Raw genomic sequence first — 57,671 nt, 5'->3', positions numbered from 1 at the left:
CCTCGGTCGGCACCGACACGTTGCGTTCGGTTGAAGCGGTGCGCGGCACCAAGTTCGCCGATACTTACAGCGCCACCGGATTTAACGGCTCCAGCGCCAATGCCGGCTCGTACGGCACCTTCAATAATTTCGAAGGCATGGGCGGCGACGATGTCATTACCGGAAATGGCAACACCCGTCTTCAGTATACGCAGGCGCTCGACGGCGTGACGGTTGATATCTCGACAGGCACCGCTCGGGGCACGGAGGCGGGCGACGTCGCGCAGGTCGGCACCGACCATTTCACCGGCGTCAATGCGGTGATGGGATCGCAGTTCGACGACGTCATCACCGGAAGCGGCGCCAATGAAAACTTCATGGGTCTCGCCGGCAACGATACGATCGACGGCGGAGGCGGATTTGATACCGCTCAATACAGCAACCTGACTTTCGTCACGGGCGGCGTGAACGTCAACATGACGAGCGGCACCGTCACGGGCGATGCTTCTACAGGAACGGATACGCTGCGATCGATCGAAGGCGTCCAGGGCACGATCTTTGCCGACATCTATGACGCGACCGGCTTCGGTCTGGCTGGCGCAGCCAACGTCGGCAACAATGGCAGCTTCAACCAGTTCGAAGGTCAGGGCGGCGATGATCAGATCACCGGCAACGGCAACACACGGCTCCTCTTCACCAATGCCACCGGCGGCGTCACGGTCAGCCTGAATGCCGGTGCAGCAATCGGAGACCTGTCCATCGGGCATGACACTTTCACGGGCGTCAACAGCGTCTATGGCAGCAATTTCGCCGACACTTACGACGCGTCAGGCTTTGTTGGCTTCAATTCGTTCCAGGGCCTCGCCGGCAACGATCTCATCACCGGCAACGGCAGCACGCAGCTGCTGTTCGCCAACGCCACCGGTGGCGTTGTCGTCGATCTCGCCAGCGGCACTGTCAGTGGCGATGCCTCGGTCGGGCATGACACCGTCACTGGCGGCGTGAACGGCGTGTCCGGATCGGGCTTCAACGACACGCTGAAAGGGGGGATCGGCGCCGACAATTTCCTGGGCAACGGCGGCGCGGACACCTTCGTGTATGTGAGCGGCGGCGGTGCCGATTTCATCGGCGACTTCTCGCATGGGCAAGCCGACAAGATCGACCTTTCGGGCGCAGGCATCTACAACCTCGCCGACGTTCAGGCGATCGCCTCGCAGCAGGGATTGAACACGTTCATCAATTTCGGCAATGGCGATAGCCTGACGCTGCAGAACGTCAATCTGGCGAGCCTCACGGCTGCGGATTTCGTCTTCGCGCCTGGCGTTCACCTGATCGGCGATGCCAATGCGAACACGCTGGTCGGCACGGTCTATGCTGACAATTTGAGCGGCCTTGGCGGCAACGACGTCCTGCAAGGCCTCGGCGGCAACGACCTGCTCGACGGCGGCCAAGGCTTCGATCGCGCCGATTACGGCGATGCGACGGGAGGCATTACCGCCAATCTCGCGGCCGGTTCGGTGACCGGCCCGGGAGTTGGAACCGACGCGCTGACGAATGTCGAGGGTATCCTCGGCAGCAACTATGCCGACATGTTCAACGCGGCCGGGTTCACCGGCTCGACCGGCCTGCCGGGCGTCGCCGCCGGCCAGAGCGAGTTCGAAGGGCGCGGCGGCGACGATATCGTCGTCGGCGATCTCAACCCTCTGGGGCAGGCGGTCACGCGGCTGTCCTATCTGAGTGCAACCAGCGCGGTCAGTGTCGATATCGGGGCAGGCACCGCGGATGGCGATGCCTCCGTCGGTCACGACACCTTCTCCAACGTCTCGACGATCTGGGGCTCGGCCTCCAACGACACCTTCTACGGCAGCGACAATGCCGCCTTCACCTACGAGACCTATGAGGGTCGCGGCGGCGACGACTATATCGACGGCCGCGGCGGCTACGACCAGGTCACCTATAACTCCGATACGACGACCACCTCAGGCATCTATGTTCACCTCGCCGCGGGCACCGTGAACGGCGATGCGACCGTCGGTACCGACACGATCCGCAACGTCGAGGCCGCCCGCGGCACCAATTTCGACGACACGTTCGACGCGACCGGATTCGGTCTGGCCGGGGCGACCAATGTCGGCTCGTCCGGCGCCTTCAACGACTTCGCCGGGGCCGGCGGCAACGACACCATCATCGGCAACGGCTCCACCCGCCTGAATTACCAGATCGCGGCCTCGAGCGTCAGCGTCGACCTCGAGACCAGCGTCGTGGGAACCACCACGGCGCTCACCGTTGCCGGCAGTGCGATCGGCGCGACCGAGGGCACAGATACCTTCACCGGTGTCAATGCGGTGCAGGGCTCGACCTTCTCCGACACGCTGCTCGGCAGCAGCTTCAACAACAACTTCACGGGTCTTGGCGGCGACGACTACATCGATGGCCGCGGCGGCTTCGACACCGCGATTTATAACAGCCTCAGCACGGTCACGGGTGGCGTCACCATCGACATGGCGGCGGGCACGGCGACCGGCGATGCCTCGATCGGCACCGACACGCTGCGCTCGATCGAGGGCATTCAGGGCACCAGCTATGCCGACAGCTATGTGGCGACAGGCTACGGACAGGCCGGTGCGCTCAATATCGGCAACAACGGTGGCTTCAACCAGTTCGAGGGCCTGGGCGGTGACGATCAGATCACCGGTAACGGCAGCACACGCCTGCTCTATACGAACGCCACCGGCGGCGTCACGGTCGGCTTGAATGCCGGCTCGGTCACGGGTGACGTGTCGGTCGGGCATGACTCCTTCGCAGGCGTCAACAGTGTCTATGGCAGCAATTTCGCCGACACTTACGACGCGACCGGCTTCATCGGTTTCAATTCCTTCCAGGGCCAGGGTGGTAACGACACCATCACCGGCAACGGCAGCACGCAGATTCTTTTCGCGAATGCGACGGCTGGCGTGATCGTCAACCTCGCGAACGGGACCGCGGACGGTGACGCTTCGGTGGGTCACGACACCATCGTGGGAGGGGTGACCAACGTTTCCGGCTCGAACTTCAACGACACGATCACCGGCTCCAGCAGCAACGATCAGCTGTTCGGCAACGGCGGCAGCGACCTGCTCAGCGGCGGTGCCGGCAACGACGCCCTGAACGGCGGCATTGGTGCGGACACCTTTGTCTATACCACCGGTGGCGGCGCCGATGTCATCGGCGACTTCCTGCAGGCGGACGCCGACAAGATCGACCTCACGGGGGTGCCCGGTATCTCGACCCTCGCGGACATTCAGGCGCTCGCCACACAGCAGGGACCGAACACAGTCATCGACTTCGGCAATGGCGACACCCTCACGCTGCTGAACGTGACGCTGTCGAACCTCACGGCTGCCGACTTCATCCTCGGCCAGGGCGTGCATCTCACCGGCGACGCCGGCGGAAATACGCTGGTCGGCACTGCCTATGCCGACAGCTTGAGCGGCCTTGCCGGCAACGACCGCCTGAAGGGCCTCGACGGCAATGATCTTCTCGATGGCGGCCTCGGCTTCGACCGCGCCGACTATGTCGCGGCAACGGGAGGCATCACCGCAAATCTCGCGGCAGGCTCCGTGACGGGTCCAGGGGCTGGAACGGACACGCTTGTGGGCATCGAGGGCATCGTCGGCAGCGATTACGCCGACACATTCAACGCGACCGGCTTTGCGGGCGATACCGGCATTGCCGGCACCAATGTGGGCTTCAACGAGTTCGAAGGCCGCGGAGGGAACGACAGCATCACCGGAGGAACGAACAGCCTGGGTGCGCTGCTGACGCGCATCTCTTACGCCAGCGCGACGGGCAGCGTGATCGTCGATCTGGCGGCCCATTCGGCGACCGGAGATAGTTCGGTCGGAACCGATACCTTGGTCGGCTCTGGCTTTGGCGGTGTCGTCGGTTCTGGATTTGCCGACCAGCTGCTCGGCAGCGGCAATGCGCCGGGGACCGTGGAAATCTTCGAAGGCCGCGCCGGCGACGACTTCATCGACGGTCGGACTGGCTTCGATCGGGCAGACTACGCGCTCGACCCGGCCGCCGTGGGCGGGATCAACGTCCAGCTGGCCTCGGGAATCGTGACGGGCGATGCCACGACGGTCGGCACCGACACGCTGCGATCGGTCGAATCGGTGCGCGGCTCGAACGCTGCGGACGTCTTCAACGCTGCGGGCTTCAGTGCAATCAGCCAGAATGCCGGTTCCAACGGTACCTTCAACGAATTCGTCGGCATGGGAGGCAACGACAGCATCACCGGCAACGGCAACACGCGTGTTTCGTTCACGAACGCGACCGGGGCCGTAGTCGTCGACCTGCAAACCGGCGCGACGCTCGGCACGGGAACGGCGAGCGGTGACGCATCCACGGGCAACGATACGTTCAGCGGCGTCAACGCCGTGATGGCCTCGATGTACAATGACACCATCCGCGGCAGCAACATCACAACGGCGACGGAGACGTTCACCGGCCTTGCTGGCGACGACTTCATCGACGGCCGCGGCGGCTTCGACGTCATCAGCTACAACAACATCTACTTCTCCACCGGTCCGGTGACCATCGACTTCACCGCCGGCACCGCGACCGGTGACGCCTCGATCGGCAATGATACGTTCCGCGGTATCGAAGGTGCCCAGGGCACCACGTTCAACGATGTCTTCACGGCTACCAACTTCGGCGCCGTCGGCTTCCAGAACGGCGCAAGCAACAACGTCGGCAACAACGGCAACTTCAACCAATTCGAAGGTCTGGCTGGCAACGATACGATCACCGGCAACGGCAACACCCGCATCATCTATTCCAGCGCGGTCGATGCCGTGACCATCAACCTGCAGGCGGGGACGGCGACCGGCGGCGGCTCGATCGGCACCGACAGCTATGTCGGCGTCAACAGCGCGACCGGTAGCAACCTCGACGACACCTACAATGCCACAGGCTTCACCGGCGTGACGACGGCCGGATCGTTCGGCACCTTCAACCTGTTCGAGGGCCTCCTCGGCAACGACACCATCACCGGTAACGGCAACACGCGGGTCTCGTATTCTCAGGCCGGCGGCGGCGTTTCCGTCGACCTGTCGACCGGAATTGTCAGCGGTGCGGCTGGCGCCGACGTCATCACGGGCGGCGTCAACAGCGTGCAGGGCTCGAACCAGGCCGATACGCTGGTCGGTGGCTCAAATAACGAGTTCTTCTTCGGCGGCGGTGGTGGCGACACCATCAGCGCGGGTGGTGGAAACGACGGCATCACCGGCCAGGGCGGCGACGATTTGATCGACGGCGGCGCCGGCACCGACATGGTGATCTTCTCGGGTGCGCAATCGCAATACAACGTCACCATGGCGGGAACCATCCAGGTTCAAGATACAGTTGCGGGTCGTGACGGCACCGACACCTTGACCAATGTCGAAGTGCTGCAGTTCAGCGACGGCATCGTGCTGCTGTCCTCGGGCACATCGGGGAGTCCGATCGATCTTTCGACGCAACAATTCTCCAACTCGGCGCCCGTGATCGGAACGGCCGGAGACGATTATCTTCGCGTCGGAGCCAACATCTTCGGGCACCAGCTCAATCTGGGAGCGGGGACGGCAGATACCGTCCTGCTCAACGGCACCTTTGGTAACGGTTACACGCTCAATCTCGCGGGGGTCGAAAACCTCGTTGGCACCGGCAACGACGAGTTCGTCAACCTCACGATGAATGCCAACGGCCTGGTCGTCGACCTCGGCGGCGGCAATGATCAGCTCAATCTCGCGGGCGGGGCAAATACGCTCAGCCTGATCGGCGTCGACGGAATCGCGGGAACGGATTTCGGAGCGACGCCCGGCGTCAACGACGTGCTCACCCTGTCGACGACGGTCACGGGCCTGAACATCAGCCTCGGCAACGGCGACAACACGATGAACCTCGCTGCCGGCGCCAATTCGTTCGTGAACATCTACGATGTCAACCACGTGAACGGCATGGCGGGTGACGACATCCTGACCGTTACCGGTGCGATCGGCGCGGCCAACGGCGTCGCGATCGACCTCGGCGATGGCGATGATACGGTCGCCTTCAACGGAAACTTCGCGTCCTTCGCCGCGATGGGCGTCGAGCACATCACCGGCAATGCAGGCGACAATTCGGTCAGCCTGACCAACAACGTCAACGGTATCGCCATCGATATGGGCGGCGGAACCGATTGGGTGTCCCTCGCCAACGGCGTCAATTCGCTCAGCATCAATGGCGTCGAGAACCTAAACGGCAGCGACTTTACCGGCAATCTCCATCCGTCGGACGATATGGTCACGCTGCTGAACACCGTGTCCGGCGTGACGGTCAATCTCGGAGAAGGGACGGCCAACGTCCTCAATCTCGCCGAGGGCAGCAATTCGTTCGACAATCTGTGGAACGTGAACCTGCTCAACGGCAGTTCGTCGGATGACGTTCTGACGCTGCAAGGCAGCCCGGCGAACGTGATCGATCTCGGCGACGGCAACGACACTCTGAACTTCAACGCGAATGTCTACGACATCACCGTGACCAATGTCGAAACCGTCAATGCCGCCGCGAATTTCGACCGGATCACGATCGGCAACACGTCGGGCAACACGACGGTTACGGCCGGCGCAGGTGCGGACGAGATCTACGCCAGCGCGGGCCATGACAACTTCCGCTTCGTCAGCACTGCAGACTCCGCCGCCGGTGCTGCCGACACCATCCACAATTTCGACGCGGGCAATGACAGCTTTACGTTCTCGGGCATCAGCGTCGCCGGCGGTCACATCGAGTATGTGGACGGGCCGGCCCTGCTCGGCGGAAACCAGGCTTCGGCCCATTTGCAGAACTTCGGGCCGGGTAACGACTATCTCCAGATCGATATCGATGGCGATGGAACGAGTGACATGGACGTGAACCTGCAGAATGCCAGCGGCACGCTGCACAATGGGAACTTCTTGGTCAGCTAGCGGCCACCCGGTCCATCTGGCTCCGGGGCCGGCGCTTCCAGCCCTGGAGCCCAAACGCGTGGGTGTTCTCGAGGGCCCGCGGCGGATCGCCTCTCTCAAACAAAACCGCCGCCCCGTTGCGGTGGGGCGGCAGCTGTTAGGCCGGCTTAGCTAGCGGAGCGCGGTTGAACTCAGCGGACGTACCAATATCCCCACCAGCGATGGGATACGGGCCGTGCCTGCGCCTTCATGGCTGCAACTTCTTCGACCGGACGAAGCTGAGGACCATAGATCGCGGGCGGGTAAACATCATCCCACAGCACGACGCCACCCTGGACGGCGGCCGCCCGGTGTGGCGGAGCAAGCGCGAGCTCGGCGGCCGGCGCGACGGAGCCCGTCACGGCGAGGCCAATGGCGGCGAGGGCAATGGATGGAATAAGGGCGCGGAAGTTCATTGGATTTGAATCCCTCTGAAATGCGAGGCGAAATAATGCGACGGCTGCCGGACGGTTGCAAGGGCGTGGGGTGGCCGGTTGGCCCGAAATTTCCCGTGTGAGGGAAGGCGCGTCGGGCTTGCCGACTGCAACAAGCCTGGCGGGTCCGGATCTGCGAGAACATTTCTCTATATAGAGTGCGTCTCATGGAAAAATCCCGATCGCTGCGATCGATGCACGCGAGACTGCGCTGCATGCACGCTAGAGGTCAGGCATGAACAATCTTTCGGCGCCCACAGTCGGAAAGAATCATGATGTCGACACACTGCTCGCTCTTGATAGGTCGCGGACTATCCAAGGCAACTCCCATGACTTCTGCATTCGTCTCCGCTTTGATTTTCAGCGCTGGCCTCATCTCGGGATACGCGTTGCGCGCTTGGCGCGTCCAACGAAGTCCTGCGAACTCATCCCGTGGCGCCTCGCGTCGAACGGCCGGGCCGACTCCCACCACAACCTTCGGCCACGCCCGACGAGCGTTTTAGATGCCGTCTAGTTCTCTGTCGGCATCCAACTTCACGCTGAAACGAAGGGGCATGATGACATGAGCGAGCCCAAGAAGGACGCTCCACGACGCTACATTGCGGATGGCGCCGGACAGCGCGTGCTCGTTGGTCTGACGATCTCGGAGACCATCGAGTTCGAAGCGTTGGACAAGCCTGACGCCGATTTGATCGGCGAAATGGGGCGTTTCCGTCAGGCCCGGCACGGAGAGCGTTGGCTGGAGCTCTACGTCAAGCACGAGCGAGCCTGGAGCGACTGGATGGCGCAGACGCGCGCGCGGCCGGAGAAGCCGCAATTGCTCAACTAGGGCTTGCCCGGAGCGGCGTACAACCAATCCGCGCCAGTGCGACCGCCTCGCGCGTCAGTGGCAGGCCGTCGTCACCTCACACTGCGAGCATGCGGCTGCCCTGGATACTCATCAGGGTAAGGTTGCCGGTCGCATAGGCGCCGGTGTCGATGTTGACCCGGTTCGCCATGAATTCCGCACTGCGGACCGGCGTGTGACCATGCACGATATATTTGCCGAACTGCTCCTCGCTCCGCAGGAATTCTTCGCGAATCCAGAGCAGATCGCGCTCGGTCTGCTCGGCCAGTGGAACGCCCGGGCGAACGCCGGCGTGAACGAAGAAGAAGTCCCCGCAACTGAAGCTCAGCCGCAAATCGTCGAGGAATTCCAGATGTTCTGTAGGCATTGCCCGAATCAAATCGCGCATGATCGACGCCGGCTCGTCGCGCTTCAGGTCCGGCGGGGCGAGCCCGTAGGACATCAACGTCTGGGCTCCGCCGACGGCAATCCAATCCTCGAACAAGGAGGGATCCTCGAACACCCTCACGAGAAACGCCTCGTGGTTTCCCTTGAGGAAGACCGCGTTTCCCCGGCGGCTCCGTTCGACCAAGACGTCGAGGGTGGCGCGCGTGTCCGGGCCGCGATCGATGTAGTCGCCCATGAAGACCTCGATCGCATAGCGCGGCCGGCTCCGGGTCACGTCGGCGTCGATCACCCGCAACATGGGCTCGAGCAGATGCGCGCATCCGTGAATATCCGAGATCGCATAGATGCGGACTCCCTCCGGCAATTGCGGTTTGGGAGCGGGCAGGCGGGGGCGGGCGAGAGATATCATGGCGCTCAATCGATCGGGTGGTCAAAAAATTTCCCCAAGTCGCCGGCACCGGAGAGCTTCCATCCAACACGAACAAAGCGAATTCGGCGAGGGAGCGTGCTTGTTCTCCAGCTCGATCACGCCAAAAGAAGGGCGCTGCATTTTTTGCCTACCGGGTTGTGCGACTGGCAGGGCGACGGTCGGTCCGCACGATTGCATTGCTGAGTGCGAGAGGGCGGCAAAGTTGCATGCCTGAACCTATTTTCCGGACGCACGCCCAGATAGAAATCCGTCGGAATTCTCGCAAATGATTCGTCGCTCTTCATCGCTCAATTGCATCGCCCGAAAGATGAGCGACAAAGCGCTCGCGCGACGATCACACATCGCGCTCGACGTGGAACTTGATTCAAAATAGGGCAACGCGCTCGCTCATATGTCATCACTGTGACGACATTTTCAGCGCAACGAAATTCGCTGCGCATTTCAACGTGGCGCATGATCCGTGCGCCGCAAAAGTTTTGCGTGCAGCGCCACAATGTCGCTGCGATCACGCAACACCTTCCGCGCGGGGAAGTGACGAGTCTTCAGCATCACGATGAGCGTCAGACACTCTCTCGATAGGCAGAGGTTCGAATGGCTGTTGCAACTTATGGTTCTGAAAACGCTCACACGCTGTCGTCGACGCGCGGTAGTGCTCTTCAGAGGCCATTTCAGATCGTCGTCATGGCGGCTGACTTTCTGCTGATCTTGTTGAGCTATGCCGCCGGGGCCTCGCTGTACGGTGCTGCCGTCGCTTCGCCCAATGACGGCGCTTCGGTGGGAGCGGGGTTGTTCGTCGGTGTGGTGTTCGTGGCGGTCGCCTATTTCCGGGACGTCTATGCCACGCACCGTCTGCTCAACATCGTCTGGCAGCTTCGTAAGGCGGTGTTTATCTGGCTGACGTCCCTGACGATCCTTGCCGTTGCGGCCTTCTTGCTGAAATCGACGGACAATCTGTCCCGCGGCACCGTCATCGTGTTCGCTGTGATCGGCGGACTTGGCTTGATCAGCCTCCGCTTCGTCTGGCAGGCGGTGTTCGGCACGAGCTTTGCGAGAAGCCGGCTGGTCGATCGCAAGGTGATCCTGCTCAGCCTCAAGCCGCTCGACTTCACCTCGAGCCGTTTCAAGGACCTGCGGAGGAACGGCTTCGACGTGATGCGCCATTTCGTGCTCGGAGACGATCGGGATGACGGCCACTGGGAGCGGCAGATTCGCGACGTGATCCGTCAATCGCGCTCGGCTGACGTCGACGAATATCTGCTTGCGATCGACTGGAACGAATTGCCGATGCTCCGCAAGCTGGGGCCTTACTTGCGCGCCGTCCCGCAGCCCATACGCCTGCTGCCGGACGACCCGGTCGCAGATCTCGTAGCCCGTCCGTTTTTGCCGGTCAGTGGAACCGTAGCGGTCGAAATCCAGCGGCCGCCTCTCACCATTCTCGAGCGGTTGCAGAAGCGCTGTCTCGACATTGGCGTGGCCCTGTTCGCGCTTGTGATGCTGACACCGCTGCTGCTGACCGTCGCGGTGCTGATCAAGCTGGATTCCCCGGGAGCCGTCATATTCCGCCAGTCGCGCCGCGGCTTCAACGGCAGGCCGTTCGAGATCTGGAAGTTCCGGAGCATGACCGTTTGCGAGAACGGCGAAACGATTGCCCAGGCGACCAAGCGGGATGCCCGGGTCACCAAGATCGGGCGCTTCCTTCGCATGACGAGCATCGACGAGCTGCCGCAGCTCTGGAACGTGCTGCGCGGTGATATGTCGCTGGTCGGCCCGCGGCCGCATGCGCTGGCCCATGACAATTATTATGACGAGCTGATCAGCAAGTACGTTTACCGGCACCACATGAAGCCGGGGCTGACGGGCTGGGCCCAGGTGAACGGGTTCAGAGGGGAGACGCCAACGATCGATCTGATGGAAAAGCGGGTCGAGTACGACGTCTGGTACGTCAGCAACTGGAGTATCTGGCTCGACCTGAAGATCATGGCCCGCACGGCGTCCGCCGTGATGTTCCAGGAAGCCTACTGACCGTCCAGTTTCCCGATGATCTGAAATTGCGAGCGCGAGAGGTCAGGTTCCATCTCGCGACGACCTGCCGAAGAGCCGCATGATTGCGGCGCGCAAGGCGAGCAACGGCGGTACCAGCACGAAGAATGCCCCCATCGCAACGGAAACGATGACATGGCGGATCGAGAAAGGTTCCTCCTGCTCGATGTCACGTCGGCTCGGGTCGATGGGTGCCGGCGAGAGCGTGGTCGCCATCGGCTGCCGACGCACCTTGCGCGGAGGAACCACGATCAACACGAACAGGATGTTGAGCAGAACCCAAATAGTCAAAATCGTCAGGACGATCAGCATTCCGAGCCCGCCGGAAAAGAATTACAAATATGCGCCGAGCTTAGCCTCAGGGAACCCGGAAAGAAAGATGCCCAAAGTTTCGGCATTTGAGGCGTCGAGGACCGGATTGTCTCGTCTTATCGCTGGATGGTTGCCAATCGGCGCACTGTCCTAGCCATCACGGTCTTCGTCAATCCTTGCTTTGGGCTAGAGCAATAACTGCAAGTTGTGGATTCCGGGCGAATACGGAGGCCTGAGCCATCGGGGTGTGTCTTGCGTGTGGCTTGGGGGCGGCTTGGCGCAATCTCCGGCCCCATGCGACGGCGCACGTGATCACCTTCAGGCGACAGTTCCGCAAAGCATGAAAAAGGCCCGCTGCCAAATGGCAACGGACCCGAATTCGTGTCTGTTCGGCTGGGCGCTGCGCCGCGCCTCGGCCTAGGCGTGCTCGACGTAGTAGCTGTTGTGATGCTTGCCCTTATACGCCTCGATGCGCTTGAGCATCTTCGGGTTGGCGCGATTGAGCACGGCACCGAGCAGCTTCTTCTGGAGGACTTCCGACCCGGAAATCGATTCCTGGAGCGCGCTTCGTGTCGTCTGCCCCCATTCGATCACGTAGACCATGGCGTCGATCAGCATGCTGACGGCCTTCGAGTCCGCCACCGGCATCACCGGGGCAAGGTCGATCACGATGTACTCGTAGTGCTCTCTCAGCACCTTGAGCAACTCGGCCATCGCCTTCGATCCGATGACGTCGGCCGAATTGACCATGCGGGACGCCACCACGGAGGGCAGGAAGTCCAGGCCCGTCTCCTTGCTTCGCTGCACATGGTAGCCGAGGCTCGCCGGATCGCTGAGGGCCTCCACCAATCCGCTCTTGGCATTGGGGGCGAGCTCGCGGGTGAGCGAGCGCGTGTGCAGATCGCCGTCGATCAGGACCGTGCGATGCCCGGTGAGGGCGATCAGCTGCGCGAAGTTGGCCGCCACCGTCGTCTTTCCTTCCTTGGGAAGAGAAGACACGATGCCGATCACCTTGATCTCGCGGGTCAGCCGCGCAACGTCGATCGACACCTTGATGTTGCGCAACGTCTCGGCAAACCGCGAGAACGGATGATCGACGACGTAGCGCGACAGATCCGCTGAGCTCGTCTTGGCCGACGTCGACGAAAGCAACGCGCCGGTCGTCGTTGGCGGGCGAATGTCGGGCAGGACTCCGAGGCACTTGACACCGAGCTCGTCCTCGACCTCGCCGGGGGTCCGCAGGACGTCGCTGAGCAGTTCGCGCCCGAATGCGACGCCGAAGCCGAGGCAGAGGCCGCCGACCAGGCCTCCCACCAGCGCCAGCACCGTGCGCGGCGAGCTCTTGCGATCCGGCTTGGTCGCGGTGCTGATCAGGCGCGCCTCGCTGAGCGGAAAGCTCTGATTCTGCGTCGCGCTCTGCAGCTTCTCGAGGAAGCTGTTGTAGAGGTTGCGGTAGGTGTCCGCGGCGCTTTCGAGGTCGCGCAACTTGACCGCGGCCTGGCCGCTATCGCCGGCTTGGGCCACGAGTTCCTTCACGTTCTTCTCGAGCGAGGCTTCCCGGCTCTTTGCGATCTCATAGTCGCTGCGATAGGCATCGCCGATCCGATGCAGCTCGTCGGCGATGTTCTTGCGCAGCTCCTCCATCTTGTTGGCCAGATTGACCGCCGCAAGATGTTGCTTGCCATAGCGCCTCGACCAGTCGGCATACTGGGCCTGGAGGTCCAGATATTGCGCGCGCAGGCGGGTGATGACCGAGTTGTTGAGAGCATCGGTCACCGTCGATTGTGCGACGTCCTGGTCTGAAATCGCGTTGATCCGGTCGAGCCGGGCCTTGGCTTCGGCCGTCGATGCCCGCGCTTGAACCAGCTGGGTGTTGAGGTCCGACAATTGCTGCTCGGACATCAGGCCGCGGCTGGTCCCGACGATGTTGTTTTCGGCCTTGAAGGTCTGCACGGCGCGGTCGCTGGCGGTTGCCTGCTCGCTTAGCTCGAAGCTGCGCTGCTGCAGCCACTCGGTTGCCCGCTTGGTAGACTGATACTTGGCTTCCAGCGCGCCGACGAGATAGGCATTGGCGATGGCGTTGACGATCTTGGCCGCCTTGTCAGGGCTCGGCGAGCGATAGTTCATCGACAAGACATACGTCGTCAGGACGCGTTCCGTTCTCAGGTTCTTCTGAACCTGCTCCACCACGGCGTGCTCGAGACGCTCCTGGGATGCAGCTTCGCCGGAGCTGAACAGCGACATGACCTTGCCGAGGACGACGGACAGCAGGCCCGGATTGGAGCCATTGAACTCCGGATCGTCCGTCAGCTTCAGGCGACGGACGACCGAAAGAATCAGGTCGTCCGAATTGATGACTTCGACCTGGCTGTCGACATAGCCGGTATCGATGAGGGCGCTGTTGGCGTTGCTGTCCTTGTCCAGCACCTGCGCCTGACGCGTATCCATCATGATGCGGGCATTCGCCGTATACATCGGTTGCGCCGTCAACAGATAGATCATGACGAGGGCCAGCGCAGCGCCAGTGCACGCCGCGATGATCGGCCATTGCCGGCGCAGGACGTCGGCCACGCGCTCGAAGCTGAGGACGGCTCCGCCAAACTCGATGCCGAATCTGTGTCCCGACTGGAAATGTTCTCTGGGTTGGTACATTGGTTGCTTCGCTGCCTCTGACGATGGCTGATCAGTTCGGAAGGGGGACGGGTTTGAAAGGATTGGCCAGCTTGGTCTTCCATTCGCCTTCAAGCAGCGCCCCGCCTCGGGACGGCTGCGTCGAACTCTTGGCTTGCGATTGAGCCTGGATGCCGGAGGCGTCGTCGCCCGCGGCGGCATAGCCTGATTGCACGTTGAGATCGCCGATCCGCTGCGTGAAATCCCTGATCTTGCGCGCAGCGTTAGGCTTCGTCGAGGTGCATCGCCCTTCGGCGATCTTCAGCGCCGCGCCGATGGCCGAGCGGTCGGTTGCGGTCGAGGCGGAGATCAGCGTCTGCACGGAGGGCAACACTGACGGATCGGTCGCAATAAGGGCGGAGAGCCGGTATCTCAGCTTCTCCTTGTCATTGCGCAGTCGTTCCAGAAGCGAGGAGGGCGACTTGACGAACGTGTCGAGCTCGAGCTGGGAAGCACGATCCGAAAATTCGACGCACTGAGCCCGGCAAGCGCCGGTGCTCGACACGACCAAGGCAGAGCTTGCCAAGACGATCGGTAGCCATCGTAGCCTTGCGTGACGAATCGTTGGTCCGCAGCCCATCCGTGTCCCTTGCTTCCTGTTGCATTCGGAGAACACGCGAAACCTGACAGGTAACTGTGTCAATTTTTGTGCGACGCAAAAGACGAGTGCACGTCGTCGATGACAACCGTTGCGTTGCATGTTTTCCGATCGGTTGCAAAATGACGATATGCAATGCCTGCGAGATCGGCATGCTGGCGCCCAGGAATGTTGCAACTTGAAAACATATGAGGCGTTCGCACGTTCAGGAGTCGCAAGACAGCGTCGCAAAACCGACACAAGTAGCCGCGTGCGACATTGGTTCCGGACCCGCGGAAAATTATCGTCGCGACATTTGCGACACCTACGTATGGAGATAGCAGCGCCGTTGTCGTCGCCATCATCGCAACAGCGCCGAATTTCGCGCACACTTTACACGCAAATACTCGCAATATCATGCCCGAACTGATTTGCGCGCCGACGCGCGGCGATCTCAAGCAAAAATGGCGTGAACTTGGCGCTCGCATGTCCGAATGACTGCGAGCTTTGAAAATATCGTCGATCGTCATGCGTCGAATGCGAGTCCGCGATCGCGGAGATTGAACACGCGCGAGTCCTGATACACACTGCTGCGGTGCAATAGTTGGGAAGTTGATGTGACGGAGTTGGTTCATCGTGAGAAGGCGCATGTCCTGCCGCTCGACAGCATCAGGGGCATCGCCGCGACATCAGTGGTGATTCACCATCTGCTGCTGATGCCGACGTTCCTCGCGGCGTTCCCGCACAATGCGTGGATCAATTGCTCGTTCTTCAGAAGCTCCTGGCTGCTGGTCGATTTGTTCTTCGTTCTCAGCGGGATCGTCATGTCGATCAGCTACGTCGAGAGCGACTTCGGCCGTTTTTCGCTGCGTGAGTTCATGGTGCGGCGCCTGGCGAGGGTCTATCCGCTGCATATCGTCATGCTGATGGCCAATCTGTTGTTTCGCCTCCTGCGTATCGGCCTGGTCGTGGCGGGCGTCGTCGTGGCCGCGCCGGCCGCCTTTGAAGTGAACAATGCCTATTCCTTCGGTCTCAATGTCCTGCTGCTGCATTCGATGGGATTCATCGATTATCTCAGCTGGAACGCGCCAAGCTGGAGCATCAGCGTCGAATTCTACACCTATCTGGTGTTTGGCCTGATCGTCCTCTTTGCCCAGCGCATGCGCGCGCTGTTGGGGTTCTATGTCCTCTCCGGGCTGCTTGCGGTCGGAAGTCTGCTCTTCATCATCTTCGTGCTCAAAAAGAAGAGCCTCGAGCTTCAGGCGGATTTTGGTATCCTGCGCTGCTTCGTGAGCTTCTTCCTGGGCGTGCTGACGGTGAGGATCGTCGATCGCTTGCCGGCCAAGCCGGGCCCTGCCGTGCAGGGCGCGTTGCAATGCGCCGCCATGATCGCCAGCATCGTGCTGGTATCCTCGGCGGAGGCCAATCCTGCGTCAACCTTCCTCGCGCCCGTGACGTTTGCCATCTTCCTCGGCAGCTTGCTCGCCTTTCCGGATGCGCTGCTGGTGCCGCGGATCCTGGTGGCGAGGCCGCTGGTCTGGCTCGGGCGCCGTTCCTACTCCATCTACATGGTGCACGCTCTTGTGGTGCTGCTGGCTGAGTATTTTGTGCGGGCCGTGGGGGCGGGGCGAATCGCCGCCCTGGATTCAATCTGGGCGGGCCTGCCGGCGACGCTGAATCTCGTCCTCTCGGTGGCCGCTGTGCTGGCGGTTTCGCACTTCACCTATCGCTATGTCGAAATTGCCGGCGGCAAGCTCGTGCGAAATGCGCTCGAAATCCGTTCCGATTTCGCGCCATCCCCCGCGCGCTCGGCGCGGCTGAGCTGAGCCTGGCATGAGCACCTTCGCGCTGCAACCCCGCCGCATCACGCTGATCAGCCTCAACATCGAGGCGATCGCGCTCGCAGCCTATTTGATCCGGGATGCCTTCGGGGGTGCGATGCGGTACTACACCAGCATCATGCATTTGGACGGGATTTGGTTTTTGCCAGATGGCATTGCGCTTCTGTGCCTGGTCCAGTTCATCGTGCATTGCATCTTGCGCAATCGTAGTATCATGGCTGCAGTTGTCCTCGTACAAATCATGCTGTCGCTGGTGCTCGGCTATTTCATGCTGGGAACGGTCAACGCTGCGATGTCGTCATTCAAGATGATGCTCCCGGTATTCGTCGGATTTTGTTTCTGCGACACCAGTCTAGGCTCATACAAGAAGTTACTAACGGTCATCGCCGCGACGTTCTATCTCTCGCTGATCGGCGTGCTGCTGACGAAATTCTACCTGATGCCCTGGGTCGGCTACAAATATGAGTCTTTCGGCGCCGTTCGTGAGGCGGGCCGGCTGTGGTGGGCCTATGGCGGTGACGATCAACGCCTCACGGGTTTTGCTGCAGAAAGTACCATGGCGGCCTTCTTCATCCTGGTGTCGTTCGCGATCACGTCCATTCGCATGAGCACCAGTTGGTGCCTCATATTTGGTTCCATCGCGATCTATGCGATCAAGCTGACCACGAGCAAGACGACCATGATCGTCCTCGTGCTCTACTTGATTCTTCTGGTGCTCGTACGGATGCTGCCGGAGAAGTCGCGCTTTCCCGCGATCCGGACCATTGCGCTGTGGTCGTTTGCCGCGATCTTTGTGCCGTTCTTCATGATCGTGGTCGCTTCCGGTACCGCCGCGGTGCCGCACACGACCCTGTTCAGCATCGTCGACCGGATCAACAACAGCTGGCAGTTGCCGTTCGTCTACATGAACCAACTCATGCCCATGGGGCTGGTGACCGGTTGCGGCGCGGGCTGCTTCAACTATCCGCAGAAGCTGTTCTCGCCGCTCGCGCATTTCTGGGTGCCCGTCGACAATTTCTACATCGGGACTTACCTGATGTTCGGTCTCCCGTTCGCCGCATTCATGGTGATGGTGTTCCGGGCGACGTTCGGAGCGACCGACGTCTACAAGCTGACGCTGATCTTCGTCGTCAATCTGTTCACGATCACGGTACTGAATTACGGCCCGGCGTCCGGCCTGCTGATCATCGCATTGAGCTTCAGCGAGGTGTTCTCGCGCCGTGCGGCCTCCGCGCGGGCGGGAGACGCAGTGCCAATCGTCATGCGGCCGCCGGTGCCGTCATTGGAAGACTTCCGCCCGGATATACCGGCGGCGAGCGGAAGCAGGTGAGAACGAACGATGCATAAACGGCTTGCATTCATCGACACGCTGCGCGGCATTGCCGTGTTGTCGGTCCTGGTCCAGCACGTATTCGAGATCATCGTCGAAAAGCATCCGACGGGGGCCTATTACTGGCCCTTCCATGATGTGTTCGGCTATTACATGAACTTCGGCCGGTTCGGCGTCGTGCTGTTCTTCTTCGTCAGCGGCTTCGTCATTCCGTTCAGCTTTCCGGACAGCGCCACCCCGGTGCGGGATTTCGCGATCAGCCGCTTCTTCCGGCTCTATCCGGCCTATTGGACCTCGCTCGTGGTGGGGCTGGTGACGATGCAGCTGATCGACTCGAAAGTCTATCCGCTGGGGCAGGTTGCTGCGAACGTGACGATGCTGCAGACCTTCGTGAACATCCCGAACCTCTGGGTGTTCTACTGGACGCTGGCGATCGAGCTGCTGTTCTATGTCGGATGCACCATTCTGTTTGCGATGGGACTGCTGAACCAGCGCTTCACGGCCGTGACGATCGTCATTGCGGCCGCGCTGGTCGGAACGACCGCTGCACTCCTGGTGGAGAACAGGACCGTTTCCTCGGTGATGGAGGTGGGGTTGAACCTGTCGGCGATGTTCCTGGGCAAGATCATCCGCGATACCGTCATCGGCGGAAAGCTGCGATGGACCCACGTGGCGGTCTGCACGCTGCTGTATGCGATCTTCGCCATCACCCTGTCGGACCGGCGGTTCGGCGGCGTGTATCACGAGAATTTCTTCTACAGCTATTCGATCGGATCGGCTTATGTCGGCGCCGCGCTGGTCTTCATCGGCTTTGCCGTGTTCGGCGAGCGAATGGCGTGGCGCCCGATGGCGTTCGTCGGCGTGATCAGCTATTCGGTCTACCTGATGTCGCCGTTCGTGATCGTCTTCACGCATCGCCTCGTCTGGTTCGGCGATGGGCCGCTCGGATGGGCGATCTTCCTGGCGCTGATCCTGGCGCTGTCACTTCTCGTCAGCTGGATGACGTTCACGTTCGTCGAGAAGCCCAGCATTGCCTTTGGGCAACGGTTCCGCTCGGCGCGACGAAAGAAAGTGATTCTCGAGCCTGCGCTCAGCACCCAGGGCGCCGCAGAGTGACCAAGCTTCCGCACCAGCCGGGCGTCGCCTATGACGGATCGTTCGTTCCGTCGGTGCAGGGGCTTCGCGGCATTGCGGCGCTGAGCGTGCTGATGGATCATTTCTACGACATGCCGAAGGGCGGCATGTACGACATTCCGGATCCCGGATTCCTGCCGCCGCTCTGGACCTGGCTGCAATCGGTGATCAATGTCGGCGGGCATGGCGTCGAGCTGTTCTTTATGATCAGCGGCTTCCTGATCCCGGCGAGCCTGGTACGGCACGGATCGCTGCCGCGGTTCTTCTTCGATCGCGTCCTGCGCATCATGCCAGTCTTCGTCGTGTTGCATCTCGCGCTGTTCGCGATAGGTCCGATCGTCGCTTACAAGTTCTTCCGTGGCATCGATCTGCCGAGCTATCTCGGGATCTTCGCGGCCAATCTGTTCTTCGTGCAGGACGCGCTCGGTCTGCCCATTGCCCAGCAGAATGCCTGGACGCTGACCTATGAGTGGGCGTTCTACATCTGGTTTGCCGCGACGTTCTCGATGCTGCGCATCGGGGGCAAGATGCTGGCCGCGCCCCTGATCCTGCTGGGCGTCGCCTGTCTGCTGCATTGGCCGATCACGGCCTTCTTCTGCATCGGCATGCTCTTCAGCGCCACCGGCTTTCGCATCGCGATTCCGGGGCGTCTCGGCTTGGTCGTGGGGCTAGCCTGCGGAGTGGCGATGTATGCGAGCCTGGTGCTGTTTCACCCGTTCGTGGCGCTGCTTCCCGGCTTCCTGCTGTTCGGCATGGTGCTTGCCCCGGCGTCGGGCCTCGGCAGGGCCCTGAGTGCGCCGGCCCTGCAATATGTCGGCAAGATCAGCTACAGCCTCTATCTCGTGCATCCCTTCGTGCTGTTCCCCTTGCAGGTGATCGGCCTCAAGCTGGTCGCCGTCGGTGTCGATCGCTGGCTGCTGTGGGCCGCTTTCATCGCGCTTGGGCTGGTGATGTCGTTGGTGGCGAGCGCGATCAGCTATGAGCTGATCGAGGTCAGGCTGCGGCGCCTGCTGGACGGCGCGATCCGGGGCATGTTCTTTCGGCCGCTGAAGGTCGGACAATCGGTTTGAGACACCGCGGTGCCGTCGCGGTCAGCTCACGGTACGACCCGCGAGCTTGTGATAGGAGCCCAGTAATCCCTCGGCGATGCGGTCCCAGTTCAAGATGCCGGCCGCGGTCTGCTGTGCGCCGTTGGTCAATGTCGCGGCAAGAGGTTTCGAGGTCAGCACGCGTTCGAGCGCATCTGCCAGTGCCGTGGCATCGCCGGGAGGAACAAGCAACCCGTTGACGCCGTCGGTGACGACGTCGGGAATGCCGCCGGTGGCGCTGGCGACGACGGGACGCGCATTGCCGTAAGCCGATGCAAGCACGCCGCTCTGCGTCGCATCCTTGTACGGCAAGGCGACCACGGAGGCGGATTGAAACAGTCGCCCGGTATCGGCAGGTGAAATGTAGGCATTGATGGTCTTGACCGTCGGCATCGCCTCCATCCGCGCGCCGAGCCGCGTCATCTCGGGACCGCGGCCGGCAACGATCGCCTCGTGCGCCACGCCGCGCCGGGCCAAGATGTCGATCGCGTCGATGAAGACATCCAGGCCCTTGTAGGCCCACATCCGTCCAAAAAACAGGATGCGCGTGGATTCGGGCGCGGTGATCGTACCCCTGGCCGGCGGAACCATGAGCACGCCGTGCATGCTGGAAACCGTCTCGCCCTTGAAGTCGGGTGACGCGCGGCGGAAATCGGCAATGCAGCTCTCGCCGTGCGTCGTGACGACCGACGCGGCGGCGCGCATGCGTTCACGCCAGCTGTCCTCGCGTGGCGACGTGCCGGAGCCGCCCTCCGAATGCGGAATCGCATCGTGAACGGTGAGCACGAGAGGGATGCCGAGCGGACGAAGCAACTGGATCAGCTTGGACGTGTAGATCTCCGGAACTTCGTGACAATGAATCACGTCCGGACGAAATGAAATTATGTCGAGGAACGAGACCGGGATGCCGATCACGCCGCCGCGGCGCAGGCTCAGGTCGCGAACTCGCGTCTCGAAAGGCGCCGGGACGGCGATATCGGCCAATTCCCATTGCTGGTTGGCGTCCTTGCGGTTGAGCACCAAGCGGACGTCGCAATGATGCGCCAATCCCGCTGCCAACCGATAGGAATACTCGGAGAAATGCGGCGCGTAGATGGCCACACGGAGGCGCTGGCCCATGTCAGCTCTTTCCGCTCCAGAGGTCGATCGGGAATGCACTCATCAAGGCACGATGGTCAAAGTTGAGGCGGGCAGCCCCACCCATCTCGCGACCTTCGTCAATGCTTGAGGCAAACTCGACGGCGAACCGGCCGGTGCCCTCGTAATAGTCGCGATACTTGAATTCGGACTCTGCGTTGCTAAGGCGCACGTATCGCGCCGGTATCCCGAATGCCTCGGCGACAACGATCCCGTGTAGCGAGCTCGCCAGAACCAGTTCGGCTTCGAGAATGGCCTCAATCCGCCGATTCCAGGATCCCAGCGGTGAGACCACTGTCTCGGCCGCACAGTCAACGAGACCTAAATCGTGCAAATTCGGAACAAACACCCATGGCTTTCTAGCAGTCCGGTGAAAGCGATTCGGAAACAGCTGGGGAAGCAGCAACGCAGGATCTCCAAACACTTCGGGTACCGCGATGCCCCGGCGTTGCAAAATCTCCCGTGTACGAGGGCCACGCACCGCGCGCACGTCCAAATTCTGCACGCGGCGATTGAGGTCGTCCTGACCTGGGCGCCCGTTCACGCCGCTTCCCCAGATCACATCGCCGTCTTGCGCGTAATGGAGCACGGAACCGATCGCGAACAAGCGCGTTTGCCGCGGCACCTCATCGGCAAGCGTATAGCCGAAATGCCGCAAGAGATGGTCAACGACGATCATCGAAAGATGGTCGCCGAAATTTATCGTTCCGTCGTCGGGACGCCAGAAGAACAAGTCCACGTGCGGATACGGCAGTTGATGAATAAAGTCGCAACCGACCTCGTTGATCAGCCGTCGTAGATTGCCTCGAAAATTCATGCTGCCTCGGATCGTAGCTGCTTTCTTGCCGTAGTGTCCTCGTAAACAAGGCGACTATTGGACCATTGCAGCCAATGGCCCATCGACAAACGTCGGCCTACCCGAGATTGTGACAGGCTTCCCAATTGCGCCACGAGATTATCAAACCGCGCTCGATCGTTTCGGGCGTCATTTGGTCCGCACTCGATTCCGCGGTCGGGCAGGCTCTCACGCTCGCAATCTACATGATCATGGCGCGGCTGCTGTCGCCACAGATTCTCGGCATCGTGGCAACGGGGGCGTTGGCGCTCGAATTCTGCCGAGCAGTTCTGATCGAGAGCATCGCGATTGCCGTCCAGGCGCGCCCCGAGCCGAAGGACGAGGATTATACTGCCTCGTTCTGGCTTATTGCGGGCCTCTCCTTGTTTGCAGCGCTCGCACTGTTCGCCTCGAGCGGCGCTATCGAACGATTCTCGGGTCTTTCGAATATTGCCATCGTTCTCCAAGGATTTTGCGTCGTGGTGGCCGTCCAAGGCCTGTCACGGACGCACGAAGCCTGGTTGACGCGCAATCAGCTCTTTCGATCCCTCGCCATCCGCTCGCTTTGTTCAATCTCGGTTGGCGGGGCCGTAGGAATCGGTCTAGCGACCCAGGGTTACGGGGTCATTGCGCTTGTCGGGCAACTCGTCTCGACTTCGTTGATCTCGCTGGTCAGCCTTTGGATCCTGACGCCCTGGCGCCCTCGGCTCCGGGTCAGCCGGCAGGCTGTTATCGAGCTCCTGAGCTATGCACGATACGTGGCGCTGACGGGAATCACGAACTTCGCCAACGCCAATTCCGATTTGATTTTTGTCACTTGGTATACTGGCGCCGCCGGCGCCGGCTTCTACAGCCTCGCCAAGCGCCTGGTCAACGCTGTGAGTACCGTAATCGGAAATGCGTTGAACCGCGTGTTTTTCTCGACCATCGCTGGCCTCCAGCATGACCGAGCAGCGTCGCGTTCGACGCTGGTTGACTTCGTCATCTACACGTCGCTGCTGACGGCGCCGCTTTTCGCCGGCATTGCCGTTCTGGCGCCGGATCTAATCGTCGGTTTCTTCGGGTCCAAGTGGGGCGAGGCCGCCCCTCTACTCGCGATCATGTCGGTCACTGGATTCTTGACCACGATCGGTCTCTACAATCACTCCGTAATCCTGGCGTTCGGCAAACCGCACTGGCAGACTTGGCTGACCCTAATCTACGCGGTTTCGAACATAGCAATCTTCATCCTCGCTGCGCCGTTTGGTCTTATCGCCATTGCTGTCGGCTATGTCGTTCGCGCCTTGTCGCTGTATCCGCTATCCGCCGGAGCCTCGATGCGGATCCTGTCGCTCGGTATCAGGTCCTACGCCGCGGCGCTGATGCCCGGACTTGCGGGCTCCGCTGTGATGGCATGCGCGGTGGTTAGTGCCTCCCTTACCATTCCTGCCACGTTGCCGTGGCTGCGTCTCGCCGCGCTCGTGCTGCTTGGTTTTTCGGTTTATCTTGTCGTTGTTATCGCGCTCGCCCGGCCGGCCGTCGTGCGGATATGCCAGGAAGTCTTGGGTCGTGTGCGGCGATCGTCGAGGACCTAGCTGCAAGATCTGGCCTGCACGCCTAGCTGGCGTTAGCGGCCTGTCTGGTCTCGGAAAGATCGAGCGGCTCGGTCTTCGGGATGCGGGCTGATCTTGCATCGCCCGCCGCAAGCCGGTTGATCAACTTTCGAGCGGGATTTTCGACATAGTGATATGTCACGTCGGCAACGACTGTCAAAACGATGCAGCAGGCCAACGCAAACCCGGGAAACATGCTTGGTTGAAATCCGAAAAAGTGCCAGGCCGGCTTGAAAAGCAGGATCAGCAGCACTTCGTGCACCATGTAGATCGCATACGACGTGTTGCCTAGGCGGCCAAGCCAGTCAGAACCGGGAAACCGGGCGAAAGCGCTTTCTCCAGTGGCAGTGACGAGGATAGTCAGAGAGAAGAGCATGATTGCAAGGTCGGGCTTCGCATAGACGTTGAGGACCAGGACCGAGAGAGCAAACAGCGCTATTCCGGCGAATGCGACCGGCTTCTTGCGATAGTCGCCGGAGAGCCTGAACAGGACCGTCAGGAGAATCCCATTCAGGAAGCTTGGAAGGGCCCGTAACATGCCGAAATCGAAGGTTGCCCCGTACATCTGCGAGCGCTCCTGCCAGATCGGCAGGTGAGCGTGGGCGAGGATTCCATAAGAGAGCGCGACGATGATCGCGAGCATCAGCGGCGAAATCCTGCCAGCCAGCAGCACGAACAGCGGGAATAGAAGGTAACAGAACAACTCGGCGCTGATGGACCAGGCCGGCGAGTTGAAGCTGAGATGATCTGTAACACCCCACGCCTGCACGAGGAAGAAGTTTTGAATGAAATCCAGCCAGCTCGCGTGCGAGGTGGGACCGGATATGCCCATGAGAGCAAGGACCGCGAATATCAATAATGTAAGCAAATGCAAAGGGTAGATTCGCGCGATCCGCCTAACGAGGAAGCGCGTATAGGAGCGCAAGCCTGCCGAGGTTGAAGAATAGGAATAGGAGATCACGAAGCCGGACAGGATGAAGAACATGTCCACGAACAGGCCGTAGGACCCGTTCCACGCCGGCGAGATGCCCGCGTCGATCAGCTTCAGGTGGAAGATGAAGACCCCGAGCGCAGCGACGAAGCGGTAGAAGTCGAGAACGACGAAACGTCTTGCTTCACTGGCTTCCATCGGGCCTCGGAGTCCTTGCGCGGTTCGTCTCCGTCTCTAACGGCGAATTGTGACGCAAGTTCGCTGCGCGTTGGCCGATGCGGCGCAATCGGGGCAGCTCGCCCGAATTCATGGGAGCCATCCCATTGCGAATGGCAGCCGGCGTCCTGCTCATCGATCATCCAGGCGCCCAACAAACGACGGGGCCGGGACCGACATGGTCCCGGGCCTCTCGGCTCGAATTCGCCGTGCTCAGACGAACAGGAAGTCGTGGCTCGTCAGGCTGGAGACGTAGACGTTCTTCAGCAGGATCGAGTCGGTGGCGGAGAACGTGATGAGCGCGTTGGTGCCGGACTGCGTGATTTGCAGGTGGCTGTAGTCCGCCGCCAGCAGTTTCGAGATCTGGACCACGTCGTGGGTCGTGCCATCGCCGGCCTGGAAGTTGAGGATTTGGTCCTGGCCGTGGTCGTAGGCGATGGTGGTCGCGTTCGGCGCGGCTGAGAACACGTCGTCGCCCGCTCCACCGTGGATCGTCACGCCGCTGGCGACGGCCGTGACATTGTGGGTGCCGTCGGCCTTGGTCTGATCGATGAACTGCAGCGCTTTTGCTGTGTCGTAGCTCTCGTGCCGAGTGGTGCCGGTCTGTCCGTTGAAGTTGAACAGGAAGACGTCCCTCGAGCCGTCGGCGTTGCTGGCGATCTCCTGGGTCTTGATGCCGGCGCTGTTATAGGTGTCGGTCAGCTTGCTGCCGTCGTTGTTGATGAGCTGGGTAAAATCCAAAGTGCCGTCGGCGTGGGTCCTTGTAATTTCGACGATATTGCCCGAAGCATCGAGGTGCTGGTGCTGCGTCGTGTAGGACTGCCCGGTGACGTTGTAGTTCCAGTTGTCCGAGGTGCCATCGGCATTCTTGATATAGGCGGCGGTCTTCACGCCGCCGGTATAGACCGTCGTGGAGCTGTAACCGTCGAGCTTCGTGGTCACCTCGCTGGTGATGACGCCGTGCGCGTCGTACCAGTCGGAGGTCTTGGTGCCGTTGGCGCTCTGCTCCAGTGTGAAGGCCAGGCTGCTGTCCGCGTGGGTGCGAACGATATTGGTCAGGAAGCCGGTCGAATCGTAGGTGTCGTGCTCCTTGGTGTAGGTCTGGCCGACCACGTTGAACTGGAAGACGTCCTTCGACCCATCCGCGTGGTAGTCGGTCTCCGTCTTCTTGGCGCCGGCCGCATCGTAGTTGGTGACCACGCTGCCGCCGTCGCCGTGGGCGACCTGGGTGTAGTCGAGCGTGCCGTCGGCGTGCCAGCGGGTCACCTCGGTCGTCTGGCCTGTGGGGTCGAGGTGCTGGTACTGCGTGGTGTAGCTCTGACCGGTGATGTTGTAGCTGTAATTGTCGTGGCTCTGGTCGGCATTGGTGATGTACGCCGCCGTCTTGACGCCGTTGGCGTACACCGTGGTCGAGCTGTAACCGCTCGGCTTCTGGAACACCTCGCTGGTGAGCACGCCCTTGGCGTCATACCAGTCCGTCGTCTTGGTCCCATCGGCGCTCTGCACCAGCTTGAAGGCCATGCTGCCGTCGGCGTGCTTGCGGATCAGCGTGGTGAGGAAGCCGCTCGCATCGTAGATGTCGTGCTCGGTCGTGTAGCTCTGGCCGGTGATGTTGAAGAGGAATACGTCCTTGCTGCCGTCAGCATGAAAGTCGGTTTCCTTGATCCGTGTCCCCGCAGCGTCGTAATTGGTGACGACGCTGCTGCCGTCGCTGTTGATGACCTGGGTATAGTCGAGCGTGCCGTCGGCATGCTTGCGGGTGACGGCCGTGACCTTGCCCGACGGGTCGATGTGCTGGATCAGCGTGGCGTAGCTCTGGCCGGTGGTGCCATAGGCATAGTTGTCCTGGCTACCGTCGGCATTCTTCACATAGGTATTGGTCTTGACGCCGTTGCTGTAGGTCGTGGTCGACGTAGTGCCGTCCGCCTTCTGCACCACCTCGCTGGTGAGGCTGCCGGCGGCATTGTACCAATCGGTCGTCTTGGTGCCGTCCGTGGTCTGAGTGAGCTTGAAGGCGAGGCTGCCGTCGCTGTGCAGGCGCGTCAGGCTGGTGAGGAAGCCGGTGGCGCTGTAGACGTCGTGCTCGGTCGTGTAATTCTGGCCCGTGATGTTGTAGGTCCAGACATCCTTGCTGTGGTCGGCATGATAAGCCGTCTCAACCAGCTTCACGCCGGTGGCGCTATAGGTGGTGATCACGCTGCTGCCGTCGCTGTTGTAGACCTGCGTCGAGTCCAGCGAGCCGTCGGCATGGCTGCGAGTGACCGATGTGACCTTCCCCGACGCGTCAAGGTGCTGGACCTGGGTGGTGAAGCTCTTTCCGGTGACGTTGTAGGAATAGTTGTCCTGCGAACCGTCAGCATTCTTGACATAGGCGGTGGTCTTGAGGCCGTTGGTGTAGAGCGTTGTGGAGTAGTAGCCGTCCGGTTTCTGCACGATTTCGCTTAGAATGATTCCGGCCGGATTGTAGGTATCGGTGGTCCGGATCGCGTCGATCCCGACATGAACGAATTTCGTCTTCACCCCGGCGGCGTAGCTGATTAAGTCCTGGGACCCATCGCTGTAGACGACGGTGGTCGAGGTCGGCTGCCCGCTCGAATTAAGCCCAGTGTCGGACCTCGACAGAAGCTTTCCGCTGGCATCGTAAGTCTTTGTGTTGATCCAGGTCGCGGCCGAGTTGGTCACCGAGAATGAATATCCGCCCTGGATCTTGGAGAGGGCGCTGCCGTAATGGGCAATGATGTAGTCCATGGTCGCCTTGGAGGCGACGGGCAGGACGTGCGAGCCGGTCAGCGTGATGGTCTGCAGTGCCGTCGACTCGCTGAGGTCGGACAGTTGCGGCACGATCTCGGCGGCCGTGCCGCTGACGGTGGTCATCGTGTCCGGCGGAGTCGACGTTGCTGGGGGCGCGTCGATCTCGATGATCAGCGGGTGGTCGCTGACCGGAATCGTGATCGAGCTGACGTCGGTGTAGCTGGCGATCGCCGTGGTTCCCGTCAGGGTGTCGTACACCTTCACCGAATGATGCACGCCGCCGAGATTCACGGTGACCGTCTGGGCCGTGTTGGACACCTCGCTATCGGTGGAATCGTTCCAAAGCTTCGGCTCCGCCCACACGACGAGCTCGTAGGCGCCGTTGCTCTTGCCGAGCACCATGCTGTTGCCGGTCGCCGGCATGTTGCTCAGGGTGTAGTTCAACGGATCAGTCGGCTGCAGGCTGCCCTTGCCGTCGTCGGCCAGAATGGTCGTCAAATTGTGGATGGCGGTGGCGGCGAGCTTCGGCGTCCCGTCGGAATTGAACAATCCGAAATTGGCTTCGGGATTGGTATTGCCGGCGGACGAGTCGCGATCGAACATCTCGTAGAGATAGGTGGCGCTCACGCCGGCCTTGTAGGCATCGACCAGGGTGTTCAGGATCGATTTGGCCTGCACCGTCTCGTTGACGCCGAGATATTGGGTGTTGGCCTGGGTGGTGTAGCCGGTCTCGGTGATGACGACAGGCTTGCCCGGCGCCGCGGTCATGACGGCGCTCAGCGTTGCCGAAATCGAGCTGCCGTTCGTCAGGCTGGTGCTGACATAGGCATGGGCGTTGGCGTAGTCGACCGACCCCGACATGTTGCCGAGCTGGCTGTAGCCTTGCGGATCGTTGTAGGCCAGTGACAGATTGTAGACGGGGATGCTACCGAGCGTGGCGTTGGCATTGACGGCCTGGTAGAGCGCGCTCTGGAACTGAGCCGCGGCGCTGAGGCTCGAGCTGCCATTGTAGCTGAAGGGCTGGTGATTGGCCTCGTTGAGCCCTTCGATGGCGCTGATGCTGCCCGGATGGCTCACCGCGAACTTCTCGAGCGAGGCGATGTAGTTCTGCAGTCCGGTTGTGCCAGTCTGGGGCAGGGCGGACGACACCAGGAAGTCGAACTTGTAGCCGGCGGCGGCCAGGCCATCGACAACGGGTTGCGCAGCCGGGCTGGTCCCCATCGCGTCGCGGAGGTGGGTGACGCCGAGATACTCGAGGTCGTCGACCATCAGCGCGAGATTGTTGTAGCCGGTCCACCCGAAGCCGGCGTGGGTGTTGACGCCAATGGAGTTGATGAAGCCGCTGGCGGACAGGATGGTTTGATCGGACATTGCACACTCGATTTCAGCGCGAACGAAATTGCTCGCAGGATTTGCGTTCAAGCTTCTCTGGCGAGTGTGAATTTCAGATAAAAACGAAGCTGCAAATCTCGAGCGAAACGCGGTTCCTTGTGCAGGAACAGACTTGCTCGGCAGCAGCAGAATATCGATGCGATGCCGGTTCAGCGTGGCGCGAGGAAGGCGCTTTCAAGATTTTCGCGATTTGCACTGCTGAATGTATGCGCAGGCGGCGCGAAAGACTTCATACGGCGGGTGTTGCGACGCCGCGATGTGGCGCTCGTGTCCGCCGTTCGGAGTATCTTCGCCCCGTACTTTGGCGCAGCTCGCGCTCTGTCCTGCACGGGAAGTTCGCAGATGCCGCTTCCATGAGCGGTTAAACCCCATGATTTACCCGTAGGGGTTGTGAATGCTCAGGGATGCGGCAGGAGCGCGTTGCTGAGGGCCCGTTCCGTACCGGAACCCGATCTGCATCGCAGGAGGTGCGAGAATCAGCCGCGGCGAGCCGGCATCAGAAAGTCCCCGCGCCATCCAATGACCGCCGTCGCAATCGCGGCGATCACGATCTTGCCGGCGAGCCATGTCGCGGGCTCCGTCGGCATCGACCCGAGCGATCCGATCAGGATCGCGGCCACCAGGGCCTGTATGACGAGCGGCCAGCGCGGGAATGCCTCAAAGCGCAGGGTCGGACCGAGTGCGACCAGCATGGTCGCGAGCGTGGCGACCGCAGCGCAGCCGACCGCGCCGCGCGGGGACAGGCCGGCCGAGGTCGCGACCAGCGCGAAGGCGACGACAAGAGCGAGCTGGCCGGCCGCGACGAGGACAAGCCTGGTCGCCAGCTTCTCGAGATGGGGGACGACCGCGATCGTCGCCTGCAGATGGGTGTGCAGGAAATAGAAGGCGGCGACCATTGGCGCCGTCTCCAGAAAGCCGGCCAGGCTCGCCTGCGGCACCAGGATACGGGCTGCATCTGGAATGAATCCAATCAGTCCGCCGAGCAGCACCAGGGTGGTGCAGATCATGAATTCGAACATCCGCCGCGCCGACTGCACCGATTTTGCGCCGCTTGCGTGCTCGAAATCGTGGACCACCTCGGGATAGCTCACGGTGTGGATCGCGGCATTGAGAACCCAGAAGGGACGTTGCAGCAGGTCGAGCGCGATCGAAAATCCGGCCCCGGCCCCCGTCGCGCCCAGCCGGCCGATGACGATGACACGGAGCAGCACCGGCACCGACAGATGGATGACGGACGCGCCCGCCGCAAGCATGCCGTAGCGGGAGAATTCCTTCCAGTCGGCCAGCATCCTCTGCAACGACACGCGCTCCATCGGCGTGCGATAGGCGGCAAGGCCGGCGAGGAGGCCCAGGGCGTGCCCCGACGCGATGCCGAGCAGCGCCGCTTCGGCGGTTCCCGAGATCACGCCTCCCGCGACGGCACCGGCCAGGAGGGCGGTGGCCCGCAGCGCCAGAAGGACGGAGGCGATGCCGAGCCGGTCGGACAGGCGGATCGACAGGAAATAGAGATCCGTCAGTCCCTGGAGGACGGAGATGCTCAGGCCCAGCGCGATGATCCCTCTCGGCAGCACGCTGGTCAGCGACGCGCAGCTCCCGACCACGACGAGCGCGGCCGCGCTCGTCAGGCCGGCCGCAAGCAGCGACCACCTCAGCCGGGCCGCCTCGTCCTCCTCGGCTGCCGCCAGAAAACGCAGTCCGGCCAGCTGCAGCCATTCGAACATCAGCACGCAGAGCAATTGGCTCGAGGCCAGCGCGAGGGAAAAGTTGGTGTAGTCGGCGGCGGGCAGCAGATGGCTGATCGCGAAGATCAGGATGATCGCCGCGGCGCTTTGATAGAGGTAGCCCGCCATCGCGAAGAGGCGTGTCATCGCGGAATGAGGCGCTCCTTACCGACGATCGCCGCTCCCTGCGGCGCGTCGGCCGTTGCTGCGCGCACCTGCGACATCCGCTGCTCGCGCAATTGTTCATACAGATTCTTGTATGAAGACAGCACGTCGGAGAAGATCCACTTGTTGGTATCGGCGATCAGGCGCCGGCTGATCTCGTCGATCTTGTGCGGGTCGGCTGCGACCGCGAGCATGCTCTTGGCCAGGGATTGCGGATCGGCTTCGGTCAGCCAGCCGGTCACCCCGTGCTGGATGACCTCGGGCATGCCGCCGAAGCGCGTTCCGAGCAGCGGCCTGCCGGCCGCCTTGGCATCTGCGACGACCAGGGGACCGGGGTCGTGCCAGATGGAGGGCGCGACCACCACGTCGACCTGCTTGTAGAAATCGTCCGGCGCCACGAAGCCCATGAACTCGATTCGCGCATCCGGCGCGAGCGTCCTGAGGCGTCGCTGCTCCTCGTCGCTGACCCGGCCGGCGATCATCATGCGGATGCGATCCGGGGGCAGCAGCGCCAGAGCCCGCATCAAATTGTCGATGCCTTTTTCCTCGGTGAGGCGGCCGATGAATCCGAACGTCACCTCGGTGGTGCAAATCGGACGGGGATAGGGCGACTGCGGCGGCTCGGTCGAGGCATTGCGGATCACGGTGCGGATCGGCGTCTCCGCGAACATGCCCATATCGGTATGAATGGACAGGACGCGCTCGCTCACGCCGACCACGGCGCTGAGCCAGTGCGTGGCACGCTTGCGATGAAAGCTCAGAATTCCGCAGCTCGTGCAGGTGTGCTCGCAGGATCGTCCGTGGTCGAAGCGGGAGCAGCGCGGACAGGTCAGGTAATAGTCGTGAAGCGTATGAAGCACGGGAACGCCGAGCTGGGCGGCGACGCGCCAGATCGCGGTGGTGAGGCCCGACAGATTGTTGGAGTGCAGCACGTCCGGCTTGAAGGCCCGGATACGTTCCGCGATCAGGGGTGCCTGCATCTGCCAGTCGTCGATCGCGTGCCAGATGCTGCGCAATGCGACGTTCTTCTGCTCCGTGAAGGGCAGATACACGTTCCGCACCGGAGCGGAGTAGACGTTGACGCCGTCGCAGGTTTCCGGGGCCTGCTCGGGGGTGGATGCGGCCCGGATCACTTCCACTTCGTCACCGCGTTGCACCAGGCCTTCGGCGAAACGACGGGCGAAGATCTCCGCGCCGCCGACGATCTTGGGTGCCTGAGGCGTCGGATAAAGCGTGGACGTCAAAAGAACTTTCATCGCGTCAACCTCATGTCTGCAAAATCGGCTCTACCGCGCCGGCCTGATCTCCAGGGTGGGAACGGCACTGTCATTGGCTGCAATCAGAACAGGTGTGCTCGAGACGGGAATCCAGACCCCGGACGCAGGCTTCGCCGCCTGGTCGCATGGCATCGCAAAGCTTGCGCCTTGCTGATCTCCCTTGAGCCGAATTTCGTAGCGCCGGTCCGGAGCCTCGGACCAGACGGCAATTCTGCCGCCGGAGGCCGTCGATGCATTGATCGACACGACGCCGCTGGCGAGCTCGCGTCGCTCGGCACTCAGGCTGGAGCGAATGAAGGCCCAGGCGCCTTGAGCCGCGCAGGCGACCGGCTTTGGCGAATTGTCGAAACGATAGAGCCCGAAATTGTCCTCCAGCTCGGACGGATTCTTTCCACTGTCCTTGAGCTCATAGAGCCACATGCCCTTGAGCCAGCGGGCCGCGGTCGACGCCCACAGGATGAGCTGCGCCGTATTGTCGGCCTGGGCCTGCTCACTGACGCCGCATTTGTTGCTGGCTGTGGTCCAGCCCGTCTCGGTGACATAGATCGGGAAATCGGGGTTTCCGCTCGCCTGGCCGACCAGGCGGTGAAACGCCGTGAGCCGGTCGATGATCTCGGCCGAGGTGCGTTTGCTCGGGCCCATGCAGAAATTGTAGAGATGGATCGAAGCACCGTCGGCATATTGAAGGATGCCGGTTCGCAGCATCTTCTCCGTCCATGTCCAGCCCGGATCGTCGCCGAGCGCGCCGACCAGGAAAGGCGCATTAGGTGCAACCCGCTTGACCGCCGGCCGCGCGACTTGCGCGAGCGCCAGATAGTTCTCCGGCGAGAACGCGGCGTCTTTCTTCGCCGCCAGATTCCATTCGTTCCAGAGTTCGAAGAGTGGATGCTGCGGCAGGACCGATTGCGCCGCCGCCGCCGCATAATCGGCGAACCGCTGCCGCGCCTCATCGGTCGTCGGCGGCGTGGAATTCGGGACCAGATGATGGCCGAACGCAAGGATCAGAAGGGGGCGGGCGACGCCGGACCTGACTTGCGATTCCAGCCGGCTGAGCCTGGGCGTGAACCCCATCCGGCGTCCCCCCACCTCGAAATCGGACCAGGGAAAATCGTCGCGGAAGGCGTTGAGGCCAAGCTGCTTGATCTGGGTGACGTTCTCCGCAGGCACGTATCCGCGCGTGCTCACCGGGCCACCCAGGCCCTGATGCGTGCCGACCCCCAGCAGGAATCGGGCATCGAGCGGTTGCGCCTGCTGTGCGCAGACGGAGACCGGCAGAAAAACGGATGCGATGAGGCTCGCGAGGCGGAGACTGTCGCGAACCAAGGTGCGTGCGAATAGTCGAGCCATCAGAAATTCTTGGAGAGATCCGATTGCAGTCCCGCCTTCGCCGCGACCGGCGTCCCTTCGTTCTGGAGCAGCTCGAGATAGACCTGCTGCAACTGCCCATGCGTCTTCTGAACGTCATAGAGTTGCTTGAACCGGTCGTAGCCGCGCTGTCCCAGCACCTTGAGATCGAAATCCAGCGTCCGCCGAAAACCGTCGACGAGCGGCTGAACGGCGACGGGCTCGCAAAGCACGCCGGTGACGCCGTCGACGACGATCTCGGGCAATGCTCCGCTGCGGAACGCCAGGATGGGTTTTGCTGCGCGCATCGCTTCCAGGGCAACGAGGCCGAAGGCCTCCCATCGTGACGGGATCACGACGAGATCGGCAGCCTCGAGCTGGGTCTCGATGGTCGGGCGGTCGAGCCAGCCCAGCAGGGACACGTTGGGCGGGACGCTCGGGCCTTCATATTTGTTGACAACGGAGGCGCCGATCATGCGGACATCAAGTACGTCTTCGAGTTCGCGCGCCGCCTCGATCAGGAGATCGAAGCCCTTCTGACGGTCCAGGCGCCCGATGAAGAGAACCTTGACCTTCTTGGAGGTCCAGTCTGCCGCGACGGGCTGCGGCGAGCGCGTCTTCGAGATGCCGTTATGGACAAGCGTGAGGCGGTCGGCGGGAATTCCCGCTCGGACGGCTTCGTTGAACTCGTCGCCGGAGATGCAGATGATTCGGTCCGACGTTCGTGCGAGCAGGTTCTCCGCCGCCTTTGTCACCACGTGACTGAGCCGGCCGGTCTGGCGCGAAAACGCCCAGCCGTGCGGACAATAGACGACACGCGGTCCGTCCGAGCGGGCCGCAAGCGCAGGACGGAGCACGAGGCCCGCGAACGAGGAATGCAGGTGCACGACATCAGGACGGAAGGCATCCAGGGCCTGCATGCTCGCGCGCAGCATCTGGAAGAGTCCGGCGACACCGCGGCTGGGCCGTTCGAACGTCGTAATATGATTGTCATCGACCCCAGGAAGATCGCGACGATGATCCGACGGCACGACATAATGCACATTGTCCGCGCCGAAGCTTGCCTGTTGCTGAGGATGCAACTCGTTCAGGTAGCTCGCAATCCCGCCCCGAATCGTCTCGGCGATGTGCAGCACTTTCATCGTTTGCCTCGCATAAGGCTGCGTCGGAGAGCCGGACATCGTGTATCCCTGTTCTGTGTTCGCTAGTGCGAAACACAGTTCCTCGAATACGTAGCGATAATGGGGCAGCGATGTGGTGATGTTGCGCCATGATCATTCGCGTGCGTGCGATCGCTGTAAAAGCGAAAGAAATGTCATGGAACCGCGCATCAGGCAGCAAGTTGCAAAAGGTTTGTGCAGGAACCATTGCGCGCAACGGGCGAGTCGTGTCGAATTTCAAGCAGCGCTGGCGACGTTTGCCGGGCCTGCGAGATGATCGAGCAGGGCCTTCGCCGATTTCTTCCACGAATAGAATGCAACGCGATCGTGCTGCCTCATGCGTTCCTGATCGGAGATGGCACCCGTTGCCAGTCTTTCGAGCATGAGCTGCTTCAGCGCTTCGGCATCGCTGGCGCTAAAATACGCAGCGGCGTCGCCGCATGTCTCCACGACGGCATCGGCCGTCGAGGCAATGACCGGGCAACCGAAGATCATGGCTTCGAGTGGCGGCACGCCAAAACCCTCATAGAGCGAAGGGAATACGAACGCCGACGCGTGCGCATAGAGCGCCGCGATCTCAGCGTCCGTCAGACGCCCGGCCAGCAGCAGGCCGGAGGCTCCATCGCCTGAATTGTCCTGAAAGACCTTGCTGTTATCGCCTCCGACGATGACCAGCGGAACGTCGGCCCGATCGAGCAGCTGGACCGCTCGGATCGCGACGGAAAGATTCTTATTCTTGGTCCGCGAGCCCACATAGAGAAAGAACTTTCGGGGCTGGAGGCCGAGTCGGGCAATGATGTCCGGATCAGGCTTCGTCTTGGCGAAATGCTCTGCGCTGTTGGGAAAAACCGGGATCGCGGTTGCCGACAGATTCAGCACTTCGGCAAGCTCCTTGCGCGAAAAAGCGGATACGGTTGCGATGCTTGCATGTCGGGCCAGCAGCCGGCCCATCGTGCGGTGAACGGCCAGATAGCGCCAATTGAAGAAGTCGGGCCTGCGAAAGACCTGCGCGTCGTGGATCACGACAATGTGGTCGCGATGGAACACCGGGCCGGCATTGGCCAGGCTGATCAAGCGGCCTCCCGCCGCGGCCCGCGCCAGATCGATTTGATCCCAGGCGTGCCCGCGCAAGCGGCCGACGTTGCGGACCTTGATTCGCTCGAGGTGAAGGTCCTCGCTTGCATCCACGGGCGTCAGCAACTGCCAGTCTGCATTTCGCAGCGACGCCGGCGTTTGCTCCGATGCCAGCTGCGCGTCGATCGCCTTGACGATTTCGGCAGCGTAGCGCTGAACGCCGGTGAGCTTTTGCGATAGAAAGCGGCCGTTGATGAAGAATTTCAATTGGCTACCACAATGGTTGATCGGAATTCGCCCGGGCTGCGAGACGCAGGCGGCGGACGAACCCGTAAAGGAGCAACCGTTAGGTACAGAAATATGACGCAGCTCTGCTGCGGTGCCGACGCTCCGCGCATGGCTGGTGCCCGCCTTGCTGCGGTTGGAGGCGCAGTGTAGATGTCGGCCATGAGTGACGATACCCACACTCTCCGCAGCGGCGGACTTGTCTCGACCATCAAGGCGCATGGCGCCGAGCTCTGCTCGTTGAAGGACGGCACCACCGAATTCGTCTGGCAGGCGGGGCCGGAATGGCTGCGCCATGCGCCATTGCTGTTTCCGATCGTCGGGCGCCTCGCCAGGGACGAATTGCGGCACCGGGGCAAGACCTACCGGCTGACCCAGCATGGCTTTGCGCGCGACAACCGTTTTGCGTGGACGGAACGCGGCGAGAGCCGCTGCGTGCTGGTGCTCGAAGACAGCGAGACGACGCGTGCGCTCTATCCGTTCGCATTCCGGCTGACCGCAAGCTACACGCTCGACAGCGCCGGCCTCGATCTGACGCTCACGATCGCCAACAAAGGCAAGGAGACATTGCCGGCTTCGATCGGCGGTCATCCCGCGTTCAACTGGCCGCTCCAGCCGGGGCTTGCCAAGGAGAGCTATTCGCTGACTTTCGCGAGCGCGGAATCGTCTCCCGTCCGCCGTCTCGATGGCGGATTGCTGCGCCCGGCAACGGAGCCGAGCCCGGTCAAAGGTGCGGTGCTCCCCTTGTCCGAATCCCTTTTCACCGACGATGCCGTCATCTTCGACCCGATCGAGAGCAACGCGGTCCGCTATGCCGCGCCCACCGGTCCCTGGCTCACAATGTCCTGGCGCGGCTTTCGCGAGCTCGGCGTCTGGTCGAAACCATCCGGCGCACCCTTCCTCTGCATCGAGCCCTGGCGCGGTTACGCCAGTCCAGCCGGGTTCGACGGCGAGTTCAGCGACAAGCCCGGCCTGATGCACATCGCAGCAGGCGCGGAAGAGCAATTGTCGTTCCGGATCGAGGTCGGATCGTCCTGATGCCGGAAGGCCTGCGCGCACATCACGTTGCGGGCCGGGCGACGGCCCTCAGACTTCGATCCGCGTGAGATCCTCGCCGAGCACGACAGGACCCGAATAGTCCTGCCTGACATCTTCGAGCAGTGCGTTCAGCATGGCATCGTTGGTACGCGGCCGATGATGGGTCAACGCGAGCTTCTTGACCCCGGCCTTGGCCGCCACCTTGCCGACGGTGTCGCCGCAGGCGATCGTGAATTTCGCAAGGCGGCGAAGGTGCTCGTTGGTGATCTCCGGCGTTGCGAGGAAACAGCACTGGACGAGCAGGTCGGCTCCCTGTGCCAGCCGCTCGAGCCCGGGGCAGGGGACGGTGTCGCCGGAAATCGCAATGACCTTGCCCTCGGCTTCGAAGCGGTAGCCGAGGCACATCCACCGCGCGAGGAAGGCCGGCTGCATGTCGAGACCGTCGCCATGCTCGACCAGTTCGGCGCTGATCTTCCAGCGTCCGGTGTCGAGAACGGGACCCGGTATGATGTCGGTTGCGACGACAGGTTTCCAGCCGCCGAGGCTCGGCTCGCCCTGATCGCGCCAGGTGATGTCCTTGTCGTAGACCTGCGTGATCAGCGTGTTGACGAGCCGTTCCGTATCCGGGGGACCATGGACGCGCAACGCGTCCTCGCGTCCGTGCATCCATGAATTCAGCATCACGTCGTAGAGGTCGCCGATGTGGTCGAAGTGATGGTGCGTGAGAAAGACCGTGTTGATCGCGCCGAGTGGAACGCCGGCCTTGCTGAGCTGCACCACGACGCCGCGGCCGGCGTCGAACAGGATGTTCTCGTCGCCGAGCCTGATCAGCGTGGTCGTCGCCATGCGGCGCGGGTCCGGGCGCGGGCCGCCGGTGCCGAGCAGTATGACCTCCATGGTGCCCACTCCCGTGTGAAGAGTCCTCACAGTAGAGTCGAAGGCGGCAATGAAGCAAGCCGCACCTGATCGGCGGGGGCGGGTGGTGGTCGTTCAGCGCATGCTGGTCGCCGTGGCGGCGACGGTTGGCCGGAGGCTTGACCGGTCCGATCCCGCTGATGTCAGGCGATGCGCCAGGTCCTGCGCGCGCCGTTCGACCAGATGCCATGTGGCGCGCGCGATCAGATAGCTCAGCGCGGCGGTGACGACATAGGCGATGAGCAGCGAAACCAGCCCGTCCGCGAGCGGCCAGAGCTGACGCAGGCCGTAGACCACCGCGAAATGCGACAGGTACATCGAGTAGGAATTGCGGCCGAGCGCCTCAAGCGGCTGGAAGCGGATGGCAAGCTTGATGCAACCGGCAACCAGCGCGCCGAGCACGAGGTTGATCATGAGATAGTTGAACTCGTGTGAGCCCGTGACGCGGTCGGCGATGAAGGACAGCGCGATGAAGACGGCATAGATCGCGGCGTCCGACTTGGCAAAGCCGTCGCGCAGCGAGAAGAACAGCGCGCATCCGACCAGAAAGACCGGAAGCTGGTTCAGGAAGCTAAGGTGCAGCGTGGTCCAGACGAACGCCCCGTGGCCAGGGCCGTAATAGGCCGAGAACAGCGCGAAGGCCCACGGCTTGAACAGGAAGACATTGACGAGATGCAGCACGATCGCGAGCGCGAGATAAAGATGACGGCGCGACCCGAACGCGGTGATCAGAAGCGGGAAGGTGAGATAGAAGGTCATCTCCGCTGCGATCGACCAGTCGCCGGGCACCACGCTGTTGACGCTGTCCGGCCAGAAGCCGTGCAGGAAGGTCGCGGTCAGGATCACCTGAAGCGGCCCGATGCCATTAGGCGCATTGTCGCTTGGTCCGGTGCCGTTGATGATGAGATAGATCGGGATCGCGAGCCAGAACAGCGGCGCGATACGCAGGAAGCGGCGGATATAGAACTTGCGCGTCGGACTGGTTTCGGTGCGCTGCGTCCACATCAGGCACATCGTCATGGCGCTGACGAAATAGAACACGTTGACGCCGGTCCAGCCGCACATGAAGGCGAAATCGATGGCGCGGATATTCGACGGAAATGCCTGCGAGACGTGGATGGCCATCACGCCGGCGATGGCGAGGCCGCGCAGGACATCGAGCGTGTGTGAACGAGCGAACGGCACCGTGCCTCGCTCGGTTCGACCGGCAGCCAACCGGGCCTGCCCCTGCATCACGCCTGCTCCGTGGTTTCCTTGTTGTGCGCAGGCGCGACCATAGTGGCGGCGCCGGGCTTTCCGAAGCCGAACGCCTTTTTTACCTTAACCGGGGGTTGATCCCGGTTTCGAATGTGCGGGATCGGTGGCCGAGGCTGGGTGCAATGCCGGCGACAGGGCCCATCCCGCGCATTGATGCGCGCGATGAGAATTGTGGGCCACTTCATACTTAATGTGTCGAGACCATGAGCAATATTGTTTGCGCGTCGCAACGCGCCTATTATTGCGGCGGCTAATTTCGGGGGCTCGAACAAGTCGTGAATGTCCGTTCACATGACAGCGCATTGCGCGGCGGCTTGAATTTGCAGGGCGGGCCGCAGGCAAACAGGACACCCAAGACCGTGGTTGATTCCGCACTTCGGGAATTGCGTCCCGCCGGCCGCGAGCGGCTGATCGTCGTCGAGGACGATCCGGTGACGCGGACGATGCTGGTCGGCTATTTCAGCGACAACAATTTCGACGTGGTCGGCGCCGGCTCCTGCGCGGAATGCCGCCAGGCGCTGCGCGCGCGCACCGATCTCGTCTTCCTCGACCTGCAGCTGCCCGACGGCGACGGCTTCGAGCTCGCCAAGGAAATCCAGGCGACCAGCAACGCGGGCATCATCTTCGTGACGCGCCGCGACACCGATGTCGATCGCATCCTCGGCCTCGAGATCGCCGGCGACCACTACGTCACCAAGCCGATCAATCTGCGCGATCTGCTGGCGCGCGCCCGCAGCGTGCTGCGGCGGCGCTCGCTCGACCGCAAGGCGGCGCGCAACCACAATTCGATCGCGTTTGGCGACTGGATCATCGACCTGACCCGGCGCGAACTGCTCGGCAGCGATGGCAAGCCGGTGGCGCTGACGCGCGCCGAGTTCGACCTGCTCGCGGCGCTGGTCGGCGCCGACGGACGGCCGCTCAGCCGTGACTATCTGATCGAAGTCGTCAGCAACCGCCAGGCCGAGGTCGACATCCGCACGGTCGATGCGCTGGTGGCGCGGCTGCGCCGCAAGCTCGTCGGCAGCGGCACGCCGGTGATCGCGACCGTCACCGGCGTCGGCTACAAGCTCGCGCTCAGCGAGCGGCTGTAGCGCAACCTCGTCAGCGCGAAGCGACCCGCTTCCATCTCGCCTCGATGCGCGCCTTGATCCGGCTGACCCTGGCCTCGTGAGCAGCCCAATAGGCGCGGCTGGCCGCCGCGGTGCCCTGACGATAGCGGGCATAGACGGTTTTGGGCTGCGCCGCGACCTTCGATGTGTTCACCCGTTTTGCCGGGACCGCTGCGGGCGCGGCGGGAGTGGGGCGGGGCGCCGGCGCCGGCTCCGGTGCGGTCGCGACCTCGACCTCCAGCGCCTTCGAGTTCAAGGCGGCGAGACGGTTGCGGGCGCGGTTGCAATAGACCTGCGACCGCGGCGTCATGGCTTCCTCGCCATGGCCGGCCCGGTATTTCATGAGGGCGCGGCAGATGTCCCCGCCGGCCAGTCGCCAGGCCTGGCTGAGATAAAGCACCCCATAATGGATGTTGATGTCGGGTTCGGCGAGCTCCGCATCGCTGCCCCGGAAGCCCAGCATCGCCGCCGTCTCGGGTCGCACCTGCATCAGGCCAATCTCGCCGACGCTGCCGATGACGGCCGAATTGTAGCCGCTTTCGACGAAGACGACCGCTTCGGCGATGTCGGCCGGTAAGTCGGTCTTCGCGGTTTCTCGCTCGATGATCTTCCGGATCAGGGCCCGGGACGACGGCGTCTCGCCGGCGCCGAGCTCCGTGGCGCCGTCTGCGGCGTGCGCGCCGAGCGGGGCCGACAACAGCAGGACGACCGCCACGTGCCTCCACGTCGCGCCGAGATTGAAGCGTGCCCGATCCCACAGCATCGCTCCGTCATAAATCGCCGGAGTTAACAACCGGCTTCCCGCGCCGTCACTGCCGCGCGCGGGCGCTCTGGTCGGTGGGGGGCGCTTGCAACGGCCCGGCCAAATGGTCGTCGATCGCATAGAGCGAGCAGGTCTGCGACCATTTCATGCAGGCAGCCAGCGAGTCGCGCTGGGCCTCCTCGGCCGTGATGCGTCCCGCGCGCCAGCCATAGCCGCCGTCCGGCGAGACCGCGAAAGCCTTGTGCGGCAGCATGCTGGCGAGATAGCGCGCGAACTCGCCCCTGGCGGCCTCGTTGAGCTGGCGCGGCGGCGGTAAGGTCTCGGGCAAGCTCAGGATGTCGCGACCGAGGAGGCCGCGCTCGCGCAGGAAGGCGTCGACATAGGGCGTCCATTGCGGACGGCTCGCCACCGAATAGAGATAGTGACCGTCGTCGCCGAAGGGCGGCGCAGCGATGAATGTTACGTTGCCACCACCGGCGCGAAACCCGTCATGGAGGCGGCGCGCGAGGTCAGGGCCGAAATAGGAATCGTTGGTCGCGTAGACCCACAGTGTCGGCACGCGCGAGGTCTTGCCGAAGGTGGCGAAAGCCTGCGCCAGCCCATCCTCGTTGCAGACGTCGTCATCGTCGCGCGAGCCGCGGCCGCCGGCGAAATTGATCGCGGCGACGAGACCGGGCGGCGCCTGCGCCGTCAGCGCGATCGTGGCGAGCCCGCCGGCGGAATGGCCGGCCGCGATCATGCCTGATGTCGTGACATCGCTCCGCCGCGCCATCGCATCGATCGCAGCGCGCAAATCAGCCACCGCGACCGCGGCGGCGGGGAGGTAAGCGGCCTTGGCGCAACCGCCGACGCTGTCGACGCGTCCGCCGGGCGAGGTGCCGTAGCCGCGCCGCATCACGATCAGTGCCGCAAAGCCGCGCCGGGCATATTCCAGCGCGATGCCGTAATATCGGTGCGCGGACATGCTCGCGCGGTCGTCGAAGCTGCGCGGCGAACCGTGGTTGAGCAGCGCGAGCGGATAGCGCTTCGCGCCGGCCGGGCGGACCAGAAAGGCCTCGAGCCCCTGCGGCCCCGCCTCCGCCATGGGGATGCGGAGATCCTCGGTGTAAAACTCCGTCGCCCCCGCAGACGACGGCCCGCTCGCCGGGATCAGCCAGGCGATCAGCAGGGGGAGCAGCTTGCGTAGGACAGCCATGAGGCGATTCGAACAGCCGGAAGGCCTCGACCATAGCATGATCCCGCAATTTGCATTGCGGTGCCGATGTGTCCGACGCGCGGCGCTAGCGCCCGGTGGATGCGCCGGGGCTGTCCGTGCTGTCGCTACGGAGCTCCCGCTCGAACCGGCGCTTCACCTTGGCGAGGTCATGATCCACGGCTGCGTTGCGCAGCATCGGGTTGAGTTCGATACCGGTTTGCTCGACGTATCCGGGAGACGATAGCACCAAGGAACTGGCGAGCAGCAGGGCCGTTGCGAGAATGGTCATGTCCCCATTCATGGACCCAAATGCGGCCATTTGTTGCCGGCGTCGGCCGATGGCTTTTGAGTTGGCGTGTGCAAGCCCAATGCTATGGTGCGGCAGGGCCTCAATTCGACAACGACGAGGATATTCAAGTGGCTGATGTTCATCCCGCGGCAGGCAAGCAGGCTTCGCCGGACGCGCTCACCAATATTCCGCGGCTGGTGACGGCTTATTTCGCCGGCAAGCCCGATGTCGCGGATCCCGCGCAGCGCGTGGCGTTCGGCACCTCCGGCCATCGCGGCACCTCCGTCAAGAACACGTTCAACGAAGGCCATATCCTCGCGACCACCCAGGCGATCTGCGACTACCGGAAGGAAAAGGGGCTGACCGGCCCGCTCTTCATCGGCATCGACACCCACGCGCTGGCCGAGCCGGCGCTGGTGAGCGCGGTCGAGGTGTTCGCCGCCAACGGCGTCGACATCATGATCGACAAGGACGGCGGCTATACGCCGACGCCTGTGATCTCGCACGCGATCCTCGCCCATAACAAAGGGCGTACGAGCGGCCTTGCCGACGGCGTCGTCATCACGCCATCGCACAACCCGCCGGAAGATGGCGGCTACAAATATAATCCGCCGCATGGCGGCCCGGCCGACACCGATGTCACCGGCGTCGTCGAGAAGCGCGCCAATGCCTACCTCGCCGACGGCCTCAAGGGCGTGAAGCGCGTGGACTATGCCAGGGCGCTGAAATCATCGAACGTCCATCCGACCGACTTCGTCACGCCCTACGTCGCCGATCTCGGCAACGTCGTCGACCTCGAGCTGGTCAAATCCGCCGGCATCAACATCGGCATCGATCCGCTCGGCGGCGCCGCCGTGCACTACTGGCATCCGATCATCGAGCGCTACGGCCTGAAGGCCACCGTGGTGAACGAGGCGATCGACCCGACCTTTCGCTTCATGACGGTGGACTGGGACGGCAAGATCCGCATGGACTGCTCGTCTCCTTACGCGATGGCGAGCCTGATCGGGATGCGCGACCGCTTCGACGTCGCGTTTGCCAACGACACCGACGCCGACCGGCACGGCATCGTCACGCGCACCGGCGGCCTGATGAATCCGAACCACTATCTGGCGACCGCGATATCTTACTTGTTCGCGCACCGCCCGAACTGGAGCAAGGATGCCGCGATCGGCAAGACCGTGGTGTCGAGCTCGATCATCGACCGCGTCGCCAAGAAGCTCGGACGCAAGCTGGTCGAGACGCCGGTCGGCTTCAAATGGTTCGTCGACGGCCTGCTCACGGGCGGCTTCGGCTTCGGCGGCGAGGAGAGTGCGGGGGCCTCATTCCTGCGCCGCGACGGCGGGGTCTGGACCACCGACAAGGACGGAATCATCCTCGGTCTGCTTGCCGCCGAGATCATGGCGAAGACCGGCCGCGATCCCAGCCAGCTGTTCGGCGACCTCACCGCCGAGTTCGGCATGCCCCATTACTCCCGCATCGACGTCGCCGCGACCGGGCCGCAGAAGACCATCCTGAAGTCCGTCACGCCGGAGCAGCTCGGCTTGAAGGAGCTCGCCGGCGACCCCGTCCGTGCCACCCTGAGCAAGGCGCCCGGCAACGGCCAGCCCTTCGGCGGCATCAAGGTCGAGACCGATTTCGGCTGGTTCGCGGCTCGGCCGTCCGGCACCGAGGACGTCTACAAGATCTACGCCGAAAGCTTCCGCAGTCCCGAGCACCTGAAGCGGATCCAGCAAGAGGCGCAGGCCGGCCTGGCGAAGGTGTTCGGGGCGTAGCCGCTAGCCTTTCTTACCCTCCCCCTCCAGGGGAGGGTAATCCGCGCCATTCATCTGAGAGCAGATGACCTTGGCGTCATGTGTATACATCTATGGTGATAAAGGTATTATATTACACATAGATGAGCCTTGAATGATCCAATCTCCCTGCTATTGTATACATAACGCATACATAAGCCGTGGGAGTGAGACCGATGACAAAACCCTTCCCGATGAATGCCTGGTACGCCGCCGCCTGGGATGCCGACGTCAAGCCGGCGCTGTTGCCGCGGACGATCTGCGGCAAGCATGTCGTGATGTACCGCAAGGCCGACGGTTCGGTGGCTGCGCTGGAGGATGCCTGCTGGCATCGCCTGGTGCCGCTGTCCAAGGGCCGGCTCGAAGGCGACACCGTCGTTTGCGGCTATCACGGCCTCAAGTTCAACGCGCAGGGCCGCTGCACCTTCATGCCCTCGCAGGAGACCATCAACCCGTCCGCCTGCGTGCGCTCCTATCCCGTGGTCGAGCGTCACCGCTACATCTGGCTCTGGATGGGCGATCCCGCGCTGGCCGATCCGGCGCTCGTTCCGGACATGCACTGGAATCACGATCCGGCCTGGGCCGGCGACGGCAAGACCATCCACGTCAAATGCGACTATCGCCTCGTGCTCGACAATCTCATGGATCTCACCCACGAGACCTTCGTGCACGGCTCCTCGATCGGCAACGAAGCGGTCACCGAAGCGCCGTTCGACGTCACCCATGGCGAGAAGACGGTGACGGTGACGCGCTGGATGCGCGGCATCGAGCCGCCGCCGTTCTGGGCCAAGCAGCTCGGCAAGCCCGGTCTCGTCGATCGCTGGCAGATCATCCGTTTCGAAGCGCCATGCACCATCGCGATCGACGTCGGCGTGGCGCCGACGGGCACCGGCGCGCCGGAAGGCGACCGCTCCCAGGGCGTCAACGGCTTCGTGCTCAACACCATCACGCCGGAAACCGAGAAGACCTGCCATTATTTCTGGGCCTTCGTGCGCAACTATCAGCTCGGTGAGCAGCGCATCACCTCCGAGATCCGCGAGGGCGTCTCCGGCATCTTCCACGAGGACGAGTTGATCCTCGAAGCGCAGCAGCGCGCCATGGACGAGAATCCGGACCGCATCTTCTACAACCTCAACATCGACGCCGGCGCGATGTGGTCGCGCAAGCTGATCGACAAGATGGTGGCGAAGGAAACCGCGCCGCAGCGCCTCCAGGCCGCGGAGTAACCGGCCATGGCCGAGCGTGAGGTCGACCGTTCCGTCTCGCAGACCGTGAAGGCGCAGCTCGCATTGCGCGACCAGATCCTGTCGGGCGCCTTGCGTCCGGGCGAGCGCATCTCCGAACTCCAGGCGGTGGAGACCACCGGCGCCTCGCGCACACCGGTGCGCATGGCGCTGGTGCGGCTGGAGGAGGAGGGCCTCCTGGAAGCGATCCCCTCCGGCGGCTTCATGGTGAAGGCGTTTTCGGAGCGCGACATCTCCGATTCCATCGAGCTGCGCGGCACGCTCGAAGGCCTCGCCGCGCGCTTCGCGGCCGAGCGCGGCGTCTCCGCGCGCGAGCTCGAGCCCCTGAAGGAGTGCCTGGCCGCGATCGACGAATTGCTGCGCCAGGTGCCGATCTCGATCGAAGCCTTCTCGTCCTACGTCACGCTGAACGCGCGCTTCCACGCCCTGCTCACGGAACTGTCGCGCAGTCCGCCGCTGATCCGCCAGATCGACCGCGCCTCGGCGCTGCCGTTTGCCTCGCCGAGCGGCTTCGTGATGGCGCAATCCGCGCTGCCCGAGGCGCAGCAGATCCTGATCATCGGGCAGGACCATCATCGCGTCGTGATCGACGCGATCGAGAACCGCGAAGGCGCACGCGCCGAGGCGATCATGCGCGAGCACGCTCGGCTTGCGGTGCGCAATCTGCGTCTCGCGCTGCGCAACCGGACCCATCTGGACCTCTTGCCGGCGCTCGCGCTGATCAAGTCTGCAGCCGACTGAGGGCCATCACCATGCGCTTCATCGAAACCTGGACTCCGGCAACGCTCGTGTCGACGCGCGATCTCGCTCCCGGCATCCGCGAATTTCTGATCCGGCCGGATCAGTATGACGGCGTCGCCTATCCGGTCGGCAGCCACATCAACGTCAGCGTGACCATCGACGGCCTGCCGGAGACGCGGTCTTATTCGCTGGTGGGCGAAGCCTCCCCGGCCGGCTTCAAGATCGCCGTGCGCCGCGCCGAGGATTCCCGGGGCGGTTCGCGCTACATGTGGCAGCTCGCGCCGGGCGCGCGGCTCGACATCACGCAGCCGGCCTCGCTCCTTGCCGTGGACTGGTCGCGCGAAAGCTATTGCCTGATCGCCGGCGGCATCGGCATCACGCCGATCCTCGGCGCCGCGCAGGTGCTGGCGCGCCGCGGCGCCGACGTCACGCTGCACTATGCGGTGCGCTCGCGGGCAGAGGCCGCCTATCTCGACGATCTCGCCGCGCTGCTCGGCGATCGCCTGGTCGTTCATGCCGGCGACGAAGGCAAGCGGCTCGATCTCGACACGCAGTTCGCCTCGGTGCCGAAAGGCGCGCTCGGGTTGTTCTGCGGCCCGATGCGCATGCTCGATGCCGCGCGCCATGCCTGGATCGGTGCCGGGCATGCGCTGCCCGATCTGCGCTACGAGACCTTCGGCTCCAGCGGCGCGCTCCCGACCGAGACGTTCCGTGTGCGCCTGAAGGGCTCCAATGTGGAGCTGGAGATCCCGCGCGAGCGCTCGATGCTGGACGTGCTCAATGCCAGCGGTCACGACGTCATGTACGACTGCAAGCGCGGCGAATGCGGCCTATGCGCCATCGACGTGGTCGAGGTCGACGGCGAGATCGACCATCGCGACGTCTTCTTCAGCGACCATCAGAAAGAGAGCAACCAGAAGATCTGTGCCTGCGTCTCCCGTGCGCGGGGCACCATCACCGTGGATACGCTGCTGCGCGCGGATGCGATTTGAGGTAGGAAGGATCGTAGCCCGGATGGAGCGAAGCGAAATCCGGGGGCGGTCTTGCTCCGTCGCGCGCTGTCCCGGATTGCGCTTCGCTCCATCCGGGCCGCTTCGTCCCGAAGGATGGCCGTGCGGGAAAACCTACGCCGCGAACGTCGCTCGATACTTCTTGGTCTCCAGCAGCGCCAGCACGCCGTCCGCCGACACCGGGCGGCTGATCAAATAGCCCTGAACCTCGTCGCAATTGATCTGCCTGAGATATTCGAGCTGGTCGGCGGTCTCGACGCCCTCGGCGACCACGCCGATGTCGAGGTCGCGCGCAAGTGAGACTACCGACTTCACGATGGCCGCGCAGTCGGGCTGAACCAGCATGTCGCGGATGAAGGACTGGTCGACCTTGATGCGGCTGAACGGCAGCTTGCGCAAATAGGTGAGGGAGGAGAAGCCCGTCCCGAAATCGTCGAGCGCCACGGTGACGCCGAGCTGCAGCAGCGCGTTCAGCACGGGCTCGGCCGAGCCGTATTTCGACAGCAGCATCGATTCCGTGATCTCGATCTCGAGCCGGTGCGGGGCGATCTTGGCGTCGCTGAGCGCCTGCACGATGATCTGGAGGATGCCGGCGTTGTGAAACTGCGCCGCGGAGAAGTTCACGGCGACCCTGATCTCGTCAGGCCATTTGGCAACCGTCGCGCAGGCGCGCCGGATGACCCATTCGCCGATCTCGTGGATCAGCCCCGTCTCTTCCGCGATTGGGATGAATTCGCTCGGCGGCACCAGTCCGCGCTCGGGATGTTGCCAGCGCAGCAGCGCCTCGAAGCCGGTGATCCGGCTTTGGTCGAGATCGAGGAACGGCTGGAAGACGAGGAAAAGCTCGTTTCGCGCGATCGCGCCCTCGAGGTCCGATTGCAGTGCCTTGCGATCGCGTGACACCCTGTCGTCGGCTTCCTCGAAGAAGCGGATTGTGCCGGGGCCCGCCTTCTTGGCGCGGTAGAGCGCTGCATCGGCATTCTTCATGATGTCGAGCGGCGTGGTGCCGTCGCGTGGCGCCAGCACGATGCCGACGCTGGTTGCGCCCACGACCTGGCGGCCCTCGATGCGGAACGGCTCCTCGAAGGCCGCGACGAAGCGTTCGGCGATCTCGAGGGCGTCTTCGGGGCGCGCCAGATTGGCCATCACCAGCGCGAACTCGTCGCCACCGATGCGCGCGACATGCTCGGCGGCGCGGGTGCAGCGTTGCAGGCGGCTTGCGACCTGGACCAGGAATTCGTCGCCGGCGGGATGGCCGAACTTGTCATTGACCTCCTTGAAGCGATCGAGATCAAGCAGGAGCACCGCAAACTCCTCGCCGGACAGCGCCAGTCGCTTCAGCGCAGCCTCGAGCGTCTCGTTGAAGGCGACGCGGTTGGGCAGGTGGGTCAGGGGATCGAGGCGCACCGTGCGCTCCGCCTCGATCTGCTGCGTGACGCGCCGTGCGAACGAGAACGAATTGACGAACACGCCGCGGATCAGCACGCTGCCATAGACCACGACGAGGAAGGCGATCAGGAGAAAGGCGAGATCGCCGTTCCTGCCGAGGCAGATGGCGATCCCGACGAAGATCGGGGCCGTGAAGGCGATGGCCGCGATCGGGATGGTGGCGAAGGCGAGCGCACCGCCGGCCAGCATGCCCGAGCACAGGCAGGTGATGACGAGCTGGCCGCCGGTCGAAGCATCGGTGAAGAAGGCGACGGGGACGATGCCCCAGGCGGCGCCGAGGACGAAGGCATTGCGCACCAGGCGGTGCATGGCGCGGCGGGAGACGAATTGCGGCTTGGTGATGCGGCGCGCGGCGCGGGATTGCAGACCGAACGCGATCGCGGCGCCGGCCACGGCGGCTCCCCAGACCAGGGCGGGTATCCTGTCGGGCGACTGCCACAGCGCGATGGCGAGCACGAGGGCGTTGCAGGCATTGGCGAGCATGATGCCGACCGAATAGCCGAGCAACAGCGCCATCTGTTCGGCGCGGATATGGCCGGCCACGGCTTCGTCCGTCACGGGACCGCCGAGCGCCGACAGATCGCCGGCAAACAGCCGCGCGAAATAGGTGGTCAGTTGAGTCCGCATTCCAGAGCCTAGCACAAGGGGGCGTTCGTCCAGCTCGGTCCGGAGAATTCGCTGCAAAACTTTGACGAACTATGAATTATCCCCGTTTGCGGCTGGCGGCGTGACCACTTCTGCGTGTTCAAGCGAGGGTATCGATAACAAATCGATACAAATGCGGGATGGGAGGGGAATGTTGGCGCCTATTCCGCTGTCATGCTCCGCGAAAGCGGGGCATCCATTACGCCGCCGCTTTTCGGTTCAGTCACAGGCGTCTCGGCGTCCTGGTTCACCCGGTCGAGCCGGCGACGATCGGTCAGGACGAGACGTTCTCCTCGATTGCGTGATACGTTTCGTGCATCGACGAGGCTCCCGTGCGCCGCGTCGGCAACGGATGCCTTTGCGATCCCGAGGGCCTGTCCATGAGCGAGCCTTCCGCCGATGTTTCGGCAACGGTCGAATACACGATGGATAAATGGCGGATGGACCGCCTTCCCTGGGCGATGTGGGCCTGCGTCGCCGGCCTTGCGATTGCCCTCCACGCCGAGAGCCGCGGCCAGAGCGGAGCGGTTTTGGCCGCCGTCTATCTTGCTCTCCTGGGTCTGGCGTTCGCAGCCTATGCACTGACGACGCTGATCGGACGATCCGGCCTGCCGTTGCTTCTTGAATTGTTGATCGGCGCCCTTGTCCTGATCGTCGTTTCCGGCCTGATCGGTTTCATCAGCGTGTTGGTCGGTGGACCAAGCGGCCGCTCCAGCTATGTCGGCGTCATGCGCGGTCTCTATTGGAGCCACCTCGTCAATCCATCGCTGAACGTCTTCGGTTGGATGTTGCTCTATCTGGGTTTCGGATGGATCCTGTTCTCAGCTTACCGGCACCTCTATGCGGATCGGGCAGTCGTCTCGATGTCTGCCGCGGGCATCCGGTTTCACAGGCCGTGGCTCAAGGGTCTCTTCATTCCCTGGCGGGAGGTGCGTGGGGTGGGCCATCTCGTCGTTCCCGGCATCTCGGGCGTGCCGTTCGTAAGTCCATATGCCGCGGCCGTCACGGTCGGTCGGGATTTCCATGAGCGGCACATCGCTCCGAAGCGCAGCTTTTTCGCGCCACCCGGGGCCGAAGCCATGTTCCAGCCGAAAGGCGAGATGATGCAGGTGGTGCTGAACAGCGCCGACATGACGGTCAAGCCGGAAGATTTTCTCGCGCCTGCCGAGGCGCGCTGGAAGGCATTTCGGGATCAACCGGGCTCGCCCTCCCAGCATTGCGGCACCATCGTCTACGGACGCTGGTCGATCGACGGATCTCGGTGGCAGGCCGTCCGGTTTCTTGCGCCTCTGGTCGGCATGGTCGTGGTCCTGGTCTACCGGTAGGTCCGATCCTGCTCAACGCCCCAGCTGCTTCGGATCGTAATAGAACCGCTCCTCGATCAGCTTGTCGCCGCGCCAGGTCTGCCACGCGATCTCGTCCAGCGTTCGTGTGACGCCTTCGGCATTCGTGAAGCTGAAGGTCCAGCGGGTCGCGACATGGTCTCCCTCGATCAGGCTCGGTCCGACGCGAACGGCCTTGACCTCCTTGGTCGCGGCCAGCACGCCGCGCTCCTTCGCGACCAAATTTTCCCGCCCGACCGTCGGGGCGGCGTTGTTCTCGTAGGTCGCGGCGTCGGGCGTATAAAAGTGCTCGATCGCGCCGACGAAATCTCCGTCCTCCAGGCGCTTGGCAAAAGCTTCGACGATGTCACGGCTCGGCATGATGCATCCTGTGATAAAACCGACTGATGGTCGGTAAATACCGACCGATGGTCGAAAAGTCAACTGGCGGCCCGCCTATGATTGGATTAGACGAGACCCATGGCCAAGCAAGCGGAACGGCGGGCGGCGACATCAGAGGCGATCCTGACGGCGGCACGCCGCCTGTTCGGGACGCAAGGCTTTGCCGCTACCACCATGGACGAGATCGCTGAGGCAGCCCGCATCGCCAAGGGCGCGGTCTATCATCACTTCAAGACCAAGGAGGCGGTGTTCGAAGCCGTGTTCGACCAGGTCTCGCGCGACCTCGTCGTCGAGATCGACGGTGCCGCGCGCGCGGAGAAGGACGTGCTGGCCGCGATGGTCGCCGGTACCCAGCATTACTTCGCCGCCACCGCGAAGGGACCGACCGGCCAGATCATTTTGCGCGACGGTCCCGCGGTGCTCGGCTGGGAACGCTGGCGCGAGATCGACGCAAGACACTTTGGCGGCAAGATGCCGCGCGCGCTGGCGGCGGCGATGGAGGCCGGTCTCATTGCAAGGCAGCCGGTCGAGCCACTGGCGCGGCTGCTGCTCGGCGCGGTGACCGAAGCCGCCGTCGCCTGCGCCGGCCGGGCCGATATCGCAAGAGCGGGCGCGGAATATGCCCGTGCGTTCAAGTCGCTGGTCGAGGCGCTGCGCGCCAAGCCATGATCGTGCTAGTGACGAAATGGAAACGCCCACACAACAAGAAGAACCGTAGCGCATGAACGCAAACTCCTCCCTCACGCCGTCCGACCCTGAGTTCGACTACATCATCGTCGGCGCAGGCTCCGCCGGCTGCGTGCTCGCCAACCGGCTGTCGGCGAACGGCAAGCACAGCGTGCTGCTGCTCGAGGCCGGGCCGAAGGATTCCAACATCTGGATCCATGTGCCGCTCGGCTACGGCAAGCTGTTCAAGGAGAAGACCGTCAACTGGATGTACCAGACCGAGCCGGAGCCCGAGCTGAAGGGCCGCCAGGTGTTCCAGCCGCGCGGCAAGACGCTGGGCGGCTCCAGCTCGATCAACGGTCTGCTCTATGTCCGCGGGCAGCACGAGGATTACGATCGCTGGCGTCAGCTCGGCAATACCGGCTGGGGCTATGACGACGTGCTGCCCTACTTCAAGAAGGCGGAGAACCAGTCGCGCGGCGCCGATCAGTATCACGGCACGGGCGGTCCGCTGCCGGTCTCCAACATGGTCGTGACTGACCCGCTGTCGAAAGCCTTCATCGACGCCGCGGTCGAGACCGGTCTGCCCTATAACCCTGACTTCAACGGTGCCAAGCAGGAAGGCGTCGGCCTGTTCCAGACCACGACGCGCAACGGCCGCCGCGCCTCGACCTCGGTCGCTTATCTCGGCCCGGCCAAGGCACGCGGCAATCTCAGGATTGAGACCGAGGCGCTCGGCCAGCGCGTGCTGTTCGAGGGCCGCCGCGCCGTTGGCGTCGAATATCGGCAAGGCGCGCAAATCCGTCGCGCCCGCGTGCGAAGAGAGATCGTGCTGTCGAGCGGCGCTTACAACTCGCCGCAATTGCTGCAGCTCTCCGGTGTCGGTCCCGCCGATCTCCTGCGCAAGCACGGCATCGACGTCGTGCTGGACGCGCCGGGCGTCGGCCACGATCTCCAGGACCACATGCAGGTCCGCATCGTGATGCGCTGCTCGCAGAAGATCACGCTCAACGACACGGTCAACCATCCGCTCCGCCGCACACTCGCCGGCGCGCGCTATGCGCTGTTCCGGAAGGGCTGGCTGACGATCGCGGCCGGCACGGCGGGCGCGTTCTTCAAGACCAATCCGCGCCTCGCCTCGCCCGACATCCAGGTGCACTTCCTGCCGTTCTCGACCGACAAGATGGGCGAGAAACTGCACGACTTCTCCGGTTTCACGGCCTCGGTGTGCCAGCTCCGCCCCGAGAGTCGCGGTTTCCTGCGCATCCGGAGTGCCGATCCTGCGGTGCCGCCGGAAATCCGCATCAACTACATGTCGACCGAGACCGACCGCACCACCAATGTCGAGGGCATCAAGATCCTGCGCAAGATCCTGAATGCGCCGCCCCTTAAGCCGTTCGTGGTCAGCGAATATGATCCCGGCACGAAGGTATCCACGGATGCCGAAATTCTGGATTATTGCCGCGAGCGCGGCAGCACCATCTACCATCCGACCTCGACCTGTCGTATGGGCAACGACGCGCTCGCGGTGGTCGATCAGCGGTTGAAGGTGAGGGGTCTCGAGGGCATCAGGGTCGTCGACGGCTCGATCATGCCGGACCTCGTGTCGGGAAACACCAACGCGCCGATCATCATGATCGCCGAAAAGGCCTCCGACATGATATTGGAGGATGCGCGGTAGAGCATGATCCGGACCCGGAGGGCCGCGTTAGCGCAAAGTGGGGACCGGTTTTCCGATAAGATCATGCTCAAAACGAACGCCTCTCGAAAGGACCAGGACTTGGCTACGCGATTGAAGATCGGCACCCGCAAGAGCGCGATGGCGCTGGCACAGACGGAAGAGATCGCGCGCCGCCTGACCGCCGCCGTGCCCGGTCTCGACGTCGAGATCGTCAAGTTCGACACCACGGGCGATACCGACCAGATCAGCAAGCTGCTGCCCCATGGCGGCAAGGGCGGCGCCTTCGTGGCGCAGATCCGGGCCGCCGTGCTCTCGGGCGAATTGCAGGCGGCGATGCATTCGCTGAAGGACATGCCGGGCAACGAGGACACGCCGGGCCTCGTCATCGGCGCCACGCTGTCGCGCGATCCGCCCAGTGATGCGCTGGTGCTGCGCGATGGAATTTCGCTCGATGCCTTCCGCCAGTTCGGTGGCAAGGGATTCAAGATCGGCACCAACGCCGTGCGGCGGGCGGCGTATGCCCGACGGTTATTTCCAGAAGCGGAGATCATTCATTTCCGCGGTGCCGCCGACACGCGCGTGCGAAAGCTCGACAATCAGACGAAGCAGCGGCTGCCTGACGGCGGTGAGGTCGGACCGGCAGATGCGCTGATCATGGCCCGTTCCGGCCTCGATCGTGTCGGCCTTTCTCATCGCGTCACCTACGAATTCACGGCCGCGGAGATGTTGCCCGCGGCGGGGCAGGGCATCGTCGCCGTCGAATGCGCGGCGCAGGACTGGCAGACGCGACAAATCCTGTCATCGATCGACGATCCCGCCGCGCACGCCAGCGCGGATGCCGAGCGCGAGGTGTTGTGGGTGCTGAACGGCCACTGCAATTCGCCGGTGGCGGGCTTCTCGACCATATCAGGCGATCAGATGTCGCTCACCGCATCCGTGCTCGACCTCTCCGGCAACACCATCATCGAGGCTTCGAGCCAAGGCCCGGCCAATCGCCCGCGCGAGCTCGGCCGTGCGGTGGGTCTCGATCTGCTAACCAAGGGCGCCGCCGAGATCATCGAGCGCAGCCGGCCGCGCTGAGCCTCGCTGCGAAACGCCGCGCCTGTTTTGCCCGACGCGTCAAAAGCGCGTCCAAGCCGCCTCATGGCAGCTCAGCCTTTTCAACGACTTGTCTACTGTGCATGGGGTTGTTTTCGCGTTTTTATGTCCGCCCCCTCGGAATTGGAGCGGAGCTAGCCCCGCACGCGCTTGATCATCTGCTCAACATGGGCGATCGGCGTCTCCGGCTGGATGCCGTGGCCGAGATTGAAGATGAAGCGCCCTTGCGCAAAATTGGCCAGCACGTTGTCGACCGCGCGATCGAGCGCGCTGCCGCCTGATATCAGCACCAGCGGATCGAGATTGCCCTGCACCGCGACCTTGCTCTGCACGCGTTCGCGGATGAAGGCCGGCTCCGCGGTCCAGTCGATGCTGACCGCATTGACGCCGGTTGCCTCGACGTAAGCCGGCAGTTGTGCGCCGGCGCCACGCGGGAAGCCGATGATCTTGGCATCCGGCACCTTGGCCCGCACGCCCTCGACGATGCGCCGCGTCGGCTCGACCGACCAACGCGCGAATTCGGCCGGCGGCAGCACGCCGGCCCAGGTGTCGAAGATCTGCAGGGTATTGGCGCCGGCTGCGAGTTGCGCGAGCAGATATTCGATCGAGCTCTCGACCAGCACGTCGATGATCTCAGCAAATGCCTCCGGATGCCGGTAGGCCATCATCCGTGCCGGCCCCTGGTCGGGCGTGCCCTGGCCGGCGACCATGTAGGTCGCGACCGTCCACGGCGCGCCGCAGAAGCCGATCAGCGCGGTCTTGGGGTCGAGCGCGCTGCGCACGAGCTTGAGCGCCTCGAACACCGGCGCGAGCTTGCCGAGATCGGCGCGCGGCGCCAGCGTCGCAACCTTAGCGGGGTCATCCAGCGGCTCCAGCCGCGGGCCCTCGCCGACCTCGAACCGGACCGAGCGCCCGAGCGCATAGGGGATCACCAGAATGTCCGAGAAGATGATCGCTGCGTCGAAGCCGAACCTGCGGATCGGCTGCAGCGTCACCTCGGCCGCCAGCTCCGGGTTGAAGCAGAGATCGAGGAAGCCGCCGGCCTTGGCGCGCACCTCGCGGTATTCCGGCAGATAGCGGCCGGCCTGCCGCATCATCCACATGGGCGGGATGCTCTGGCGCTGGCCGGAGAGCACGTCGATGAAGGGCATTTTTGCAGATTGGGGCACGAACGGTCCTGAACAGGGTGATGGCCCCTGATACACCGGCTCGGCCCCCAGCGGAACAGGGGAACCAGCGCAACAGGGCCGCGTTGACCAGCCGATGGAGGAAGATCATGGCTGAGACATTCAATCCCGCGCCGCATGACAAGCACGCTGACGATCTGCACGAAGCGCTCGCTGCCGACCGGCAGTCCAAGCTCGACGCCGGGCTTAAGGATACCTTCCCAGCGTCTGATCCCGTGAGCGCGGCGCAGCCGACGCCCTCAAAGGCCGACGCGGAGGCCGACAGTCCCTCGCTCTGGGACAAGGTCAAGGCGATCTTCAGCTAGGCGGGCAGGCACGCCGGATTCCGATCGGCTTGCTAATATCTTGTTAGCAATGCGCCGATTGCGGCCTCCGTAGGACTACTGGAACCGGGCCAGATTGCCGGGTATCCCGGTGGCGACTTCAGAGTTCACTAACAGAAGCGGCAGAGGTTCCGAAACATCGGAGACCCTCTGTCGCATGAGCTCTGCTACCCAACGAACTGGATGGAGCCGCCTGCCGCCGCGCGCGGCAGGGTTCGTCGTGCTGACCTGCGTGGCCATTCTCGGCATCAGCGGCTGGCGCGAATGGGCGGCGCGCGATGCGGTGCTCAAGGGTGCCGAGACCGAGATGGCGAACGTCGCCCGCTCGCTGACCCAGCATGCCGAGGACAGCCTCGATCTGCTCGATTCCGGCGTCGTCGGCGTCGTCAGCCGCCTCGAGATGGACGGCACCGCACCCGCGACGATTGCCAAACTGCGCACCCTGCTGGAAGCACGCAAGAAGGCCATCGAGCGCATTCACAGCCTCGCCATCATCGACGACCAAGGCAATTGGCTGACCTCGCCGGGCACGATAGGTTCGACGCTCAGCGACGATGCGTTCTTTCGCTATCATCAGCTCTCCCCGAAACGGGAGCCCCATGTCGGCCATCCCGTAAAGAGCCTCTTGGACGGCGAATGGGTCGTCACCCTGTCGCGCCGCTTCAACAAACCCGACGGCAGCTTCGGCGGGGTGGTGCTCGCGACCATCAGCTCAAAATATCTTTCGCACTTTTATGAGCAGTTCGAGATCGGCCGCAACAGCTCAGTGTCGCTCACGCATGGCGACGGGCTGATGATCGCGCGCAATCCCAGCAACGATAAGTTCGTCGGCCGCAGCGTTGCCGACACTCCGCTCTTCCGCGACGCCAGCCTGCAGCGGCCGAGCGGCGCCTATCATTTCAAATCGCCGCTGGACGGCGCCGAGCGCGTCAGCTCCTTCAAGCGCTCGAACCGCTATCCGCTGGTCCTGCTGGCGACGCTCGACAAGGAGGAACTGCTCGCGCCCTGGCGCGCCGCGGCCATCTCCCGCATGGTCTACGTGATGGCGCTGGTGGTGCTGATTGCGGTCATCGGCGCCGTGCTGGTGCGGCAGTTGCAGCGCGGCCAGCGCATGGCCGCCGCCCTGGTCGAGAAGGAGGCGCATTTCCGCCTGCTCGCCGAAGGCTCCAGCGACATGGTGACCCGCATCGGGCTCGACGAGCGGCTGCGCTATGTCTCGCCCTCGTCCGTGCGCGTCGTCGGCTGGCGCGCCAATCAATTGATCGGCACGCCGGCGCTGGCGGGCATCAATCCGGAGGACCTGCCGGAGGTCCAGGCCATCGTCGACGCCATGAAGCGTGGCGAGCGGGAGGAGGCGCGCCTCATCTACCGCAACTCGCACCGGCAGAACGGCGAAGTCTGGTTGGAATCGACCATGCGGGTGACGCGCAAGGACAATGGCCGCGTCGACGGCGTGGTCGCGATCTCCCGCGACATCACCGAGCACAAGAAGCTGGAAACCAGGCTCGAGACGCTGGCGATCGAGGACAGTCTCACCGGGCTTGCCAATCGCCGCCGCTTCGACGATCGGTTGAAGGAGGAATGGGCGCGCGCCTATCGCGACCGCTCCAGC

The 57,671-nt window shown here is 63.1% G+C and carries 42 protein-coding genes (2 of these 42 running past the window's edge); 20 read left to right on the top strand and 22 right to left on the bottom strand.

What is annotated here, in order from left to right; all coding sequences use genetic code 11:
• Window positions 1–6,944, top strand: the 3' portion of a protein-coding gene (locus tag RPS27_RS38470; protein WP_313755042.1) for a VCBS domain-containing protein. It extends 5,584 nt beyond the left edge of the window; only the last 6,944 of its 12,528 coding nucleotides appear in the window; its start codon lies beyond the left edge, outside the window; its stop codon occupies window positions 6,942–6,944.
• A 170-nt stretch (window positions 6,945–7,114) separates the two neighbouring features.
• Here RPS27_RS38470 and RPS27_RS38465 read toward each other — a convergent pair whose 3' ends face one another.
• A complete protein-coding gene (locus tag RPS27_RS38465; protein WP_313755041.1) occupies window positions 7,115–7,378 on the bottom strand; it encodes a hypothetical protein in 264 nt (87 codons plus the stop codon).
• Window positions 7,379–7,958: 580 nt separating this feature from the next.
• On the opposite strand from RPS27_RS38465, the gene RPS27_RS38460 reads away from it, so the two are divergent.
• Window positions 7,959–8,225: a hypothetical protein gene (locus RPS27_RS38460; protein ID WP_212065676.1), complete on the top strand. Its 267-nt coding sequence runs from the start codon at window positions 7,959–7,961 to the stop codon at window positions 8,223–8,225.
• A 76-nt stretch (window positions 8,226–8,301) separates the two neighbouring features.
• Here RPS27_RS38460 and RPS27_RS38455 read toward each other — a convergent pair whose 3' ends face one another.
• The gene (locus RPS27_RS38455) at window positions 8,302–9,039 is read right to left on the bottom strand and encodes a metallophosphoesterase family protein (protein WP_211419724.1); all 738 of its coding nucleotides are present in this window, start codon (window positions 9,037–9,039) and stop codon (window positions 8,302–8,304) included.
• A gap of 612 nt (window positions 9,040–9,651) precedes the next feature.
• Between RPS27_RS38455 and RPS27_RS38450 the strand changes: the two genes are divergently transcribed.
• Window positions 9,652–11,082, top strand: a complete 1,431-nt coding sequence (locus tag RPS27_RS38450) for an undecaprenyl-phosphate glucose phosphotransferase (RefSeq protein WP_211419554.1) — start codon at window positions 9,652–9,654, stop codon at window positions 11,080–11,082.
• A gap of 42 nt (window positions 11,083–11,124) precedes the next feature.
• On the opposite strand, the gene RPS27_RS38445 is transcribed toward RPS27_RS38450, so the two are convergent.
• The 3 genes from RPS27_RS38445 to RPS27_RS38435 all read right to left on the bottom strand — a co-directional run bounded on the left by RPS27_RS38445 (window position 11,125) and on the right by RPS27_RS38435 (window position 14,782).
• Window positions 11,125–11,412, bottom strand: coding sequence for a hypothetical protein (locus tag RPS27_RS38445; protein ID WP_212065675.1), 288 nt, complete (start codon window positions 11,410–11,412; stop codon window positions 11,125–11,127).
• 417 nt (window positions 11,413–11,829) lie between these two features.
• On the bottom strand, window positions 11,830–14,064 hold the full coding sequence (locus RPS27_RS38440) for a Wzz/FepE/Etk N-terminal domain-containing protein (protein WP_212065674.1): 2,235 nt from the start codon (window positions 14,062–14,064) through the stop codon (window positions 11,830–11,832).
• Between the two features lie 31 nt (window positions 14,065–14,095).
• A complete protein-coding gene (locus RPS27_RS38435) occupies window positions 14,096–14,782 on the bottom strand; it encodes a hypothetical protein (RefSeq protein WP_313755040.1) in 687 nt (228 codons plus the stop codon).
• 494 nt (window positions 14,783–15,276) lie between these two features.
• On the opposite strand from RPS27_RS38435, the gene RPS27_RS38430 reads away from it, so the two are divergent.
• Genes RPS27_RS38430 through RPS27_RS38415 form a run of 4 tightly spaced genes read left to right on the top strand, consistent with a single transcriptional unit; the run spans window position 15,277 to window position 20,034 of the window.
• Window positions 15,277–16,485, top strand: a complete 1,209-nt coding sequence (locus tag RPS27_RS38430; protein WP_313755039.1) for an acyltransferase — start codon at window positions 15,277–15,279, stop codon at window positions 16,483–16,485.
• 7 nt (window positions 16,486–16,492) lie between these two features.
• On the top strand, window positions 16,493–17,830 hold the full coding sequence (locus RPS27_RS38425; RefSeq protein ID WP_212065673.1) for a hypothetical protein: 1,338 nt from the start codon (window positions 16,493–16,495) through the stop codon (window positions 17,828–17,830).
• A 9-nt stretch (window positions 17,831–17,839) separates the two neighbouring features.
• Complete coding sequence (locus RPS27_RS38420) at window positions 17,840–18,946, top strand: acyltransferase (protein WP_313755038.1); 1,107 nt, start codon at window positions 17,840–17,842, stop codon at window positions 18,944–18,946.
• Window positions 18,943–20,034 (top strand): acyltransferase, encoded by a 1,092-nt coding sequence (locus RPS27_RS38415; RefSeq protein ID WP_212065671.1) that lies wholly within the window; start codon window positions 18,943–18,945, stop codon window positions 20,032–20,034. Before RPS27_RS38420 ends, RPS27_RS38415 begins: the two co-directional genes overlap by 4 nt.
• A gap of 21 nt (window positions 20,035–20,055) precedes the next feature.
• Here the strand turns inward: RPS27_RS38415 and RPS27_RS38410 are convergent, their stop codons facing one another.
• Window positions 20,056–21,171, bottom strand: coding sequence for a glycosyltransferase family 4 protein (locus RPS27_RS38410; protein WP_212065670.1), 1,116 nt, complete (start codon window positions 21,169–21,171; stop codon window positions 20,056–20,058).
• A 1-nt stretch (window position 21,172) separates the two neighbouring features.
• A complete protein-coding gene (locus RPS27_RS38405; protein WP_212065669.1) occupies window positions 21,173–22,006 on the bottom strand; it encodes a polysaccharide pyruvyl transferase family protein in 834 nt (277 codons plus the stop codon).
• A gap of 125 nt (window positions 22,007–22,131) precedes the next feature.
• Here RPS27_RS38405 and RPS27_RS38400 point away from each other — a divergent pair, with 125 nt between their 5' ends.
• Window positions 22,132–23,598: a lipopolysaccharide biosynthesis protein gene (locus RPS27_RS38400; RefSeq protein WP_212065668.1), complete on the top strand. Its 1,467-nt coding sequence runs from the start codon at window positions 22,132–22,134 to the stop codon at window positions 23,596–23,598.
• A gap of 22 nt (window positions 23,599–23,620) precedes the next feature.
• On the opposite strand, the gene RPS27_RS38395 is transcribed toward RPS27_RS38400, so the two are convergent.
• From RPS27_RS38395 to RPS27_RS38365, 7 genes are all read right to left on the bottom strand, one after another.
• Complete coding sequence (locus RPS27_RS38395; RefSeq protein ID WP_313755037.1) at window positions 23,621–24,745, bottom strand: acyltransferase; 1,125 nt, start codon at window positions 24,743–24,745, stop codon at window positions 23,621–23,623.
• A gap of 231 nt (window positions 24,746–24,976) precedes the next feature.
• Entirely contained in the window at window positions 24,977–28,885 is a 3,909-nt protein-coding gene (locus RPS27_RS38390) for an RHS repeat protein (protein WP_212065666.1), read from the bottom strand.
• A 497-nt stretch (window positions 28,886–29,382) separates the two neighbouring features.
• Window positions 29,383–30,774 (bottom strand): hypothetical protein, encoded by a 1,392-nt coding sequence (locus tag RPS27_RS38385; RefSeq protein ID WP_313755036.1) that lies wholly within the window; start codon window positions 30,772–30,774, stop codon window positions 29,383–29,385.
• Window positions 30,771–32,048, bottom strand: a complete 1,278-nt coding sequence (locus tag RPS27_RS38380) for a glycosyltransferase family 4 protein (protein ID WP_212065664.1) — start codon at window positions 32,046–32,048, stop codon at window positions 30,771–30,773. Before RPS27_RS38380 ends, RPS27_RS38385 begins: the two co-directional genes overlap by 4 nt.
• 30 nt (window positions 32,049–32,078) lie before the next feature.
• A complete protein-coding gene (locus tag RPS27_RS38375) occupies window positions 32,079–33,416 on the bottom strand; it encodes a hypothetical protein (protein WP_212065663.1) in 1,338 nt (445 codons plus the stop codon).
• A complete protein-coding gene (locus tag RPS27_RS38370) occupies window positions 33,416–34,555 on the bottom strand; it encodes a glycosyltransferase (protein WP_212065662.1) in 1,140 nt (379 codons plus the stop codon). Before RPS27_RS38370 ends, RPS27_RS38375 begins: the two co-directional genes overlap by 1 nt.
• Window positions 34,556–34,810: 255 nt before the next feature.
• The gene (locus RPS27_RS38365; RefSeq protein WP_211419542.1) at window positions 34,811–35,914 is read right to left on the bottom strand and encodes a glycosyltransferase family 4 protein; all 1,104 of its coding nucleotides are present in this window, start codon (window positions 35,912–35,914) and stop codon (window positions 34,811–34,813) included.
• A gap of 180 nt (window positions 35,915–36,094) precedes the next feature.
• Between RPS27_RS38365 and RPS27_RS38360 the strand changes: the two genes are divergently transcribed.
• Window positions 36,095–36,970, top strand: a complete 876-nt coding sequence (locus RPS27_RS38360; RefSeq protein WP_212065661.1) for an aldose 1-epimerase family protein — start codon at window positions 36,095–36,097, stop codon at window positions 36,968–36,970.
• Between the two features lie 48 nt (window positions 36,971–37,018).
• Here RPS27_RS38360 and RPS27_RS38355 read toward each other — a convergent pair whose 3' ends face one another.
• Window positions 37,019–37,867: an MBL fold metallo-hydrolase gene (locus tag RPS27_RS38355; protein ID WP_212065660.1), complete on the bottom strand. Its 849-nt coding sequence runs from the start codon at window positions 37,865–37,867 to the stop codon at window positions 37,019–37,021.
• 93 nt (window positions 37,868–37,960) lie between these two features.
• On the bottom strand, window positions 37,961–39,118 hold the full coding sequence (locus tag RPS27_RS38350; RefSeq protein ID WP_212065659.1) for an acyltransferase: 1,158 nt from the start codon (window positions 39,116–39,118) through the stop codon (window positions 37,961–37,963).
• A gap of 299 nt (window positions 39,119–39,417) precedes the next feature.
• On the opposite strand from RPS27_RS38350, the gene RPS27_RS38345 reads away from it, so the two are divergent.
• Window positions 39,418–40,233 (top strand): response regulator transcription factor, encoded by an 816-nt coding sequence (locus tag RPS27_RS38345; protein ID WP_212065658.1) that lies wholly within the window; start codon window positions 39,418–39,420, stop codon window positions 40,231–40,233.
• A 10-nt stretch (window positions 40,234–40,243) separates the two neighbouring features.
• Here the strand turns inward: RPS27_RS38345 and RPS27_RS38340 are convergent, their stop codons facing one another.
• The 3 genes from RPS27_RS38340 to RPS27_RS38330 form a co-directional block, all read right to left on the bottom strand.
• The gene (locus tag RPS27_RS38340) at window positions 40,244–41,014 is read right to left on the bottom strand and encodes a transglycosylase SLT domain-containing protein (protein WP_212065657.1); all 771 of its coding nucleotides are present in this window, start codon (window positions 41,012–41,014) and stop codon (window positions 40,244–40,246) included.
• 46 nt (window positions 41,015–41,060) lie between these two features.
• Window positions 41,061–42,209 carry a S9 family peptidase gene (locus RPS27_RS38335; RefSeq protein WP_212065656.1) on the bottom strand — a complete coding sequence of 383 codons (1,149 nt, stop codon included), beginning with the start codon at window positions 42,207–42,209 and terminating at the stop codon, window positions 41,061–41,063.
• An 85-nt stretch (window positions 42,210–42,294) separates the two neighbouring features.
• Window positions 42,295–42,498: a hypothetical protein gene (locus RPS27_RS38330; protein ID WP_194406509.1), complete on the bottom strand. Its 204-nt coding sequence runs from the start codon at window positions 42,496–42,498 to the stop codon at window positions 42,295–42,297.
• Window positions 42,499–42,626: 128 nt separating this feature from the next.
• Here RPS27_RS38330 and pgm point away from each other — a divergent pair, with 128 nt between their 5' ends.
• The 4 genes from pgm (at window position 42,627) to RPS27_RS38310 (ending at window position 47,268) form a co-directional block, all read left to right on the top strand.
• Window positions 42,627–44,273, top strand: a complete 1,647-nt coding sequence (pgm, locus tag RPS27_RS38325; protein WP_212065655.1) for a phosphoglucomutase (alpha-D-glucose-1,6-bisphosphate-dependent) — start codon at window positions 42,627–42,629, stop codon at window positions 44,271–44,273.
• A gap of 194 nt (window positions 44,274–44,467) precedes the next feature.
• A complete protein-coding gene (locus tag RPS27_RS38320) occupies window positions 44,468–45,517 on the top strand; it encodes an aromatic ring-hydroxylating dioxygenase subunit alpha (protein WP_194406511.1) in 1,050 nt (349 codons plus the stop codon).
• A 6-nt stretch (window positions 45,518–45,523) separates the two neighbouring features.
• Window positions 45,524–46,276 (top strand): GntR family transcriptional regulator, encoded by a 753-nt coding sequence (locus RPS27_RS38315; protein ID WP_211419534.1) that lies wholly within the window; start codon window positions 45,524–45,526, stop codon window positions 46,274–46,276.
• Between the two features lie 11 nt (window positions 46,277–46,287).
• A complete protein-coding gene (locus tag RPS27_RS38310; RefSeq protein ID WP_212065654.1) occupies window positions 46,288–47,268 on the top strand; it encodes a PDR/VanB family oxidoreductase in 981 nt (326 codons plus the stop codon).
• 132 nt (window positions 47,269–47,400) lie between these two features.
• Here RPS27_RS38310 and RPS27_RS38305 read toward each other — a convergent pair whose 3' ends face one another.
• A complete protein-coding gene (locus RPS27_RS38305) occupies window positions 47,401–49,362 on the bottom strand; it encodes a putative bifunctional diguanylate cyclase/phosphodiesterase (protein ID WP_212065653.1) in 1,962 nt (653 codons plus the stop codon).
• A 398-nt stretch (window positions 49,363–49,760) separates the two neighbouring features.
• Between RPS27_RS38305 and RPS27_RS38300 the strand changes: the two genes are divergently transcribed.
• The gene (locus RPS27_RS38300) at window positions 49,761–50,705 is read left to right on the top strand and encodes a hypothetical protein (RefSeq protein WP_212065652.1); all 945 of its coding nucleotides are present in this window, start codon (window positions 49,761–49,763) and stop codon (window positions 50,703–50,705) included.
• Between the two features lie 12 nt (window positions 50,706–50,717).
• Here the strand turns inward: RPS27_RS38300 and RPS27_RS38295 are convergent, their stop codons facing one another.
• On the bottom strand, window positions 50,718–51,083 hold the full coding sequence (locus RPS27_RS38295) for a nuclear transport factor 2 family protein (RefSeq protein ID WP_194406516.1): 366 nt from the start codon (window positions 51,081–51,083) through the stop codon (window positions 50,718–50,720).
• A 99-nt stretch (window positions 51,084–51,182) separates the two neighbouring features.
• Between RPS27_RS38295 and RPS27_RS38290 the strand changes: the two genes are divergently transcribed.
• The 3 genes from RPS27_RS38290 (at window position 51,183) to hemC (ending at window position 54,531) form a co-directional block, all read left to right on the top strand.
• The gene (locus RPS27_RS38290) at window positions 51,183–51,773 is read left to right on the top strand and encodes a TetR/AcrR family transcriptional regulator (RefSeq protein ID WP_212065651.1); all 591 of its coding nucleotides are present in this window, start codon (window positions 51,183–51,185) and stop codon (window positions 51,771–51,773) included.
• A gap of 52 nt (window positions 51,774–51,825) precedes the next feature.
• Window positions 51,826–53,451, top strand: a complete 1,626-nt coding sequence (locus RPS27_RS38285) for a GMC family oxidoreductase (protein ID WP_212065650.1) — start codon at window positions 51,826–51,828, stop codon at window positions 53,449–53,451.
• Between the two features lie 99 nt (window positions 53,452–53,550).
• Window positions 53,551–54,531 carry a hydroxymethylbilane synthase gene (hemC, locus tag RPS27_RS38280; RefSeq protein WP_212065649.1) on the top strand — a complete coding sequence of 327 codons (981 nt, stop codon included), beginning with the start codon at window positions 53,551–53,553 and terminating at the stop codon, window positions 54,529–54,531.
• A 152-nt stretch (window positions 54,532–54,683) separates the two neighbouring features.
• Here the strand turns inward: hemC and hemE are convergent, their stop codons facing one another.
• Window positions 54,684–55,718 (bottom strand): uroporphyrinogen decarboxylase, encoded by a 1,035-nt coding sequence (gene hemE / locus RPS27_RS38275; RefSeq protein ID WP_212065648.1) that lies wholly within the window; start codon window positions 55,716–55,718, stop codon window positions 54,684–54,686.
• Window positions 55,719–55,825: 107 nt separating this feature from the next.
• Here hemE and RPS27_RS38270 point away from each other — a divergent pair, with 107 nt between their 5' ends.
• Together RPS27_RS38270 and RPS27_RS38265 are read left to right on the top strand one after the other, a co-directional pair.
• On the top strand, window positions 55,826–56,041 hold the full coding sequence (locus RPS27_RS38270) for a hypothetical protein (RefSeq protein WP_194406521.1): 216 nt from the start codon (window positions 55,826–55,828) through the stop codon (window positions 56,039–56,041).
• Between the two features lie 175 nt (window positions 56,042–56,216).
• Window positions 56,217–57,671, top strand: the 5' portion of a protein-coding gene (locus RPS27_RS38265) for a diguanylate cyclase (RefSeq protein ID WP_211419526.1). 450 nt of this gene lie beyond the right edge of the window; the window shows 1,455 of its 1,905 coding nt (coding positions 1–1,455); its start codon is at window positions 56,217–56,219; the stop codon falls past the right edge of the window.

The organism is Bradyrhizobium sp. WYCCWR 12699 (assembly GCF_032144035.1).
In the GTDB taxonomy this organism is placed as follows: Bacteria; Pseudomonadota; Alphaproteobacteria; order Rhizobiales; family Xanthobacteraceae; genus Bradyrhizobium.
The sequence above is the reverse complement of the archived record's forward strand: the minus strand, read 5'-3'. Positions and strand labels throughout refer to the sequence as shown.

What these genes read in the sequence shown, in the direction of transcription:
- RPS27_RS38465 (WP_313755041.1), bottom strand. Translation starts at nt 7,378, where the DNA reads ATGAACTTCCGCGCCCTTATTCCATCCATTGCCCTCGCCGCCATTGGC.
- RPS27_RS38460 (WP_212065676.1), top strand. Translation starts at nt 7,959, where the DNA reads ATGAGCGAGCCCAAGAAGGACGCTCCACGACGCTACATTGCGGATGGC.
- RPS27_RS38455 (WP_211419724.1), bottom strand. Translation starts at nt 9,039, where the DNA reads ATGATATCTCTCGCCCGCCCCCGCCTGCCCGCTCCCAAACCGCAATTG.
- RPS27_RS38450 (WP_211419554.1), top strand. Translation starts at nt 9,652, where the DNA reads ATGGCTGTTGCAACTTATGGTTCTGAAAACGCTCACACGCTGTCGTCG.
- RPS27_RS38445 (WP_212065675.1), bottom strand. Translation starts at nt 11,412, where the DNA reads ATGCTGATCGTCCTGACGATTTTGACTATTTGGGTTCTGCTCAACATC.
- RPS27_RS38440 (WP_212065674.1), bottom strand. Translation starts at nt 14,064, where the DNA reads ATGTACCAACCCAGAGAACATTTCCAGTCGGGACACAGATTCGGCATC.
- RPS27_RS38435 (WP_313755040.1), bottom strand. Translation starts at nt 14,782, where the DNA reads ATGCAACGCAACGGTTGTCATCGACGACGTGCACTCGTCTTTTGCGTC.
- RPS27_RS38425 (WP_212065673.1), top strand. Translation starts at nt 16,493, where the DNA reads ATGAGCACCTTCGCGCTGCAACCCCGCCGCATCACGCTGATCAGCCTC.
- RPS27_RS38420 (WP_313755038.1), top strand. Translation starts at nt 17,840, where the DNA reads ATGCATAAACGGCTTGCATTCATCGACACGCTGCGCGGCATTGCCGTG.
- RPS27_RS38410 (WP_212065670.1), bottom strand. Translation starts at nt 21,171, where the DNA reads ATGGGCCAGCGCCTCCGTGTGGCCATCTACGCGCCGCATTTCTCCGAG.
- RPS27_RS38405 (WP_212065669.1), bottom strand. Translation starts at nt 22,006, where the DNA reads ATGAATTTTCGAGGCAATCTACGACGGCTGATCAACGAGGTCGGTTGC.
- RPS27_RS38395 (WP_313755037.1), bottom strand. Translation starts at nt 24,745, where the DNA reads ATGGAAGCCAGTGAAGCAAGACGTTTCGTCGTTCTCGACTTCTACCGC.
- RPS27_RS38390 (WP_212065666.1), bottom strand. Translation starts at nt 28,885, where the DNA reads ATGTCCGATCAAACCATCCTGTCCGCCAGCGGCTTCATCAACTCCATT.
- RPS27_RS38385 (WP_313755036.1), bottom strand. Translation starts at nt 30,774, where the DNA reads ATGACACGCCTCTTCGCGATGGCGGGCTACCTCTATCAAAGCGCCGCG.
- RPS27_RS38380 (WP_212065664.1), bottom strand. Translation starts at nt 32,048, where the DNA reads ATGAAAGTTCTTTTGACGTCCACGCTTTATCCGACGCCTCAGGCACCC.
- RPS27_RS38375 (WP_212065663.1), bottom strand. Translation starts at nt 33,416, where the DNA reads ATGGCTCGACTATTCGCACGCACCTTGGTTCGCGACAGTCTCCGCCTC.
- RPS27_RS38370 (WP_212065662.1), bottom strand. Translation starts at nt 34,555, where the DNA reads ATGAAAGTGCTGCACATCGCCGAGACGATTCGGGGCGGGATTGCGAGC.
- RPS27_RS38360 (WP_212065661.1), top strand. Translation starts at nt 36,095, where the DNA reads ATGAGTGACGATACCCACACTCTCCGCAGCGGCGGACTTGTCTCGACC.
- RPS27_RS38355 (WP_212065660.1), bottom strand. Translation starts at nt 37,867, where the DNA reads ATGGAGGTCATACTGCTCGGCACCGGCGGCCCGCGCCCGGACCCGCGC.
- RPS27_RS38350 (WP_212065659.1), bottom strand. Translation starts at nt 39,118, where the DNA reads ATGCAGGGGCAGGCCCGGTTGGCTGCCGGTCGAACCGAGCGAGGCACG.
- RPS27_RS38340 (WP_212065657.1), bottom strand. Translation starts at nt 41,014, where the DNA reads ATGCTGTGGGATCGGGCACGCTTCAATCTCGGCGCGACGTGGAGGCAC.
- RPS27_RS38335 (WP_212065656.1), bottom strand. Translation starts at nt 42,209, where the DNA reads ATGGCTGTCCTACGCAAGCTGCTCCCCCTGCTGATCGCCTGGCTGATC.
- RPS27_RS38330 (WP_194406509.1), bottom strand. Translation starts at nt 42,498, where the DNA reads ATGACCATTCTCGCAACGGCCCTGCTGCTCGCCAGTTCCTTGGTGCTA.
- RPS27_RS38320 (WP_194406511.1), top strand. Translation starts at nt 44,468, where the DNA reads ATGACAAAACCCTTCCCGATGAATGCCTGGTACGCCGCCGCCTGGGAT.
- RPS27_RS38315 (WP_211419534.1), top strand. Translation starts at nt 45,524, where the DNA reads ATGGCCGAGCGTGAGGTCGACCGTTCCGTCTCGCAGACCGTGAAGGCG.
- RPS27_RS38310 (WP_212065654.1), top strand. Translation starts at nt 46,288, where the DNA reads ATGCGCTTCATCGAAACCTGGACTCCGGCAACGCTCGTGTCGACGCGC.
- RPS27_RS38305 (WP_212065653.1), bottom strand. Translation starts at nt 49,362, where the DNA reads ATGCGGACTCAACTGACCACCTATTTCGCGCGGCTGTTTGCCGGCGAT.
- RPS27_RS38300 (WP_212065652.1), top strand. Translation starts at nt 49,761, where the DNA reads ATGAGCGAGCCTTCCGCCGATGTTTCGGCAACGGTCGAATACACGATG.
- RPS27_RS38295 (WP_194406516.1), bottom strand. Translation starts at nt 51,083, where the DNA reads ATGCCGAGCCGTGACATCGTCGAAGCTTTTGCCAAGCGCCTGGAGGAC.
- RPS27_RS38290 (WP_212065651.1), top strand. Translation starts at nt 51,183, where the DNA reads ATGGCCAAGCAAGCGGAACGGCGGGCGGCGACATCAGAGGCGATCCTG.
- RPS27_RS38285 (WP_212065650.1), top strand. Translation starts at nt 51,826, where the DNA reads ATGAACGCAAACTCCTCCCTCACGCCGTCCGACCCTGAGTTCGACTAC.
- RPS27_RS38270 (WP_194406521.1), top strand. Translation starts at nt 55,826, where the DNA reads ATGGCTGAGACATTCAATCCCGCGCCGCATGACAAGCACGCTGACGAT.